Source organism: Mesorhizobium sp. BR1-1-15 (genome assembly GCF_020165475.1).
Taxonomy (GTDB): domain Bacteria; phylum Pseudomonadota; class Alphaproteobacteria; order Rhizobiales; family Rhizobiaceae; genus Mesorhizobium.
Window position 1 is genome coordinate 112,138 of sequence record NZ_JAIUIF010000014.1, and the last position, 42,474, is coordinate 154,611.

Annotated in this window: 27 protein-coding genes and 2 pseudogenes (1 of these 29 only partly in view); 11 read left to right on the plus strand and 18 right to left on the minus strand. The window is 63.5% G+C overall.

What is annotated here, in order from left to right:
• The 3 genes from hydA to LB541_RS22045 form a co-directional block, all read right to left on the minus strand.
• A protein-coding gene (hydA, locus tag LB541_RS22035) for a dihydropyrimidinase (RefSeq protein ID WP_140495127.1) crosses the window boundary here: on the minus strand, window positions 1-73 show its start. 1,379 nt of this gene lie to the left of the window's left edge; only the first 73 of its 1,452 coding nucleotides appear in the window; it begins with the start codon at window positions 71-73; its stop codon lies beyond the left edge, outside the window.
• Window positions 74-137: 64 nt separating this feature from the next.
• Window positions 138-1,388, minus strand: coding sequence for a Zn-dependent hydrolase (locus LB541_RS22040; RefSeq protein WP_140495126.1), 1,251 nt, complete (start codon window positions 1,386-1,388; stop codon window positions 138-140).
• Between the two features lie 67 nt (window positions 1,389-1,455).
• Window positions 1,456-2,784 carry an aspartate aminotransferase family protein gene (locus LB541_RS22045; RefSeq protein WP_140495122.1) on the minus strand — a complete coding sequence of 443 codons (1,329 nt, stop codon included), beginning with the start codon at window positions 2,782-2,784 and terminating at the stop codon, window positions 1,456-1,458.
• 227 nt (window positions 2,785-3,011) lie between these two features.
• On the opposite strand from LB541_RS22045, the gene LB541_RS22050 reads away from it, so the two are divergent.
• Window positions 3,012-3,647 (plus strand): TetR family transcriptional regulator C-terminal domain-containing protein, encoded by a 636-nt coding sequence (locus LB541_RS22050; protein WP_140495120.1) that lies wholly within the window; start codon window positions 3,012-3,014, stop codon window positions 3,645-3,647.
• A gap of 15 nt (window positions 3,648-3,662) precedes the next feature.
• Here LB541_RS22050 and LB541_RS22055 read toward each other — a convergent pair whose 3' ends face one another.
• Entirely contained in the window at window positions 3,663-4,535 is an 873-nt protein-coding gene (locus LB541_RS22055) for a helix-turn-helix transcriptional regulator (RefSeq protein ID WP_140495117.1), read from the minus strand.
• Window positions 4,536-4,636: 101 nt separating this feature from the next.
• Between LB541_RS22055 and LB541_RS22060 the strand changes: the two genes are divergently transcribed.
• Window positions 4,637-5,479 (plus strand): SDR family NAD(P)-dependent oxidoreductase, encoded by an 843-nt coding sequence (locus LB541_RS22060; protein WP_140559503.1) that lies wholly within the window; start codon window positions 4,637-4,639, stop codon window positions 5,477-5,479.
• Window positions 5,476-6,198: an SDR family oxidoreductase gene (locus tag LB541_RS22065; RefSeq protein WP_140559502.1), complete on the plus strand. Its 723-nt coding sequence runs from the start codon at window positions 5,476-5,478 to the stop codon at window positions 6,196-6,198. Before LB541_RS22060 ends, LB541_RS22065 begins: the two co-directional genes overlap by 4 nt.
• A 9-nt stretch (window positions 6,199-6,207) precedes the next feature.
• On the opposite strand, the gene LB541_RS22070 is transcribed toward LB541_RS22065, so the two are convergent.
• The 5 genes from LB541_RS22070 to LB541_RS22090 all read right to left on the minus strand — a co-directional run bounded on the left by LB541_RS22070 (window position 6,208) and on the right by LB541_RS22090 (window position 10,433).
• Window positions 6,208-6,585 (minus strand): DoxX family protein, encoded by a 378-nt coding sequence (locus LB541_RS22070; protein ID WP_140559665.1) that lies wholly within the window; start codon window positions 6,583-6,585, stop codon window positions 6,208-6,210.
• A 69-nt stretch (window positions 6,586-6,654) separates the two neighbouring features.
• Window positions 6,655-7,113 (minus strand): carboxymuconolactone decarboxylase family protein, encoded by a 459-nt coding sequence (locus tag LB541_RS22075; RefSeq protein ID WP_140495113.1) that lies wholly within the window; start codon window positions 7,111-7,113, stop codon window positions 6,655-6,657.
• An 11-nt stretch (window positions 7,114-7,124) separates the two neighbouring features.
• The gene (locus tag LB541_RS22080) at window positions 7,125-7,643 is read right to left on the minus strand and encodes an RrF2 family transcriptional regulator (protein ID WP_140495111.1); all 519 of its coding nucleotides are present in this window, start codon (window positions 7,641-7,643) and stop codon (window positions 7,125-7,127) included.
• Between the two features lie 109 nt (window positions 7,644-7,752).
• Window positions 7,753-9,066: an NAD-dependent dihydropyrimidine dehydrogenase subunit PreA gene (gene preA / locus LB541_RS22085; protein WP_140495109.1), complete on the minus strand. Its 1,314-nt coding sequence runs from the start codon at window positions 9,064-9,066 to the stop codon at window positions 7,753-7,755.
• Between the two features lie 2 nt (window positions 9,067-9,068).
• Window positions 9,069-10,433, minus strand: a complete 1,365-nt coding sequence (locus LB541_RS22090) for an NAD(P)-dependent oxidoreductase (protein ID WP_140495107.1) — start codon at window positions 10,431-10,433, stop codon at window positions 9,069-9,071.
• A gap of 300 nt (window positions 10,434-10,733) precedes the next feature.
• On the opposite strand from LB541_RS22090, the gene LB541_RS22095 reads away from it, so the two are divergent.
• Window positions 10,734-11,510, plus strand: coding sequence for a VOC family protein (locus LB541_RS22095; protein ID WP_140495105.1), 777 nt, complete (start codon window positions 10,734-10,736; stop codon window positions 11,508-11,510).
• Window positions 11,511-11,582: 72 nt separating this feature from the next.
• Here the strand turns inward: LB541_RS22095 and LB541_RS22100 are convergent, their stop codons facing one another.
• Window positions 11,583-12,071 (minus strand): hypothetical protein, encoded by a 489-nt coding sequence (locus LB541_RS22100; RefSeq protein WP_140656779.1) that lies wholly within the window; start codon window positions 12,069-12,071, stop codon window positions 11,583-11,585.
• 200 nt (window positions 12,072-12,271) lie between these two features.
• On the opposite strand from LB541_RS22100, the gene LB541_RS22105 reads away from it, so the two are divergent.
• Entirely contained in the window at window positions 12,272-12,664 is a 393-nt protein-coding gene (locus tag LB541_RS22105; protein ID WP_140495101.1) for a DoxX family protein, read from the plus strand.
• Window positions 12,665-12,685: 21 nt separating this feature from the next.
• On the opposite strand, the gene LB541_RS22110 is transcribed toward LB541_RS22105, so the two are convergent.
• Together LB541_RS22110 and LB541_RS22115 are read right to left on the minus strand one after the other, a co-directional pair.
• A complete protein-coding gene (locus LB541_RS22110; RefSeq protein ID WP_224619593.1) occupies window positions 12,686-15,112 on the minus strand; it encodes an FAD-dependent oxidoreductase in 2,427 nt (808 codons plus the stop codon).
• A gap of 66 nt (window positions 15,113-15,178) precedes the next feature.
• Entirely contained in the window at window positions 15,179-16,717 is a 1,539-nt protein-coding gene (locus LB541_RS22115) for a trimethylamine methyltransferase family protein (RefSeq protein ID WP_140516678.1), read from the minus strand.
• Here LB541_RS22115 and LB541_RS22120 point away from each other — a divergent pair.
• Together LB541_RS22120 and LB541_RS22125 are read left to right on the plus strand one after the other, a co-directional pair.
• Window positions 16,716-16,919, plus strand: a complete 204-nt coding sequence (locus LB541_RS22120; protein WP_140516680.1) for a hypothetical protein — start codon at window positions 16,716-16,718, stop codon at window positions 16,917-16,919. The two genes, LB541_RS22115 and LB541_RS22120, sit on opposite strands and share 2 nt — an antisense overlap.
• Window positions 16,920-16,935: 16 nt before the next feature.
• A complete protein-coding gene (locus tag LB541_RS22125; RefSeq protein WP_140521244.1) occupies window positions 16,936-17,526 on the plus strand; it encodes a transglycosylase SLT domain-containing protein in 591 nt (196 codons plus the stop codon).
• 448 nt (window positions 17,527-17,974) lie between these two features.
• On the opposite strand, the pseudogene LB541_RS22130 reads toward LB541_RS22125, so the two are convergent.
• From LB541_RS22130 to LB541_RS22155, 6 genes and pseudogenes are all read right to left on the minus strand, one after another.
• A pseudogene (locus LB541_RS22130) lies at window positions 17,975-20,272 on the minus strand (dipeptide ABC transporter ATP-binding protein); the annotation flags it as partial.
• A 53-nt stretch (window positions 20,273-20,325) separates the two neighbouring features.
• Entirely contained in the window at window positions 20,326-21,483 is a 1,158-nt protein-coding gene (locus LB541_RS22135) for an ABC transporter permease (protein ID WP_140495091.1), read from the minus strand.
• A gap of 12 nt (window positions 21,484-21,495) precedes the next feature.
• Entirely contained in the window at window positions 21,496-22,530 is a 1,035-nt protein-coding gene (locus LB541_RS22140; RefSeq protein ID WP_140521245.1) for an ABC transporter permease, read from the minus strand.
• Window positions 22,531-22,679: 149 nt separating this feature from the next.
• Window positions 22,680-24,338 (minus strand): ABC transporter substrate-binding protein, encoded by a 1,659-nt coding sequence (locus LB541_RS22145; RefSeq protein ID WP_140648692.1) that lies wholly within the window; start codon window positions 24,336-24,338, stop codon window positions 22,680-22,682.
• A 262-nt stretch (window positions 24,339-24,600) separates the two neighbouring features.
• The gene (locus LB541_RS22150) at window positions 24,601-30,654 is read right to left on the minus strand and encodes a translocation/assembly module TamB domain-containing protein (RefSeq protein WP_224619595.1); all 6,054 of its coding nucleotides are present in this window, start codon (window positions 30,652-30,654) and stop codon (window positions 24,601-24,603) included.
• Window positions 30,655-30,656: 2 nt separating this feature from the next.
• Window positions 30,657-32,582 (minus strand): autotransporter assembly complex protein TamA, encoded by a 1,926-nt coding sequence (locus LB541_RS22155; protein ID WP_140521247.1) that lies wholly within the window; start codon window positions 32,580-32,582, stop codon window positions 30,657-30,659.
• A gap of 273 nt (window positions 32,583-32,855) precedes the next feature.
• On the opposite strand from LB541_RS22155, the gene LB541_RS22160 reads away from it, so the two are divergent.
• The 4 genes and pseudogenes from LB541_RS22160 to LB541_RS22180 form a co-directional block, all read left to right on the plus strand.
• Window positions 32,856-38,354: an alpha-2-macroglobulin family protein gene (locus tag LB541_RS22160; RefSeq protein WP_224619596.1), complete on the plus strand. Its 5,499-nt coding sequence runs from the start codon at window positions 32,856-32,858 to the stop codon at window positions 38,352-38,354.
• Window positions 38,355-38,566: 212 nt separating this feature from the next.
• Window positions 38,567-40,660, plus strand: a complete 2,094-nt coding sequence (pbpC, locus tag LB541_RS22165) for a penicillin-binding protein 1C (RefSeq protein ID WP_224619598.1) — start codon at window positions 38,567-38,569, stop codon at window positions 40,658-40,660.
• A 560-nt stretch (window positions 40,661-41,220) separates the two neighbouring features.
• On the plus strand, window positions 41,221-42,246 hold the full coding sequence (locus LB541_RS22175) for a sulfate ABC transporter substrate-binding protein (protein ID WP_140521250.1): 1,026 nt from the start codon (window positions 41,221-41,223) through the stop codon (window positions 42,244-42,246).
• Between the two features lie 21 nt (window positions 42,247-42,267).
• Window positions 42,268-42,474 (plus strand): annotated as a pseudogene (locus LB541_RS22180) (molybdate ABC transporter permease subunit); the annotation flags it as partial.

Sequence of the window (42,474 nt, forward strand, 5' to 3'; positions counted from 1 at the left end):
GCTGCATCAGCACGTCGGCCTTCCATGTGCGGTCGGCGGTAACGATGGTGCCGTTTCTGATGACTTTGGTCATTTTTCTCGTTCCCTTGTTCCTTCGCGCTTCTTGCGAGCAGCGTTTGGAAATCCAGCTTTCCAGCTTACTCCACGATGACCGCTGTCTCCACCACGGCATGGAACAGCACGTCGGCTCCTGCCGCCGCCCATTCCTTGGAGATCTCCTCGGCCTCGTTGTGGCTGAGACCGTCGACGCAGGGGCACATCACCATGGCGGTCGGCGCGACGCGGTTGATCCAGCAGGCGTCGTGGCCCGCGCCCGAGACGATGTTGCGGTGCGTGTAGCCGAGCCGGTCGGCGGCATCACGGATCGCCTTGACGCAGCCCTTGTCAAAGGTGACCGGATCGAAATGGCCGACCTGCTCGATCTTGTACTGGATGTCGAGCGCCTCGCATATCGTGTCGATGCCTTCGCGGATGCGCCCATCCATGGCGTCGAGCACTTCCTTCTCCGGCGAGCGGATGTCGATGGTGAAGACCGTGCGCCCGGCGATGATGTTGCGCGAGTTCGGATAGACTTCCATGTGGCCGACCGCGCCGACGGCGTCCGGCTGGTAGTCCATGGCAATCTCGTGCACCAGTTCGATCACGCGCGCCATGCCGAGCCCGGCATTGCGGCGCTTGGGCATCGGCGTCGAGCCGGTATGCGCCTCCTTGCCGGTCAGCGTCACCTGCAGCCATTTCAGCCCCTGTCCATGGGTGACGACGCCGATGTCGATGCCTTCGTCCTCGAGGATAGGCCCTTGCTCGATATGCAGTTCGAAAAAGGCGTGGATCTTGCGATCGCCGACCTTCTCCGTGCCCTTCCAGCCGATGCGCTCCAGTTCCTCGCCGAATTTCTTGCCGTTCTTGTCCGTATGCTCGTAGACGTCGGCCTGGTCGAGCACACCGGCGAATACGCCGGACGCCATCATCGCCGGGGCAAAGCGCGAGCCTTCCTCGTTGGTCCAGTTCGTGACCACGATCGGATGTTTGGTCTTGATGCCGAGATCATTGAGCGAGCGCACGACTTCCAAGCCGCCGAGCACGCCGAGCACGCCGTCATACTTGCCGCCGGTCGGCTGCGTGTCGAGATGGCTGCCGACATAGACCGGCGGCAGGCTGGGGTCGGCGCCTTCGCGCCTGGCAAACATGGTGCCCATCTCGTCGATGCCCATTTCGAGCCCGGCGGCATCGCACCAGCGCTTGAACAGATGCCGGCCCTCGCCGTCCTCGTCGGTCACGGTCTGGCGATTGTTGCCACCGGCAATGCCGGGGCCGATCTTCGCCATCTCCATGATGGAATCCCACAAACGGTCTGAATTGATTCGCAGATTCTCGCCGGGTGCGGCCATTCAAAACCTCTCCAATTGCGTGGCGTTCCCCTCCCCCTCGAGGGGAGGGATATCCGCGCCCAGTTCTTCAATCGATCGACCTCAGTACCTCACGCACATGATCGATCAGTTCGTTGATCTGGCCCTTGGTGATGATCAGCGGCGGCGACAGCGCGATGATGTCGCCGGTAGTGCGGATCAGCGCGCCGCGCTCGAACGCCTTGACGAAGGCCGAGAAGGCACGCTTGGTCGGCTGCCCGGCGATCGGCGCCAGCTCGATCGCACCGATCAGGCCGATGTTCCTGATATCGATGACATGCGGCTCGCCCTTCAGCGAATGCAGCGCGTCTTCCCAATAGGGCGCCAGTTCCTCGCCGCGTGTGAGCAGGCCCTCTTCCTTGTAGGTGTCGAGCGTGCCGAGCGCCGCGGCGCAGGCGATCGGATTGCCGGAATAGGTGTAGCCGTGGAAGAACTCGATCATGTGCTCGGGGCCGGTCATGAAGGCGTCGTGGATTTCCTTCTTCACGAACACCGCGCCCATCGGGATGACGCCGTTGGAGACGCCCTTGGCGGTGGTCATGATATCAGGCGTGACGCCGAAATAATCGGCCGCGAACGGCGCGCCAAGACGGCCGAAACCGGTGATGACCTCGTCGAAGATCAACAGAATGCCGTGCTTGGTGCAGATTTCGCGCAGCTTCTGCAAATAGCCCTTGGGTGGCAGGATGACGCCGGTGGAGCCAGCGACCGGCTCGACGATGACGGCCGCGATGGTCGAGGCGTCATGGAGCGCAACGATGCGCTCCAGCTCGTTGGCAAGCTCCGCGCCATGTTCCGGCACGCCCTTGGAGAAGGCGTTCTTCTCCGGCAGGTGGGTGTGCGGCATATGGTCGACGCCGCCGAGCAGCGTGCCGAACATCTTGCGGTTGGTGACGATGCCGCCGACCGAGATGCCCCCGAAATTGACGCCGTGATAGCCGCGCTCGCGTCCGATCAGACGGGTGCGCGAGCCCTCGCCCTTCACGCGGTGATAGGCGATCGCCATCTTCAATGCGGTCTCGACCGATTCCGAACCGGAATTGGTGAAGAACACGTGATCCATGCCCTTCGGCGCGACGTCGACCAGGCGGTTGGCCAGTTCGAACACGATCGGGTGGCCCATCTGGAAGGCCGGAGCGTAGTCGAGCTCGGCGGCCTGCTGCTGGATCGCCTCGGTGATCTTGGGCCGGCAATGGCCGGCATTGACGCACCAGAGGCCGGCGGTGCCGTCCAGCACCTTGCGGCCATCGCTGGTCGTGTAGTGCATGTCCTTGGCGGACACGAACATGCGCGGCGCCTGCTTGAACTGCCGGTTTGCCGTGAACGGCATCCAGAATGCACTGAGATCGTTCGGCGTGACTTTCAGCCGGTTGGACATGACCAAGACTTCCCCTTGTAACCTGTTTCGGTACGTCCAACGCTTGGTCTTTGCCGCGCTTTCGTGCTACGCAAATTTTTGACCGATTGGACAAACGTTAGCACCGCCCTGTCGGCGGTCAAGGGATTACTAGCGGAAATGCGGCTCCTGAAGTGCGTTCCACAGGCCGGGGAAAAACTGGTCCAGAGAATTGGGCCAGACCGCTTTCAACACGAGGGCGCGCAACGGTGAACACCAGCACGGAAGCCCCTCGCCGTACCCGCATCCAGCAGGAGAAGCGCGAACTCATTCTCGAAGCCGCGCTCGAGGTGTTCTCCACCAATGGCTTCCGCGGCTCGACCATCGACCAGATCGCCGAAGCCGCTGGGATGTCGAAGCCCAACCTGCTCTATTACTTTCGCCGCAAGGAAGACATTCACGAGACGCTGATGCAGCGCCTGCTCGACACATGGCTGGCGCCGCTCAGGGAACTCGACGACATCGGCGATCCCCTGACCGAGCTCAGGAGCTACATCAGGCGCAAGCTTGAAATGGCGCGCGATTTTCCGCGCGAGAGCCGGCTGTTCGCCAACGAGATTCTGCAGGGCGCACCACGCATCATGCCCTTGCTGACCGGCGAACTGAAGACGCTGGTCGACGAGAAGGCAACCGTCATCAAGGGCTGGATGCGCGCTGGCAAGATCGCCAGGACGGATCCTTGGCACCTGATCTTCTCGATCTGGGCGACGACCCAGCACTATGCCGATTTCGACGTCCAGGTCCGCGCCGTGCTCGGCCCGAACCGCGGCGGCGACGGCCGCTTCGAGGACGCAGCGAGATTCCTGGAGCAATTATTTCTCGACGGGTTGAAGCCGAAGGCCTGACCCTGCGCTGAAGGCTCAGGCGCTGCGCCGCTCGGCCGGCAGTGCATCAAGCAAGCTCTGCAGCTTGGCGATCGAGTTCTGCTCGGCCAGCGGCGTGTAGACGACCAGCCGCATGTCGGATCCATCGTCAATCGACAGGCTCATATGCTCGAAGGCCATGGCGCCGGCCGTCGGATGGCGGACGTGCTTCAGACCCGTCAGCTTTCGCGCTACGTCACGTCGGGGCCACCAATCGCGGAACTCGGGGCTCGAGCGCATCATCAGCGCGATCAGCCGGTCGAAATCGGGATCACCGACATATTTGGCGCTTTCGGCGCGAAACGAAGCGAGCACCACGCGAGCAAGCTCTTCCCAGTCGACGAGCAGGCGACGGTGCTGCGGGCTTGTAAACACCATGTGGACGATGTTGCGGGCGTCGCCTTCCAGCAAGCCATAATCGCCGAACACCGCGACGGCTGCCGGGTTCCAGGCGAGCACGTCCCAGCGCCGGCCAACCACATAAGCGGGTTGCAGCACAAGACTTTGCAGCATGTGCAGCAACGGCCCGTCGACCTTTTCGGGCGTTGCCCCACGACGCTCCGGCTGTTGGCGGCCGGCGAGGATGAACAAATGCCGCTTCTCGACAGCGTCGAGGCGCAGCGCCTCGCAGAGCGCCGCCAGCACCTCCACCGAGGGCCTGACATCCCTGCCTTGTTCCAGCCAGGTGTACCAGGTGGTGCCGACACCGGCGATCATCGCCACCTCCTCGCGCCGCAGGCCCGGCGTGCGCCGCCGCGCGCCGCAGGCAATGCCGGCGGCCTGTGGCGAAAGCCTCTCGCGGCGCGAGCGCAGGAAGGCGCCGAGCTCGCGCCGGCGGCTGTCTTCAGCGGAATGAGAAGGAGCATCCATGACCCTATTATAGCAGTACCGATACCAGGATAAAGTTTGAACTGTTTGGCGCGCACCCGCTGCCCCATCTTCTGTCGAGAGCAACGAATGGAGGCTCAAACATGGACCTGAAAGACAAGACAATCCTGATCACCGGCTCGACCGACGGTGTCGGCCGGGTCGTCGCGCAACGGCTGGGCGCAGGTGGCGCCCGGGTGCTGGTGCACGGACGCGACGCGGCGCGCGGCAAGGCCACGGTCGCGGACATCGAGGCGGCCGGCGGCAAGGCCGAGTTCTTCGCAGCCGACCTCGCCTCGCTGGCCGAGGTGCGCCGGCTCGCCGAGGCCGTGCGTGAAAAAACCGCTCGGCTCGACATCCTCATCAACAATGCCGGTGTCGGCACGGCTGGCCAAAACGCCAAAAGGCAGGTCAGCGCCGACGGCTATGAACTGCGCTTCGCCGTCAACTATCTCGCCGGCTTCCTGCTTACGGAGGGATTGCTGCCCCTGCTGAAGGCCAGCGCGCCGGCGCGTATCGTCAACGTCGCCTCGGCGGGCCAGCAGGCCATCGACTTTAGCGACGTCATGCTTACCCATGGCTACAGCGGCGTGCGCGCCTACTGCCAGAGCAAGCTGGCGCAGATCCTGTTCACCATCGATCTCGCCGAGCAGCTCAAGGGCAGCGGGGTTACCGTCAACGCCCTGCACCCGGCGAGCTACATGAACACCACGATGGTCCGGCAGGCAGGCGTCACGCCATGGAGCTCGGTGGAGACCGGCGCCGAGGCCATTGTCAATCTCGCCACCTCCCCCGCGCTCGAAGCGCGCAGCGGCCTCTATTTCGACGGCCTGCGCGAATCCCGCGCCGACGCCCAGGCTTACGACGCCAGAGCAAGACAACAATTGCGCGACTTGAGCCTCGACCTTGTCGGGCAGGCTACAGTGAAGAGGGAAGAGCGTTCATGACCAGCAAGATCGAACACACAGTCGTCATCGGCGGCTCGTCTGGCATCGGCCTGGCGACGGCGCGCAAACTGCTCGGCCCCGGCATGAAGGTGACCATCACCGGGCGCAATCAGGACAAGCTCGTCAGCGCATGGAAAAGTCTCGGTGGCGCCGCTGACAAGGCGGCATTCGATGCGTCAAAGCCGAATGAAGTGCGCCACTTCTTCGAGCGTCTCGGCCCGTTCGACCATCTCGTTCTGGCCGCGAGCGGCGGCAAGGGTCTTGGCCCATTCCAGACGCTTGACCTTGCCGATATCGCTGGCGGCGTCGACGAAAAGGTGCGACCGCAATTGTCCTGCCTGCAGGCGGCCTTGCCGACGCTGGACAAATCAGGATCGGTCACCTTCATCTCGGCGGTATCCGCCCAGCTCGCCACGCCGGGCGTCGCCGGCATCGGCGCCGTCAATGGCATGCTCCTGACGGTGGCGCCGGTCCTGGCCGTCGAACTGAAGCCGCTGCGCGTCAACGTCGTGGCGCCCGGCGTCATCGACACACCCTGGTGGGACTTTCTGCCGGACGAGCAGCGACAAGCGGTCTTCGCGGAATATGCCGGCAAGACGCCGGTCGGCCGCATCGGCCGCGCCGAGGACGTCGCCTCGGCCATAGCCTTCCTCGTCTCCAACGGCTTCATGACCGGCCAGGTGCTGACCTGCGATGGTGGTTTGCGGTTCGCGGCCTAGCTGCAACCGTCAAAGCGATTGGGCGATCAGCGTCAGGAAACCGCCGCTCAGCGCGACATTGCCAACAAAACCATTGATACGCGACGCACGCTCCTGTCCCTGATGGTCCCAGAAATTGTGGACCATCGGCGTGGCGACGATCAGGAACATCACCAGCGCCATACAGGCAATCGCGGTCCAGAAGCCCGCCATCACCAGCACGCCGGCGACGATCTGCAATACGATGCCGACCGACAGCGCCAGCCGCGCCTGCGGCACGCCTCGCGCGGCCATCAGCCCCGTCAAGAAGCCCGCGTTCTGAATGTTGCGCAGGCCGGCGAAGACAAACCCGCCGCCAAGCAACAGCCGGCCGAGAACCAACAAGGCGGCGGGCAAATCGGCAAGCATCAAACGCTCTCCCTTTGAAATAATGGGAGCGCCGCCTCCCTTGGCGGCGCTCCGATCGTGATCGAACAATCAGGCGGCCTTGGCGGCAGGCATCGGATGAATGGCGTGGAACGGAATGCAAAGCCGGTTCCAGGTATTGATCATGCCCAGCGCCACGGAGAGCTTGACCAACTCCTCTTCCGAGAAATGTTCCAGCGTGCGGGCATAGAGTTCGTCCGAAACACCATTGTTGGCGATCAGCGTCACGGCCTCGGTCCAGGCCAAAGCGGCGCGCTCGCGCTCCGAAAACAGCGGCGATTCCTTCCAGGCCGAAACCAGATAAAGCCGCTGTTCGGTCTCGCCGTCGCGCCTCGCCTCACGGCTGTGCATCTCGACACAGAAGGAGCAGCCATTGATCTGTGAGGCCCTGAGCTTGATCAGGTGCAGCAGGCTTTCCTCGAGCCCGCATTCGTCGACCGCCTTATTGAGCGCCGACACCGCTTTCATGATCTCGGGCGCCTTGGCGAAGAACTGGAGCCTCTGTCTCATCATCTTTCCTTTCATGCTTGCTTGGTTGAACTGGATTTCTGCTGCCGCTGGTGGCGCTCGGTGAAAGCGCAGCTTGCCGCGACCGACCGCGGATCGGCGCCTTTCATGAAGTCCGACACGATGTCGGACAGCCTGACCTCGGCCAGCGCCGCGCGATAGGCGCGCTCCGCCTTCAGCATCGCAGCATTGATGCCGCACGGCCTGACATAGGCCGATGCATCGAGTTTCGTCGGGCCGCGCTGGCGGATTTCGCCGCATCGGAAAGCCGGCTCGCGCCCTTCGACCGCCAGCACGATGTCCAGCAGCGTGATGCGTTCGGCCGGTTTCGCCAACCGGTAGCCGCCCGCCGGCCCAGGAACGGATTCCAGGATGCGCGCAGCGGTGAGCATGTTGAGATGTTTCAGGAGATAGCTCGGCGACAGGCCAAACGCCTCCGCCAGGGCCGCACCTGGCATGGTGCTGTCGCCATCGACGCCAGCCAGCGTCGCCGCGCAGTGGATGGCCGCTTCGACGCCATCGCCGAGTTTCATGATACCAATCTCCAATACATGGATAACTTATATCCTGGATATTTTGTATCTGCAATAGCAAAATGAAAACGGCGCCCGAGGACGCCGCTTTTTCCTTGATTGTTCCGCCCTACTCCGCCGCCACCTTGGCCATTGGGTTGTTCGGGTGCGTGGTCCAGTTGGCGTAGACCGGCGACACAGGCATGCCGGTGCGCTGGTCCATCACCCCGGCGGCCAGCGGCTCCATGGTGATGCAGTTGTCAACCGGGCAGACATTGACGCAAAGATTGCAGCCGACGCATTCGGCCTCGATCACCTCGAAATGCCTGACGCCGTCGACCATGCTGGTGATCGCCTGATGCGAGGTGTCCTCGCAGGCGATGTGGCAGCGGCCGCATTTGATGCAGGCATCCTGGTCGATATGCGCCTTGGCGACATAGTTGAGGTTGAGATACTGCCAGTCCGTGACATTGGGCGTGGCACGGCCGATGATGTCGTCGAGCGAGCGATGGCCCTTCTCGTCCATCCAGTTTTCGAGACCGGCGATCATCTCCTGCACGATCTTGAAACCGTAGGTCATCGCGGCCGTGCACACCTGCACGTTTCCGGCGCCGAGCGCCATGAACTCGGCAGCGTCGCGCCAGGTGGTGATACCGCCAATGCCGGAGATCGGCAGCCCCTGCGTTTCGGGGTCGCGCGCGATCTCGGCCACCATGTTCATGGCGATCGGCTTCACCGCAGGGCCGCAATAACCGCCATGCGAGCCCTTGCCGTCGATGGTCGGCATCGGCGCGAAGCTGTCGAGATCGACGCCGGTGATCGAGTTGATGGTGTTGATCAGCGACACCGCGTCGGTGCCGCCGGCATGTGCTGCTCGCGCCGGCTTGCGGATATCGGTGACGTTGGGCGTCAGCTTGGTGATGACGGGCATGCGCGTGTACTGCTTGCACCAGCGCACAACCATTTCGATATATTCCGGCACCTGGCCGACGGCGGCGCCCATGCCGCGCTCCGACATGCCGTGCGGGCAGCCGAAATTGAGCTCGATGCCGTCGGCGCCGGTTTCCTCGACAAGCGGCAGGATCGCCTTCCAGCTTTCCTCGACGCAAGGCACCATGATCGAGGCGATCAGCGCCCGGTCGGGCCACTCCATCTTGACCTGCTTCATCTCACGCAGATTGGTCTGCAAGTCGCGGTCGGTGATCAGCTCGATGTTGTTGAGGCCGAGCAGACGGCGGTCGGCGCCCCAGATCGCGCCGTAGCGTGGGCCATTGACGTTGACCACCGGCGGGCCCTCTTCGCCCAGCGTCTTCCAGACGACACCGCCCCAACCGGCCTTGAAGGCGCGCACGACATTGTAGGCCTTGTCGGTCGGCGGCGCCGAGGCCAGCCAGAACGGATTGGGCGATTTGATGCCGACGAAATTATTCCTGATATCTGCCATGCTCATGCCCTCCCGTTCGAGGTCAGTGCCCGGTGAATGGATTCCGCCGCATCACGCCCTTGCGCCACGGCCGAAACGGTCAGGTCGTCGCCACCGAATATGCAGTCGCCGCCGGCCCAGACCTTGGCCAGCGAGGTGCGCCCTTCCGCATCGACCTTGATGCGCCCGGCCTCGAGCTCGATCGCAGCACCGCTGCCGTTGAGCGCAGCGGGGACGAAACTCTGTCCGATCGCCTTGAACACCTGGTCGGCAACGAGGGTCAGCGTCTCGCCGGTGCCGGCAAGACTGTCGCCGTTCATGGCGGTGTATTCAAGCTCGATGGCATTGACCTTGCCGCCTTCGGCAATCACCCGCTTCGGCTGTAGCCAGTGTCGGATGACGACGCCGTTGGCGGCCGCCAGGTCCTGCTCGAATTCGGAAGCATTCATATGTTCCTGGCCGCGCCGGTAGCAGATCGTCACCTCCTCGGCGCCAAGCAGCTTCGACTGCACCGCGGCATCGATCGCCGTCATGCCGCCGCCGATGACGACGACGCGGCGGCCGACCGGCAGGCCGGAGAGATCGCTGGCTTGGCGCAGCTCGGAGATGAACTCGACGGCGTTGGTGACGCCCACGGCGGCCTCGCCATCGGCGCGCAGCGCATTGACGCCGCCGAGCCCCATGCCCAGAAACACCGCGTCATAATTGCGGATCAGGTCGGAGAGCTGATAGTCGCGGCCGAGCGCCTTACCGTTCTGGATATCAATCCCGCCAATCGAGGTGACGTACTCGACCTCGGCTTGGGCGAAATTGTCGACGCTCTTATAAGCGGCGATGCCGTATTCGTTGAGCCCGCCCGCCTTCGCGCGCGCTTCCAGGATTGTGACGTCGTGGCCATGGCGGGCGAGCCGATGTGCGGCGGCAAGGCCGGCCGGCCCGGCGCCCACCACGGCGACCGCCTTGCCTGTCGGTGCGGCACGTGGATAAAATTGCCTGTTCTCGCTCATCGCGATATCGGTGGCATAGCGCTGCAGCCGACCGATCTGCACCGGCTTGCCTTCCGCCACTTCGCGCACGCAGACCTCCTCGCACAGCGTTTCGGTCGGGCACACGCGGGCGCACATGCCGCCCAGAATGTTCTGGTCGAAAATGGTCTTGGCCGAGCCGATCGGATTGCCCGTGGAGATCTGGCGGATGAACAGTGGAATGTCGATCGAGGTCGGGCATGCGTTCATGCACGGCGCGTCGTAGCAGAAATAGCAGCGGTCGGCTTCGACCAGCGCCTCGTGGTGGTCGAGCGGCGGATGCAGGTCGGAAAAATTGTCCGCATACTGATCGGCAGGCAGCCGGCCGCCTGCAATGCCTTCCCTGAACTGGCCTTCTGCCATCGTCAGTTCCCCTTGTTTTCGTTTTAGGGAAGGCTAGCACGTTTTATTTTTTTATCAATTGGTCAATTTTCTACATAAGCCTCTGAAAAGGCTCGAATAAAACATGATAATTTAGTTCACGTTTAATATCGTAATGCGCGAATGTCGAACCTTCGAGGAAGGACGGTCCGCTAAGCGGCAGGCCGTAATCATGGCATGCCTGTCGAGCCGCAATTTTTCCTCCGCTGTCGGATTTCCGTCTCGAAGATCGTCCTATGATGGATCGAAGGACGATCGACGCAAAAGGTGAGGAGACCGACGATGCCGAAATCCCCAATGCCCTTCTTCTGGTACGAATTGATGACATCAGACCTCGACGCCGCCGAGGCGTTCTATACCAAGGTGGTCGGCTGGACCGCGCAAGCCTTCGACAAGGCTCCCGGCATGCCGCGCTACATCGTCATGAATGTCGGCGAGCGTGGCGTCGGCGGGCTGATGACGATGCCTGAGGATGCCGCCAAGATGGGCATGCCTCCCGCCTGGCTTGGCTACATCCACACCAGGGATGTCGATGCTGCCGCGGCGTCGCTGCAGAAGGCCGGCGGCGCCGTTCATCGCCAGCCCGACGACATTCCGGGCGTCGGCCGCTTCGCCGTCGTCGCCGATCCGCAAGGCGCGACCTTCATGTTCCTGCAGCCGAACGGGCCCGACCAGCCGGTCGTGCCGGCCAGCACGCCGGGCCATATCGGCTGGCACGAGCTTTACACAACCGACTGGAAGGCCGCGTTCGACTTCTATTCCAGCCAGTTCGGATGGACCAATGCCGGCGATTTCGACATGGGGCCGATGGGAACCTATCAAACCTTCGCGGCCGGCCCCGAATCCGGTGGCGGCATCATGAACAAACCCGAACAGATCCCGGTGCCGGTCTGGCAGTTCTATTTCAACGTAACCGCCATCGACGCGGCGGCAAAACAGGTGACCGACAATGGCGGCAAGATCCTAATGGGCCCGATGGAGGTCCCCGGCGGCAGCTGGATCGTGCAGTGCCAGGATCCGCAAGGCGCCCATTTCGCCTTGATGGCGCCCGGACGGTAAGGGGCTCAACGTCGCACAGGAGGACGGCCTTTGATCGTAAGATTGAGGGCCGTGTCCTCGCTTGGCGCCGAGCTATTCCGGCGTCAGCACCGCGACTTTCAGGCCTGCCTTTTTTGCACCGCTGAACTGGACGGTGGCCGGGCCGGGCGCAAGCTTGAACCGAACGCTTTTGCGAATGTCCGGACAGGTCTTGACCCCGCTGTAGCCGGCCAATTTCACGGTATGGCCGTCTTGAATGACATCGATCCAGGCTTCGCCCGACAAGCTTATCTGGATGCCCCCTTCCGGCGGCACAACCATGCTGGCGACAGCGCCGAACGTGCCAGGCGCCGGGGCACGTTCCGGCGGGAGGGCGAATTCCGCTGTCTCGGCCGGCACCAGAACCAGATCGGCGGCAGCGCCGATCGCCAGCGTCGTCCCCGACGCAGCAGAAGGAGGCGCGGCGAACAGCGCCTGCTCGCGCGTTACCGGCCATTTGAAAGCCTCGCAGCCGGCATCCTCGGCCATCGCGAAGCTGGTACCGGCAAGGATTGCGAAAAAGCTGATGACGACTTTTTTCATGGCGAGAGACCCCCGAACGATTTCAACTATCTACAAATCGATACAACCATAGGGATAATAATGCAACCTTAGGGAGAAAATATCGACGCGTTGCGGAACATCTCGCATCACCGATTGTTGATGTTAGGTAGCGGGAAGTGAATGGTCCATTTCAGGGCGATAATCTAGGTCGGGCCGGGAGGGCGAAAACGGAGTTTCAGATGGCGCTTTTTGAAGGCTTGGCCCGATACCAGCCACAGGCGCTCGGCGTTCTGCGCATCATAACCGCGCTGCAGTTCATCGAGCATGGCAGCCAGAAGCTGTTCAATTTCCCGGCAAGCGCCGAACCCCACGCCCTCAGCGGGTTGACGCTGACAGCCGGCATTCTCGAGTTCGCCGGCGGCATCCTGCTCGCGCTGGGGCTGTTCACCCGCCCAGTCGCCTTCCTTCTGGCCGGCGAGATGGCGATCGCCTATTTCATGGCGCACATGCCGCGCGGCTTCTTCCCGGTCAACAATGGCGGCGATTTGGCGATCTCGTTCTGCTTCATCTTCCTCTATCTGTTCTTCGCCGGCCCTGGCGCCTTTGCGCTCGACAATCGCCGCGCTGCCTGATGCGAGCCGGATGCGGATTGTTCACGCCCGCATTCGCTCCAAATTGGCGTCGAACAACGGTACCGGCTGCATGCGTGCGGCATGGCGCTTGCCGAGGATTTCGATCTCGAAGCCTTCGCTCTCCTCGGCGATCTCCTTCGGCACGTAGCCCATGGCCACCGATTTCCTTGAATGATGCGCATAGCCGCCTGACGTCACCCAGCCACGCACCGTGCCGCCGAACCAGATCGGCTCGTCGCCGATGACATCGGCGTCGGCAGCCTCGACGATGAAGGCGCGCAGCCTGAGCTTGCCGCCCTGCCTGCGCTCTGCCAACGCCCCGGTCTTGCCTATGAAATCGGCTTCCTTGCCATAGGCGACAAAGCGATCGAGCCCTGCCTCCAGCGGTCCGTAGATCGGCCGGTATTCGCGCGCCCACGAGCCATAGTTCTTTTCCAGCCGCAGTGCGTTCAGCGCACGGGAGCCGAACAGGCCAATGCCGAACTCCTCGCCCGCCGCCATCAGCGCCTGGAACGCCGCGCGCTGATATTCCGGCGCCACCCAGATTTCATAGCCGAGATCACCGGTGTAGCTGACGCGGCCTACCAGGCACGGCGCCATGCCAATATCCATCTTGCCGATGGCCATGAAGGGAAAGGCGGCGTTCGAGACGTCCGTCCGCGTGACCTTGGCCAGCACGTCCCGCGCCTTCGGCCCGGCGACGGCAAGGCCGGTGAGTTTCGCGCCCGAAGCCTCGATGCGGACAGAACCATCCGCGGGCAGATGCTTTTCGAACCAGCGCATATGGTACTGCTCGGCAATGCCGGAACCGGCGATGAACCACTCCTCGCCGCCGAGATTGGCCAGCGTGAAATCGCCGATGAGCTTGCCGTCCTCCTTCAGCATAGGCGCCAGCGTCATGCGGCCTGGCCTCGGCAGCTTGCAGGCGAGCAGCCGGTCGAGCCATGCGGCAGCACCCTCGCCTGTCACGCCGTATTTGGCGAAATTCGAAATCTCGGCGAGGCCGACGCCCCCGCGAACGTTTGCAACCTCCCTGCCGACATGCGCGAAATCGCTCGAGCGACGCCACGAGAACTCGTCCTTGACGCCTTCGGGCGCGTACCAGAGCGGGACTTCCAGCCCATAGGACACGCCCCATTGCGCGCCCTTGGCCGACAGCAGGTCATAGACCGGCGTGGTCTTCAGCGGCCGTCCGGCGGGCAATTCCTCATTGGGGAAGCGTATCGAAAAGCGCCTGGAATAGTTCTCGCGCACCTTAGCGTTGGTGTAGGCCATCGTCGCCCAGTCGCCATAGCGCGACACGTCCATGGCCCAGATGTCGGCGCCGGGATCGCCCTCGATCATCCAGTTGGACAGCGCGAGCCCAACGCCGCCGCCCTGGCTGAAACCGGCCATGACGCCGCAGGCCACCCAGAAGCCCGGCAAACCGCGCACCGGCCCGACCAGCGGGTTGCCGTCAGGCGCGAAGGTGAAGGGTCCGTTGATGATCTGCTTGATGCCGGTGTTCTGAAAGGCCGGGAAATGCCGGAAGCCGACTTCCAGCGACGGCGCGATGCGGTCGATGTCCGGCTCCAGCAATTCATGGCCGAAATTCCACGGCGTCTGGTGCTCGGACCATGCCTTGTTGGCCTTCTCATAGGTGCCCATCAGCATGCCGCCGCGCTCCTGGCGCAGATAGAGCTCGCCGTCGAAATCGACGGCGTGGATGATCTCGGTGCCGGTCTTGGCGTTCCAGGCGGCGACCTCCGGCATGTCCTCGGTGATCAGGTACATGTGCTCCATGGCCAGCACCGGCAGTTCGAGCCCGACCATGCGGCCGACCTCGCGCGCCCAAAGGCCACCGGCGTTGACGACATGCTCGGCCACGACCTCGCCCTTGTTGGTGATGACGCGCCACAGCCCGTCGGGACGCCGCACGATGTCCTCGACCTTGGTGAAGCGCTCGACCTCGGCGCCCAGCTTACGCGCAGCCTTGGCATAGGCATGGGTGACGCCGGAGGGATCGAGATGGCCGTCCTCCTTGTTGCGGACAGCGCCGACGAACTGCTTGGGGTCGAGCAGAGGCATCAGTTCGGCCGCTTCTTTCGGCGAGATTTCTTCGAGATCGATGCCGAGATAGCGACCCTTGGCGACGACGCCACGCAGCCAGTCGAGCCGTGCCTCGGTCGCCGCCAGCAGCACGCCGCCGGTCAGATGCACGCCGGTCGCCTGGCCGGAAAGCTCCTCGATCTCCTTGTAGAGGTTGATCGTGTATTTCTGCAGCTTGGCGACGTTGGGATCGCCATTGATCGTGTGCATGCCGCCGGCCGCGTGCCACGTCGAGCCTGAAGTCAGCTCGTCTCGCTCCAGAAGCACGACGTCGGTCCAGCCATGGCGGGCGAGATGGAACAGCACGGAACACCCGACAACCCCGCCGCCAATGACCACGACCTTTGCATGCGATTTCATGGGTTCTTCTCTGATATCAGTGAGTTGGATGGGCTAGATGATTCAAAACGGGACGTTCGTGGCGCATCACGGCTCGCCCGCCCCAATCGCTTCCTTGCGCTTGGTCACGTAGGCCTCCAGCGCTTCGCGCACGGTGACGTCCATCGGCGGCTCGACATAGTCTTCGAGCGCCTTCTTCCACAACCGCGTGGCGCGCGCGGTTGCGTCGAGGCCGCCGGCTTCCTGCCAGGCTTCAAAATTCTGCCAGTTCGAAAGCATCGGCTGATAGAAGGCCGTCGCATAACGTTCCAGCGTGTGCGGCTCGCCGAAGAAATGGCCGCCGGTCGGCACCGTGCCCAGCGCCTCGACGGCAAGCTCGGCCTCGTCGACCACGATCGGGCGCAAAAACTCCATCATGTGCTGGATCATTTCGACGTCGATGATGAATTTCTCGAACGACGCCGTCAGCCCGCCCTCCTGCCAGCCGGCGGCGTGATAGACGAGGTTGCCGTGGCCGAGCACAGCGCCCCACAGCGCCATCAACGTCTCGTAAGCGCCTTGCGCATCGGCGGCGTTGGAGGCCGAGCCCGGCGTTGTTCGGTAGGGCAGCCCGTAACGCCGTGCCAATTGCCCCGACGCGATGTTGGCCTTGGTGTTTTCAGGCGTGCCGAAGGCCGGCGCGCCCGACTTCATGTCGACATTGGAGGTAAAGGCGCCATACATGACCGGCGCGCCCGGACGCACAAGTTGCGTCAGGACTACGCCGAACAGTGCTTCCGCATTCTGCTGCGCGAGCGCACCCGCCAGCGTCACCGGGCTCATCGCGCCCATCAGCGTGAACGGCGTCACTGCCACAGACTGGCCGAATTCGGCCATCGTCATCAGCCCCTCGGCCATCATCTCGTCGAAACGGCGCGGCGAGTTGACCGAGATGATGGTGGCGATGCCGGGATCGTCGCGCAACTGGTCCAGCGTCAGCCCGCGCGCGATCGCCATCATCTCGATCCCGTCCAGCGCCCTGCCCCGGCCGATCGCCGAGACATGGAAGCTTTTGTCGGTCAGCGTCAGATTGGTGAAATAGGTGTCGAGATGGCGCGAATTGGCCGGCAATTCGACCGGCGCGCAGACCTGGTTGCCGAGCATGTGCACGCAGTTGAAATGCTGTGCCAGCCGGGTCAGGTCCGCATAGTCGCGCAAATTGCCGGGGCGGCGGCCCCGCGCCATGTCGTGCACGTTGGGCGGCCCCGCAACGAGCGTGAAATTGATTGTGTTGCCGCCGAGATGAACGGCGTTGGCCGGATTGCGCGGTGTAAGGGAATAATTGGACCGCGTCGTCTTCAGCGCCTCGTCGACCATGCCGCGGTCAATGCGCACGTTCGCCGACGCGTGGTCCACACTGGCACCGGCCTGCTCGAACAGCGAGAGCGCCCGCGGGCTCATCACCTCGATGCCGAAATTCTCCAATATGTGCATCGACGCCTGGTGGATCGCCTCGATCTGGTCGGGCGACAGCAAGGCCATCGGCGGATAAGGATTGGTCACCCGCCTCGCCGGCAGCTGCGGGATAGGCCCTGGTCCCCGGTTGCTGGTGCGCTCGGCGCCGCGCTTGCGTCTTGGTTCGTTCATGCCAGGCATCAAAGCCTCGGCAAACCGCGCCAGCTGTCAGAAATACGCCGTTTGCGGGCGCGATTTTAACCGAGGCGGCATTTTCGAAACATCGATTTATGAAAAGCGACAAGATATGTCGGGTGATCAATATGGCATTTTTCTGAAGCGCCCGCATCGGCGGCCCGTTAACGAGGGCAGCAAGATTCCCTTTATGATTTGAGCCTATTGCTCTGCCGATGCGTAGGTCGAGTTTTAGTAAAATTGTAGCGGTTGGTATGCTGCTGGCACTTTCGGCCTGTGCGACGGCCCCCAGCCACATCAACAATGTCTGCGCCGTCTTTGACCAGAATGACGGCTGGTTCGACAATTGGCAGTCGGCCGCCGAACGCGCCGAGCAGAAATACGGCGTGCCCGTCCCCGTGCTGATGGCGACCGTGCGCAAGGAATCGGGATTCAAGAGCAACGCCCGGCCGCCACGCACCAAACTGCTCGGTTTCATCCCATGGAAGCACGTCTCGTCGGCCACCGGCTTCTCGCAGGCGCTGGACGGCACCTGGTCGCAATATCAGAGCGAAACCGGCAACTGGGCGGCGCGCCGGACCAAATTCGCCGACGCCGTCGATTTCGTCGGCTGGTACCATTCCAAGACAGCGGATACCTACGGCGTCGCCCGCAACGACACCTACAATCTCTACCTTGCCTACTATCTCGGCTGGACCGCCTATGGCCGCGGCAATCGTGGCGATTCCGGCGTCCAGAGCTATGCCCGGGCCACCGACAAGATGGCCCGCGACTATGCCGAACAGCTAAGGCAGTGCGGCAGCTAAAGGGCTCCCGCTACAACGACAGCATCTGTCAGCGCGGCTTCCTGCCGAACACCTTGATGTATTCCGCCTCGCCGCCCTTGGCGAGCGCCTTCGCCTGCTTGACCCAGTCCTCGCGCTCGATGCGGCCCTGGAATCTCAAATGGTCGTCGACCCACTCCCGTTCGGCCTTCTTCCACGAGGCAATTTGAGCGTAGGTGAAGATACCGAGGCCATTGAGGATGGCTTCCGTCTTCGGACCCACGCCGGATATCAATTTCAAGTCGTCCGGCTTGGCAGGCTTGGAGATGCCGGCGGGTCGGTTCCTGTCGGCCGCGCCATCACGCGCCGCGCCTGGTCTGGCCGCACGGCCGCTAATTGGTGCGACACGCGCATTCTCTGCCTGGCGGCCCTCGCCAAGCGTTCTCGGCGTGAAAGGCGCGGAGGTCGCGTTGGCATCGGTCGCCGGTGCACCTGTTTCGGAGACCTCGTCGCGCACCTCGTGGCGGCGGGCTCGCCACACGGCTTCTGTCTCCTCGGCGTCCTCTCCCACCGCGCTGGCTTCCGCACTGGCGGTCTTGCCATGTGGTCGGTTGGGTGGCTGACCGGCAAAGCCCGGGCCGGCCCCATGCGGCGCGTCGTCCGGCACGCCCTCATGGTCGGCATGCTGCTTGTCGAACTTGATCACTGGCTCCATCGTCGCCAGAACGTCGTCCGAGAGCCAGCACAGGCTCATGTGCCCGCCGCCCAGGTTCTTTACCGGCGGCACCTTGGTTTCGCAGAGATTATCCGGCACCAGTCTCTTGTAGCCGCAGCGCGTCTGGAATGGACAGCCTGTCGGCGGGTTCATTGCCGAGGGTATGTCGCCCTCCAGCACGATGTGCTTCTTGACCACGCTGGTGTCGGCGATCGGGATCGCCGAAAGCAGTGCCTCGGTGTAGGGATGATAGGGCGGCGCGAAGATCTGGTCGGTCGTACCTTGCTCGACGATATAGCCGAGATACATGACGACGACCCGGTCGGCGATATAGCGCACGACCGACAAATCGTGGCTGATGAACAGCATCGTCGTCTTGTTCTTGCGCTGGATGTCCATCAGCAGCTCGGTCACCGCCGCCTGCACCGACACGTCGAGCGCCGAGACCGGCTCGTCGGCCACCACCACCTTGGCATCGCCGGCAAAGGCGCGCGCCACGCCGATGCGCTGCTTCTGGCCACCCGAAAGCTGGCGCGGCTTGCGGCTCTCGAAGGCGCGCGGCAGCTTCACCAGGTCAAGCAATTCCAGCATGCGCTTGCGCCGGTCGGCGACGGTCTTGCCGACGTTGAATTTTTCCAGTGTGCGGATGATCTGCGAGCCGACCGAATGGCTGGGGTTGAGCGTATCGAACGGGTTCTGGAACACCATCTGGATCGACGACACCGTGTCGACGCTGCGGCTCTCGATGCCGGTCGACTGGATTTCCTTGTTGGCGAGCGTGACCTTGCCGGAGCTCGCCGTCTCGAGCCCGAGCAGTACTTTGGCCAGCGTCGATTTTCCGCACCCGGATTCGCCGACAATGGCGACGGTTTCGGATTCGCGCGCCGTAAACGAAATCGTCTCATTGGCCTTGACGACGCGGCCCTCGCTTGAGCCGAACACCTCGCTGCCGCCAACCTTGTAGTATTTTCTCAAGTCCTCGATCTTGAGTACCGGTGCGCCAGGCACGACCTTCTCATTGACCTTTTTGGCGCCGGGCGGCAGGGCGTCCCAATCGATTTCGTTGAAGCGCACGCAGCGCGAGAAATGACCTTCATGTCCCGCGACTTCGATCATCGGGATTTCGGCGGCGTTGCAGACGCCCTCGACGAAATGGTGGCAGCGCGGACCGAAATTACAGCCCTTCGGCCTTTCATGCGGCAGGGGCAGCTGGCCGGGGATCGAGATCAGCGGCCGCGAGTTCTTGTCGGCGCCCGGCAGTGGAATCGAGCGGAAAAGGCCCTGCGTATAGGGATGGCGCATCCGGTCGAACACGTCCTTGATCTTGCCGGTCTCGACGGCCTCGCCCGAATACATCACCGTGATGCGGTCGCAGGTCTCCAGGATCAGGCCAAGATTGTGCGACACGAAGATCATCGAGGTGCCGAACTTCTCGCCCAGCCCCTTGACCAGTTCGACGATGCCCGCCTCCACCGTTACGTCGAGCGCCGTCGTCGGCTCGTCGAGGAGAAGCAGCGCCGGCTTCGACAGCAGCGCCATGGCGATGACGATGCGCTGCTGCTGGCCGCCCGAAAGCTGGTGCGGATAGGAGCGCATCATGCGTTCCGGATCGGGAAGCTTCACCGAGCGCACCATTTCGAGCGCACGTTTATAGGCCTCTTCCTTCGACACCTTGTCGTGGATCAGCGGCACTTCCATTAGCTGCTGGCCGATCTTCATCGCCGGGTTCAGACTCGCCATCGGCTCCTGGTAAATCATGGCGATCTTGTTGCCGCGGATGCTGCGCAGCTCCTCCTCGGAGAGCTCGCCCATGTCCTTTCCCTGGAACTTGATCTTGCCGCCGACGATCTTTCCGATGTTGGAGAGATCACGCATGATGCCGAGCGACACGGTCGACTTGCCGCAGCCGGATTCGCCAACAATGCCCATCGCCTCGCCGGGCATGACCGTGCAGGAAAAATCCATCACGGCCGGTATCTCGCCCTTGCGGGTGAAGAAGGAGATCGACAGGTTCTCGATCTCGATGATCGGCCCATTGTTCGGCCTGGCCGGATTTCGAACTGCCTCGTTCATGGGTCGCTCCAATCCTTGGTTTTTCCGGGCAAGTAGGGTCGAGGACCCCGCCATCAATCCTTCATCGATTGCTCGCGCAGGGAATCGGCGAGCAGGTTTAGCCCCAGTACGAACGACATCAGCGCGATCGTCGGCGGCAGTGCCGGGTGGATAAAGGAACGCAGCAGCCGGCTGGCATCCTTGATCGCCGTGCCCCAGTCGGGACTTTCCGGCGCCAACCCGAGGCCGAAATAGCCCAGCGTGCCGAGCAGGATGGTGGTGTAGCCGATGCGCAGGCAGGCATCGACGATCAGCGGTCCGCGCGCATTGGGCAGGATCTCCCACAGCATGATGTACCATGGCGATTCACCGCGCGTCTGGGCCGCCGCCACATAGTCCCGCGTCTTGATATCCATGGTCAGGCCACGCACGATGCGGAACACGCCCGGGCTAGAGGCGAACACCACCGCCACGAAGATGTTGAGCTGGTTGGGATCGATATGCACGATCTTCAGCGGGTCGGCATCGAACACCAGGCCGGCATAGATCCAGCCGCCGACCACCAGCGTCAGTCCGAGCAGGATGTAGATCCGGTCGGAACGGTTCTTGTAGCGCGTCCAGAACAGCACGCAGAAGAAAATAATCGGGAACAGGAAGAAAACGCCGGCCAGCGCGTAGGGGATCGGCGTGTCCATGATGCCCGGCGTCACCAGGAGGTAGAACAGCAGGATAACCGGGAAGGCCAGCACGAGATTGGCCAGGAACGACAAAACGGTATCGATCTTGCCGCCGTAATAGCCGGCCGGCAGGCCGAGCGTGATGCCGACCATAAGCGCGAAGCCGGTCGCCGCCGGCGCGATGATCAGGACGATCTGGCTGCCATAGACCATGCGTGAAAAGACATCGCGGGCGAGCTTGTCGCCACCGAACAGATAGGCGAGGCCCGATTGCGGTTCGATGGCTCCGGGCAGTGTATCCTTCATGATGGGAATCTGGCCGAGCGGATCGAAAGGCGAGATGGTCGAGGCGAAGATCGCCGTGAACAGCCAGAACAGGCAGATGGCCACCCCCGCTATGCCGACGCCGCTGTCGAACAGTTGGCCGTAGAGAGCCAGCTTCTTCTTGTAGAGGAAGCTCGCGCCCATGACGATGAGAAGCGCGAGCCAGACCGGCCAGAAGCGCCAGAGCACTTCGAGGACGACGGTGGAGGCACCGATATATTGGGCTTGCATGCGCCGTCTCCCCTACTGGACCCGAATGCGCGGATTGAGGAACGCGTAGCCGACATCGGAAATGAGCTGCGTGATCAGGACGATGAACACCGAGACCAGCGAGCAGCCGAGCAAAAGGTCGATGTCGTTGTTGCCGGCGGCCTCGACCAGTGTGTAGCCGAAGCCCTGATATCGGAACATCACCTCGACGATGACGACGCCGGTGAGCAGCCACGGAAACTGCAGCATGATCACGGTGAAGGGCGCGATCAGAGCGTTGCGCAGCGCGTGTTTGACCACCACGCTTTTGAAGGAAAGACCCTTCAGCCGGGCGGTGCGGATATATTGCTGCGTCATCACCTCGACCATCGAGGCACGCGTCATGCGCGCGATGTAGCCGATGCCGTAGATGGCCAGCGTGATCACCGGCAGCGTGAAGTTATAGAAGGTGATGCCCTGGCTTGCCGATGCGGCGGATCCGTTCAGCCAGCCAAGCCAGGAGGCGAAGATGACGGTAAAGATGACGCCCGATACGTATTCGGGCGTCGCCGTCGAGGCGATCGAGGCGACCGACAGCACCCGGTCGGTGCGCGACCCCTCGCGCATGCCGGCCAGGATGCCGATCAGCAGCGAGACCGGCACCATCACCGCCAGCACACAGAACATCAGGATGCCCGTGGCGCCGAGCGCAGGGAACAGCTTGGCGCCCACCGTGGTCTTGAATTTGGTCGAGCAGCCGAAATCACCCTGGAGCACGCCGGAGAACTTCGGCTCGGCCGGATCATTGCAGAAGGAGAAGCGCTGCGCCGGCTTACCGGTCGCCGGATCGGTTACCGGCTGCTTGGGCACGACGCCCAGCCATTGGCCGTAGCGCACGAAAAAGTTCTGCCGGTAGCCATGATTGACCAGCCAGCTCTCCAGCTGTTCGGCCGAGGTGTGCATCTCGGTCTGGCTGATCGCCAGCTTCTTCAGGTTGGGTTCCAGATTGACGAGGAAGAAGACGACCAGCGTCAGGCACAGCATCGTGAGCAGTATCGTGCCGATGCGTCTGGCGATGAATGAGAACATTGTACCCCCCTGCCGGCCGGGTTGGGGTCAGATAGGTTCAACCCTGTATCAAAAACCTTGTGACGTCGCGCCGCCGCTGCATCCAATGCAACGGCGGCGATGCCGCGGGAGCGAAAAGCGCTGGCGCCCCGCTCCCGACAGGCTGTGGGTCACGCCTGATCGAGCCAGACCTTGCCGAAATCGTGCTCGTAGGTGGGGTGCATCGAGTGGTTCTTCACCTCGGGCTTGATGTTGATGTAGAGCTTGCGCCAGTAAGGCTGGATGATAATGCCGGAATCCTGCAGCATCTGCTCGATGTCCTTCATCACCACCTTGCGCTTCTCCGCGTCGGCGATCCCGAGCGCCTCGTTGACCTTCTTGTCGAAGTCCGGATTGGCGTAGGCCGTCTCGTTCCAGGCTTCACCCGAGCGGTAGGCGATGGCGATGACCTGGATGCCAAGCGGACGCATGTTCCAGTTGGTTTCCGAGAACGGATATTTCGTCCAGTCGTTCCAGAAGGTCGAGCTCGGCAGCACGGTGCGCTTCACCTTGATGCCAGCCTCGCGCAGTTGGGCCGCGATCGCGTCCGTGGTGTTCTTGTGATAGTCCTCGTCGTTGCTGATCAGCTCGTGTTCGAAATCGATCACGCCGGCTTCCGTCAGCATCTGCTTGGCCTTGGCGATGTCGCGCTTGATCTTGGGCAGCTCGACATATTCGGGATGGATCGGCGCGACATGGTGGTTCTCGGCCGGCGTGCCGGCATTGCCGTAGCCGAGCTGCAGCACCACCGAGTTGTCGACGGCCAGGCACATCGCCTGACGCACTTTCTGGTCGCCGTAAGGCTTGGCGTTGACGTTGAAGCGCGACACCACGGTGGCGGCGGTCACGACCTCGGAAGGCGGCGCGCCGACGTCTGCGATGATCTTGACGTAGTCGGCGGTCGTCTCATGGTTGGTCTGAACTTCGCCCGATTCGAAGGCCGAAACCGTTGCGGCCGGATCGGTGCCGTAATCGATGAACTCGACGCCATCGAGGAAGGCTTCGCCCTGCCACCACTTGCCGGTCTCGCGGCGCTTGTAGACGACCTTCTGGCCGACGTCGTAGGAGACGAGCTCGAACGGACCCGTACCGATCGGGCAGTTCTTGAAGTTGGCGCCCTTCTCGTCGAAGCTCTTGTGCACCACCAGTGCCGGATAGTCGGTCAGGTTGGGGATGATGGCGATATCGGGCTTGGTGAGCTTCAGCTTGACGGTCATGTCGTCGACCTTGATGACCGACCCTTCGCGCAATTTCTTGGTCTTGTCATCGACGAGGCTGCCGAGGCGGCCCGGCATGGAGTTGCCTTCCGCGGCCTTGTCGGCCCAGCGGGTGAAATTGTAGATCACGTCGTCGGCGGTGAACTTGTCACCATTGTTCCATTCGACGCCCGGCCGCACATGCAGCGTGTACTCGGTGGCGTCGTCATTGATGTCCCAGCTTTCCAGGAGATAGGGCGCGAATGTGTACTGGTGGGTGTATTTCACCAGCGGCTCGAGCGCCTGCCTCTCGGCATTGGAGATTTCCGACCAGTCGGCCGTGCGCGGATCCTTGGGATCCTTCACCGACATTGCCACCTTGAGCACGCCGCCTTTCTTACCCTGCACGTCCTCGGCCCTGGCCGGCGTCGGGGCGGCGAGCCCCAGAAGGCCATAGGCCATGGCCGTCGAAGCGCCGAAGACGCTGGCAAGCGCGAGGAATTCGCGGCGATCGACCTTACCCGACTTAGCTTCTTCGGCCATGGCCAGGATGTGATCCGGAACGCTATCGCCATTACTCTTGTAGATTGTCATGACTAACTCCCATTGTTGGCTTTCCGCCGATTAACATTCCGCATCCAGGCCATGATGTCAAAGACGGCATGGTTGGGAACATATTGACGAATGTGCAACTTTGGAGGGGGAGCGGTTCGCGTGATAGCGACAGTCTTGGCGCAAAATTGCTAGTGCGCGACGGATTTCCACTAAATCTCTTCAGGCGATTAAACTGAGACATTGGCGCGGTTTGCGACAGGACCAGCCCTCGCCAGGATGAGGGCCAGCCCAAGTCTCCGCTTCAATATTCCTTCTCGTAGAAGATGCCGCCCTTGGCTTCGCCGGCGTCCGTCGCCTCGCCGCGCAGTTTGACGCCGCGTCCCACGTTGAGGTCGATCGTGGCCTTGCCCGAGCCCGGCTTGTCGCCTTTCTGGATCGTCACATAGGTGCGGTCGTTGAGGTACTTGCCGGCAGAAACCGCCGTGCCGCCTTTTTCGTCGGTGGTGACATCAAGATCGTCGACGCCGATCGCGTTGCGAAGGTTTTCCAGCAGCGACGTCGAGCCGCCGACACCGGCGAGTTGCCCGGCGGCTTCGGCCAGTTGCGCGATCTGCAGCGGCGACAGGTTCGACATGGACCGCCCGAAGATCAGTTGCGCCAGCACCTCGTCCTCGGGCAGCGCCGGCACCGAGGTGAAGGTGAATTTCGGATTGGTCGCCTCGCCCGACACCACGATGGTGACGGTTGCGCTGCTCGTGGTCGTTGTCGCGGTCAGGTTGAGATAGGGCACCAGCGAGCCAGAAAAGCCGACCGTGCCCTCGGTGAAGGTCAGCCGCTTGCCGAGAATCGACAGCCGCCCGCGTTGCAGCGTGAAAGTGCCGACCGCTTGCGGCGATGAGGCCGGACCGGTCAGCCTGAGCGAGCCGCCGAGTTCGGCGTCCACGCCCCTGCCCTGGATGAAGATCTGGTTCGGCGCGTTGACGGTGACATCCAGCACAAGGCCGCTGCCACCCGTCTTGCCGCTGGTCGTGGCCGGGCGCAATGCCTTGTCCTGCGCCCTCACCGCGCCGGGCGCGTTCTTGTGTTTGACATCGAGCGCCGAAAGCGAACCTGGCAATTTGTCCGGAACGGTGATCACGGTCTTGGCAAGGTTGACGGTGCCGGCAATCACCGGCGCCGACGTCAGCGGTCCTTTGATCGTCAGGTCGCCGCCAAGATTGGCGGTGACCACCCGCCCATCGGTGTAGCGGCCGTCGGTGAGCTTGATCGACAGATCGGCCGGGAACCCCTGCGCCGGATTGATACCGACCGTGCCGCTGGCCGACAGGCTGCCGCGCGTCGACAGCGTCCCGGTCAGCCGGTTGATCCTGGCGACGCCATTGCCGATGGAAATTTCGGCTGCGATGTCGTTGACCGCAAGCCCGGAACGCGCGTCGAGCAGGCGGGCGCCCGACGTGCTGATGCTGCCGCCGATGACCGGCGATGTCGCGGGACCGCGTACCTGCACATTGACACTCGCGGTCCCCGTCAGCGACAGGCCTTGCGCGGCGAGCCTCTGACTGAGGATGCCGAACGGCACGGCGCCATTGAAGTCAAGCGCGAGCGCCGGCGTGCCTGATGTCGTCACCGTGCCGCCCCCCTTGAGACCAAGGCCGGCCCCATCGCTGACATTGGCGTTGAAGGTCAGCTTGTTGCCGGCAAAGGTGCCGGAGGAAGAGACACTCACCGCACCGACCCCCGCGCCGCGGGTCTGCGAAGTCTGCACGCCGGCAGCGTCGAGGTTGAACGCCACACTGGGGCTGGCTGGTGCCCCGGTGACCTTCACCGTGCCCGAAATCGAACCGGCGGCATCGAGACCCCGCGAAAAACTGTTGGCAAGCGAGATCGGCACCCGCGCCAGCGCCGCGTTGATGTCGAGCGCCTGCCCGATCTTGCCGGTCACCGTCGCCGTGCCGCCGCCCAGGTTGAGCACCAGCCTGTCCAGCGTCGTCGTGCCATTGGCGATGGTGACGGTCGAAGCCTGCGCGATGGCAGCCTTTATGCCTTGGACGGTCGCCTCGCCGGAAGCAAGCTCTATGGTCGTCGTGCCGTTTGCCGCCTTCACGCGGCCCGCGGCCCTCGCCGGAATTCCTTTCACCGTCGCGCCGCCGGAAAAGCCGGTCCAGTCGCCGTCACGCTTCAGGTCGACATCGATGCCGCTGATCACCGTGCCGCCCGACGTGACGGTGTCGGCATGGATTTTTCCGGAGATGACCGGAGCGGCGAGGTAATTGGCGATCAATGCGTCGATCGACACGGCCTTCGCCTGAAGATCGCCGCGCGTGACCGAGGCGGTCGTAGCCTTGATGGCGACCTGCGGTGCGGCACCGTTCTTCGAGAACGCAATCGTGCCGCGCACATCACCTTCCGCTTTTTCCAGCGCCAGTGCGGCAAGCGGTCCTATATCGGGCAGGTCGAGAGAGATCGTGCCTTCGGGTATGAACTTGTCGTCCAGCGCCAGGTCGCCGGAAATCCTGTTTTGGCCCAGCGACAAAAGCAGGCCATTGATGGCGCTCTTGCCGTCCGCGGTCGCCAGCACCGCACTGCCTTGCAAGGATTGGCCCGCGACATTGCCTGTCAGCTGCACATTGGCCGCCGGCTTGGCCGCGTCGGCTTTGCCGGTGGCGGTTAGTCTGAGCCCGGTGATCTCGCGCGACGCCACCGAAAGCTTGTCGCTGTCGACGGTCAGCGACAGATCCGGCGCGGTCGCCGGGCCCTGCGCATTCAGCGCAAAGGCGATAGCGCCTTTGGCATCCTTCGACAGCAGCGAAACATCGCCCAGCACGCCCTTGATGTCGGCGGCCAGCGTATTGTCGGCAAGGCTCGCCTGCCCCTGTGCGGTCAGCGCGCCGGAGGCCAGCGTCAATCCGCCTATGGCGATATTACCGTTGGGCTCGCGCTTCAGCGTGGCGCTCAACTGCGCCCGTTCGCCAAGCATGCCGCGTGCTGCGGCCGGCAGGGCCGACGATGGAGCATCCGCCTTCAGCTTGAGGTCGATGGCGCCGTCACGCAGCGACACCAGGCCGGCGACCTGGCTGTTGAGCGCGTCGCTTTTGAGCGAGCCGCTGTCGATGGCGACAGCGTCGGCTGACAGGCGCCCGCTGAGCGCGGCCGTGACCTTGCCGGCGATCAGCGGCGCGATGGTGGGATTGTCGAGCCCAACCCTATCCACCGAAACTGTGCCCGAAACCGGCCCGGCGCGGTTCTTCAGATCGAACGCATCCGAGTGCAATGCCAGGCTCAGTCCGTCCACCTTCGCCGGTCTCGTGGCGATCGAGGGCAGGATCGCGGACATATCCAATCGGGCCCGCGTGCTCTCGCCCGCCACCTTTGCCGACAGCGACCGGACCTCGATCTTGATGGGACTCTCGGCGCTTCCGACCGTGAGCGGCAGACTTGGACCGGATGAGACGAGGTCAAGGGCGAAATCGCTGGCGCCGTTCGGATTGATCGTGCCGGCGGCTTGACCGGAAACCTTGTCACCGGAGAGCGTCGCGTGGTCGAGGACGACGCCGCCGGCCATGGTGTAGCTGCCGGCCGCGTCGACTGCGAGCTGCCCAAGCCCGGTCTGACGGGTTTGGCTTGTTTCGACATCGGCCAGTTGCACATTGAACCGGACGTCCGGAGCCGACGGCGAGCCCGTTACCTCAGCGCTGCCATCAAGCGTTCCAGCGGCATCGAGGCCGGGCGAAAAGCCGTTGGCAAGGGCAGCCGGCAAGGCGGAGACCTTTGCCGCGAGATCGAGCGTCTGGCCGGCGGTACCGGACAGCGCCACCGAGCCGCCGCCGACATCGAGCGCTAATTTTTCGATGCTGGTGGTGCCATCAGCGATACTGAGCATAGATGGCTCGGCAATTGCCGCCTTGATGCCGCGAATCGTAGCCTCGCCCGAGGCGATCTCGACGCTGGTGACGCCATCGGCGATCTTCACGCGCCCCGCCGCCTTCGCTGGAATGCCGGATACGGTGGCGCCGCCGGAAAAATTCGTCCAGTCTCCGTCGCGCTTCAGATCGACGATGATGCCGCCGACTTGGGTGGTCCCCGACGTCACAGCATCGGCCTTGATCGAGCCTGAAATCGCCGGCGCCTTGAGATAGTTGGCAATCAAGGCATTGACGGCGATTGTGCTGGCCGTCACCTCGCCGCGCGCGATCGACGTGCTCTTCGCGTCAATGGCAACGGAGGGCACGTCGCCACTCTTGGCAAAGCGAATGGTGCCGTTGATGTCGCCGGTCACCGCCTGGCCGGCCAGCGCCGCAAGCTGATCGATTGCAGGCGCAGAAAGAATGAGCGTGCCCAGCGGCATGAACTTGTCATCCAGTGCCAGATCGCCCGACACCTTGTTGTCACCCAGCGACACCGCAAAGCCATTGATCGAGCGCTTGCCTTCGCTCGTCACCAGCGCCGCCTTGATGTCGAGCGGCTGGTCGTTGACGGCGCCGGTCAGCGAAACATTGGCGGAAGGGCTAGCAATGTCGGCCTTGCCGCTCGCGGTCAGCTTGATCGACTTCACCGTGCGGCCCGAGGCCGTCAGGCTATCGCTGTTGGCGGAAACCGTGAAATCCGGCGCGGTCATGGCGCCGCTTGCCGACAGGGCGAAATCGACACCGCCCTCGACCGGGACGCCGACCGTCGGCGACAGCACCGAAACATCCCCCAGCCTGCCTTTGATATCGGCCAGGATGTCGGTACCTTGCATGCTGGCGGTACCGCTGGCGCTGAGCGAACCGGACGTGAGTTCGATCGAGTTGGCGGCGAACGAGCCCTGCGGATCGCGCGACGCTGTGGCCGAGAACTTCACCCGCCCGCCGAGCACCGAGGCGATCTGCTGCGGGAAGGCGGTCGCCACGGCATCGGCATTCATCTTGAGCTGCATCGACAGGTCGGCGAGCGCCACGGTCGCCGTCAGCGAGGCATTGAGCGCATCGGACCGGAGCGTGCCCTGATCGATGACAATGGCGTCCTTGCTGAGGGAACCAGCCAGGCCGACATCGACCTTGCCAGTGACCAGCGGCGCCAGCGTCGCGACGTCGGTTTTCAGGCCACCGGACCCAAGCTTGACGGTAACCGGCCCGGTGCGGTTCTGGATGTCGAAACCGTCGGAGTGTATCTGCGCCGCCAGGTCGTCTAGCCGCGTGCCGCCGACGACGATCGAAACGAAGGAGGCGCCGATATCGACGACCGGCGCCTTGCCGTCGCCGAACGCCCGGGCGGTGGCATTCTTGATCGCCAGCGTGATCGGCTGCGCCTTGCTGCCGACGCTAACCACCACGGGTGGCCCCTTGGCGGCGAGTTCGACCGAAAGATCGCTGGCTCCGGCGGGATCGACGATACCGGTCGCGGTGCCGTGCACGGCATCACTGTCGATGTTGGCCCGGTCGACACTGATCCCGCCCGCCGTCGTGGCAGTGCCCGCCATATCGAAGCTGGTCTTACCGGCAAACAATGGTTTCAGGTTCTCCGGCAGGAAGCGGGCGAAATCGCCGTCGCCCTTGGCTTCGAGATAGTTACCCTTGTCGGTGAGCTGATGGCGGCCGGTGAGCTGGGTTACGATCCGATGATCGACAAGGAAGGTACCGACGCCACTCCAGTTGGCCAGCGGCCCGGTGCCCGAGACGACGATGTCGACCGGCGGCGTGTCCGGCAGATTGAGCAGATTGGCGATGATGCCGCCGGCCGGTTCCGACGCCTTGAGGTTGAGGTCGAGCTTGTTGTCCGCTGGCGCGAAATGGATCTGCGCGTCGACATTGCCCTGTTTGCCGTCATGGCGGGTAATGTTGAGCACCGTCTCGACCGACAGCGGTGCGGCGTCGGCCTTCACCGAGGCCTTGGCGGCGAGTTCGGCGATGCCGCTGCCGGCCAGTTGTTGGCCGAGCGCGACTTCCGGCAAGTCGATCTGCTTGATATCAATGGAAACCGGCAGCGTCGTCGCGCCGCCTTGCGCCGGCTGCTGCGTGCCGGCCACCGGCAGACGCGCAAGTTCGATGCGCTCCGCCGCGATGCGGTCGGCGCTGAAGTTTTTGGACAACAGTGCCAGCGGCGACCAGTCGATGGCCACCTTGCGCGCCACCAGCCAGGCGCCCTCGCGGTCCTCCAGCACGACATGGTCGACACTGAGCGCGCCCGACCAGATACCGTCGATGCCGCTGACGGTGACCTTACGCTCGTCGCTCGAGGCCAGGCGCGAAATGATGCCGGCGAGATTGTCGCGTCCACGCTCGGTCTTGGTCAGCACGAAAAGCGCGCCGATGGCGCCTGCTACCACGATCAGCAGCGTGTAGAGAAAAATGCGAAGGATGCGCCAGACCGTCTTCATGTTCAAAACGCTTGGCCAATGCCGGCATAGATGCCGAAATGAGGGTCGCCTGGGTCGCGGTTGAGCGGCACGGCGGCGTCGATACGCAGCGGCCCGAATGGCGTCACATAGCGCAAGCCGACACCGGCGCCCACCTTGACGTCGGAAAAATCGGGGAACGACTTCGTCGATACCGTGCCGGCATCGACGAACGGTACGATGCCGATCGTGTCGGTGATGGCGATACGCATCTCAACCGAGGTCTCGAAGAAGGACAGGCCGCCGATCGGCTGGCCGGTGAAATCCTTGGGGCCGATGCCTTGATAGGCATAGCCGCGCACCGAGCCGCCGCCGCCGGAATAGAAACGCCGGTCAGCAGGCACGTTCTGCAGGCTGGTGCCGACGATCGAGCCAAGTGCGACACGTTCCGCCAGCACGAATTTCGAAGCGGTATCCAGCGACTGATAGGCCGATCCCTCGCCCTTCAGCTTGAGGAAGGCGGCACCGCTCAATATGTCGTAGCTCGGCTCGGCATAGGCCAGCAACCTGAAGCCCTTGGTCGGGTTCAGCCTGACGTCCCTGTTGTCATAGACATATTGCAGCGGGATGCTGGCGATCAGGTATTTATGTTTGCCAAAGGAATCGTGGATGCGTGAATAGTCGAGCGCGACCTCGGCCGACACGGTTTGGTTCTTGGTCAGTTCATAGGACAGGCCGGTGTTGCCCTTGACCGAGAAATGGTCGTAGGCGTCGGGATGTTCGAGCACGGTCTTGATGCCGGCGAAGAATTTAGATGCCGGCCCGATCACGCCGGGTTTCTCGAACATGATGCCGGCATTGTAGTTCAATTCGGACAGGTCATTGCTGCCGATGCCGCTGATGGCTCCGTCGATGCGCAGCTTCTCGGCCCGGCCGAACAGGTTGCGATGGCCCCAATACCCCTCCAGCCCCAGCCCTTCCGTATTCGAGAAGGTGCCGCCCAGTCCGAAATAACGCGGCTTGCGCTCGCTGACTTGGACGCCGATCGGAATGTTGCCCTCGGCATCGAGCTTGTCGGCCTCCTTGAAAGTCACGCTGTTGAAGACCTCGAGCGCCAGCAGCCTGTCGCGCGCATCGTCGATCTCCTGAGGCGAGTATTGCCGGCCACGTTTCAGCCCGGTCATGTATTCGGTGAAGTCGCGGTCGACCTTCTCGGTGCCTTCCACCGTGGTCGCGCCATAGCCGGCGACTGGCCCGGCAGCAACCGTCAGCGTCACGTCGAGGGTCGACGTGTCATGGTCGGCGACGATGTGCCTGCTGGTCACCTCGGCCAGCGGCCTGCCCTGCTCCTTCAGCGTGCGCACGATCAGCGCCTCGGCCTTGAGCACCGCGCCAGACCCAGCGTCGCCGCCTGATATCAGGCCGTAATCGGCGCTCATCAGTCCAGCGGCGTCACCCTCCAGCCGGATATCGCCGAGGGTGAATTTGGGACCCGCGGCGATGTTGACGGCCACGGGAATGGGCTGCGGACCCTTGAATTCGGCGTCCGGCGGCAATTCGTCCAGCGGCTTGCCCTCGATGGTGATGGTGACGACGCCTTCGTAGCGGGCATCGGCGTAGAGCGCCGCCACAAGCTGTTCTCGATCGCTGCGCGCCTTGGCCATCAGACCGAGCGAGCCGGAGACGGGATGGTCTTCGTCGCTCTTCAGCGCCGAGGCGTTTTCGAGCTTTTTTACCAGGTCCTTGTCGGCGTCGGGCGCGGAGATGGTCACGGCGTAGCGCATCGGATCGACGATGTCGGCATCCTCATCGCTCGATGAGCCCCACAGCTTGATGCCGAAGATTTCGAAGGCGGCCGCCGGTCCCAGCCCGGCGATCAGCGAGCAGCAGATCACGGCCAGAAGCAGCGCGCGCGAAAGCACGCGCTTTGGCTCGGTACCCCCTGACATCTGCCTTTCATACGCCGGCATTAAGACAACCTACTTTACAAACCTAAAATTGGAATGAAGTTCTGAAGCGCTCGTAAAGGGGCCACAATCCAATTGTCTGAAATAGGACGGGCTTGGAATTCACACCTTTTGCATTGCCGCAAGAATGCGTGATCCCCTGTCCTATGGAGGTACTACCGGCTGTTGGCCGGAAAGGAAACCGTTGGCAGGCGGAACCCTGCCGCGTCCTCATGTTGACAAGCCTGAGTGAAGCTTGAACATGCCCGGACGTCTGCAAATTGTCTGGAGGGTGTTATGGCAATGCGCGCGGCTCGTCGTCTGTCTTTCCTGATCCTTCTCTTCTTCGCCTGGGCCAATGTCTTGGCCTGGGGTAACGTCGCGCAAGCGGCCGAAGCACGGCGAGTCGCAACGACCGACAATTCCGACTATTTCGGTTTCGACCTCCGGTCCGACCAGAACGTCACGCTCGATCAATGCAAGACCACCTGCCTGGGCGATCCCGCCTGCCGCGCCTTCACCTATAACACCAAGGCCAAATGGTGCTTCCTCAAATCCGATTATAACCAGTTGAAGCCCTTCAACGGCGCGGTCGCGGGCAAGGTCGTCAATATCGACGGCGACCCCGACATCGGCGCGCCGCCGGAACTCGCCTTCTTCCCCAACTGGATGGCTGACCAGGCCCAGCAATACCGTAACCGGCTGCTCGGCCCGGCCTATGACAGGCCGACCGAGGGCATGGCCGCGCTGACCACGGCGGCCGAGCAGGCGGTGCTCACCGGCGATCATCGCACTGCCGTGCAGAAATACGAGGCCGCGGTCTCTGTCATGCCCGACGATGGCCAGCTCTGGCTCAACCTGGCGCGCGAAACGCTTGCCGTGCAGCCGGCGGCCAACACATCCGAGGCCTCCACCTTGCCGGCAAACGGTACGTCGGCCGCCTTCAATGCCTACAAGCTCCTGCGTACAGCCAGGACGCGGGCGGAGACGCTGGCGCTCATCGGCTCCGGCCTCGACAAGCGCGACCTCTATCGCCCCGCCCTGCAGGCCTATGAAGCCAGCCTTGCCCTGGTACCTTCGCCTGCGGTCCAGGCCGACTATTCTGATCTCAAGGCTCGCAAGGGTTTCCGCGTCATCGACCACACCGTCGATGCCGACACCAGCGCCCCGCGCATCTGCGCCCAATTCTCCGAGGAATTGGTCAAGACCGGCGTCGATTACGCACAATTCGTCACCGTCGACAACCAGCCGCCCAAAGGCGTTGAAGCCAAGGACAAGCAGATTTGCGTCGAAGGACTGGAACACGGCCAGCATTATGACGTGACCTTCCGCGCCGGCCTGCCGGCCGCCATCGGCGAAGTGACCGCCGCGCCCGTCGTGCTGTCGATCTACGTGCAGGACCGTGCGCCTTCGGCCCGCTTCACCGGCGACAGCTTCGTGCTGCCGGCCGGCGCGCGCCGCGGCATCCCCGTCGTCACTGTCAACATGAACGCCGCCGAGATGAAGCTCTATCGCATCGGCGACCGCTCGCTGGCCCAGCTTCTGTCCGGCTACCAGTTCCTGCATCAGCTCGACAGCTACGACATCTCAAACATTTCCGAGCAGATGGGCGAGCCGGTCTGGGAAGGCCAGCTCGACATCGCCAACGACCTGAACAAGGAGGTCACCACCTCCTTCCCGGTCGACGAGGCGCTGCCGCGGCGCAAGCCCGGCGTCTATGTGCTGACTGCCCAGGCTGTCAGCGAGAAGAGCGACGACTACAACTCGATGGCCACGCAATGGTTCGTCGTTTCCGACATCGGCCTCTCGACCTATACCGGTCAGGACGGGCTCAATGTCTATGCCCGTTCGCTGGGCAGCGCCAAGCCGATAGCGGGCGCCGAACTGACGCTGGTTGCCCGCAACAACGAGATCCTCGGCACCGCGACTTCGGATGCCGATGGTCATGCCGTGTTCAATCCCGGCCTAACACGCGGCGACGGCGGCATGGTGCCGGCCGTGCTGATGGCCAGGCAGGGCGATAACGACTTTGTCTTCCTCGACATGGCCCGCGCCGGTTTCGACCTGTCCGACCGCGGCGTCACTGGACGCGCAGCGCCGGGCGCGCTCGATATCTACGCCTGGACCGAGCGCGGCATCTACCGCGCCGGCGAGGAGGTGCATGTTGCGGCTCTTGCCCGTGACGGCGCCGCCAAGGCGGTCGAGAACCTGCCGCTGACCTTTATCTTCTCGCGCCCGGACGGCGTCGAGGATCGCCGCGTCGTCAGCGATGGCGCGTCAGCCGGCGGGCACGCCGTCGATCTGCCGCTCCAGCCAAACGCCATGCGCGGCACCTGGTCGGTATCGATCTATACCGATCCCAAGCAACCGGCCGTCGCCAGCCAGATGTTCCTGGTCGAGGATTTCGTGCCGGACCGCATCGAATTCGACATGAAGGCCGACAAGCAGGAGATCGCGCAGGGCGAAACCGCCAACATCACCGTCGACGGCCGCTTTCTCTATGGCGCACCGGCTGCTGGCCTCGCGCTCGAAGGCGAACTGACCCTGTCGACCGCGCGTGACTGGGACCGCTTCAACGGCTATTCCTTTGGCCTTGCCGACGAGCAGTCGTCGGAACCGACCGTCACCCCGTTCACCGATCTTCCGGTGGTCGGCGAGGATGGCAAGGCGACCTTCCCGGTCTCCGTCGAGCAACTGCCGTCGACCACGAAGCTCATCGACGCCAAGGTGACGGTCCGTATGCGTGAGACCGGCGGCCGCGCAATCGAGCGCTCGCTTAATATCGGCATCCGCCCGCAAGGCCACATGATCGGCATCCGGCCGGACTTTGCCGATGATGAAGTGCCGCAGGGCGGCACGGCGAAATTCAGCCTGATCGCCGTCGACCCCGACGGCCAGCGCGAGGCGCTGAAAGGTGCGCAATGGTCGCTGGTCAAGGTCGAGCGCAATTACCAGTGGTACCGCTCCAACAACTCATGGAATTACGAACCCGTCACCTTCACCAAATCGATCGCCAATGGCCAAGTCGACCTTGGCGCCGACGGCGAGGCGACAGTGTCGATCCCGGTCGACTGGGGCCGCTACCGGCTCGAGGTCGAGACAGCGGATCCGGAAGGACCCGCGACCAGTTATGAGTTCGATGGCGGCTGGTATGTCTCCTCCACCACCACCGAAACGCCTGATGGTCTCGAGATCGCCCTCGACAAGGGCAATTATGCCGCCGGCGAAGTGGCCAGGCTCAAGGTCTCGCCGCATTTTGCCGGCGAACTTCTGGTCAACATCGGTTCCGACAAGCTGTTGAAGACCGTCACGGCATCGGTGCCGGCCGGCGGCGGCACGGTCGACATCCCGGTCGGCGACGACTGGGGCGCCGGCGCCTATGTCACGGCAACCCTGTTCCGGCCTGGCGACGCGCAGGAAAGCCGCATGCCGGCCCGCGCCATCGGCGTGAAATGGCTGAAGGTCGATCCGGGCTCGAAGAAGCTCGCCGTCACCCTTACCCCGCCGGACAAGACCATGCCGCGCCAGCAGCTGTCGATCCCGGTCGCGGTCGCCGGCGTAGAGCCCGGCAGCAACGCCTATGTCACTGTCGCCGCCGTCGATGTCGGCATCCTCAACCTGACCAACTACAAGGCGCCGGATCCTGAGAACTGGTTTTTCGGCCAGCGCATGCTGGGCATGGAAATCCGTGATCTCTACGGCCGCCTGATCGACGGCTCTCTCGGCACCATGGGCAAGCTCAGGACCGGCGGCGACGGCGCCAACATGCAGGCGCAGGGCAGTCCGCCGACCGAAAAGCTGGTCGCCTTCTTCTCCGGCCCGGTGCAGCTCGATGCCGACGGCAAAGCACGCGTCGACTTCGACATTCCGCAGTTCAACGGCACGGTTCGCGTCATGGCCGTCGCCTGGACCAAGGAAGCGGTCGGCCACGCCCAGTCGGACGTGATCGTGCGCGATCCGGTGGTGATCACCGCCGGCCTGCCGCGCTTCCTGGCGCCCGGCGACGCCGCCGTCATGCGGCTCGACATTGCGGACACCGACGGTCCGGCCGGCGACTATGCGCTGTCGATCGACACGACGGGGGACCTCTCGACGGGCGACAAGCCCCTGCCCCAGAAACTGACGCTGGCGCAGGGCAAGCGCCAGACCCTGATCGTGCCGCTGATCGCACAGACGGCAGGCAATGCCTCGCTCACCATCAAGCTAGCGCACGCCGATGGCACCAAGGTCGAGCAGACGCTCTACGTGCCGGTCCGTCCGGCACAACTGCCGGTCACCACCCGCATGGTGGTCGACCTCAAGGGCGATGGCGGCGCGCTGCGCGTCGACAAGGAGCTTTTGGCGGCAAGCCTGCTCCACGGCGCTTCGGTCAGTGTCGGCGTTTCGCAGGCGGCGGCCTTCGATGTGCCTTCGCTCCTGATGACGCTCGACCGCTACCCCTATGGTTGCGCCGAGCAAACCACCAGCCGGGCGATGCCCCTGCTCTATGTCAACGAAATGGCCTCGGGCGTCGGCATGCAGAGCGATCCCGACCTGCATGGCCGCATCCAGGACGCGATCTACAAGGTGCTGAGCTACCAGGCTTCGGGCGGCAGCTTCGGCCTGTGGGGCCCGGGCTCCGGCGATCTGTGGCTCGACGCCTATGTCACCGACTTCCTGACCAGGGCGCGCGAGCAGAAATACGATGTACCGGCGCTCGCCATGAACCAGGCGCTGGGCAATCTGCAGAACTCGCTCGGCTACGACCAGAGCGTACAGGACCGCGGCAGCGAGATCGCTTACGCGCTCTACGTGCTTGCCCGCAACAAGAAGGCCTCGATCGGCGATCTGCGCTATTACGCGGACACCCAGCTCGAGGCCTTCACCAGCCCGATGGCCGTTGCCCAGCTGGCGGCGAGCTTGGCGCTGTACGGCGACACGCAGCGTTCGGAAGCGACGTTCAAGACCGCGCTGCAGCTCGCCAAGTCGAGCACCGCCTATGACTATTATCGCTCCGACTACGGCTCGGCGCTGCGCGACGGGGCGGCAATGCTGGCGCTTGCGGCGGAATCGAAGCCGGTGCCGTCGGTCGTACCGGAGCTGATCAAGCTGGTGACCAGGGAACGCGCCGAGGTCCGCTGGACCAGCACCCAGGATGAATCCTGGATGCTGCTGGCGGCCCGCGCCCTCAGACAAGGCAATGATTCGATCACGCTTTCCGTCAACGGTGCACCGCATTCCGGCGGCTATTCCAGCCAGATCAACGGCAGCGATGTGGCCGACAGCCCGCTCACCATCGCCAACACCGGCAAGACCCCGCTGCAGGCCGTCGTCACCACCGTGGCATCGCCGGTGCAGCCCTTGCCGGCCGGGGGTGACGGGTTCACCATTGAGCGCACCTATTACAAGCTCGACGGAACCGAAGCCAATGTGACGGAGGCAACCCAGAACGAACGCTATGTCGTCGTGCTCAAGGTCAATGAACAGAACAACTGGCCTTCGCGCCTTTTGATCACCGACCTTTTGCCGGCCGGCTTCGAGATCGACAATCCCGGCCTGGTCTCCAGCGCGCAATTGTCGAACTTCTCCTGGCTGGCACAGACCGACGCCGCGCATCTGGAATTCCGCGACGACCGTTTCGTCGCCGCCTTCAACCCCAGTGACGGCGACCACGACCACAATCTGACACTCGCCTATGTCGTGCGCGCCGTGACGCCGGGCACCTACACCCATCCGGCCGCAACGGTGGAGGACATGTACCGGCCGCAATATTCGGCCCGCACCGCCACCGGCATGATGGAGGTCAAGGCGCCGTAAGGTGTCGAGGCGGACATGAACGTGAAGTTTGCGCTGCCCCTCATTGCCCTGCCGGCACCTTCTCCCCGTTTAGTGACGGGGAGAAAGGGGCCTGCACCAAGGCTTTCGCCAATTTTCAACGTTACAGAAAAGGCGCCGACGATTGCGACAGCTCCCTTCTCCCCGCCACTATGCGGGGAGAAGGTGCCGGCAGGCGGATGAGGGGCAGCGCCATGCCCTCAAGAAAATTCCTGCGCCGCGCGGCTATCGCTAGCACCTCCTTGGTGGCTGTTATTGCTGTTTCCGCCGCTACCCTGTGGCAGCTCGACCGCGCCTTCCCGCCTCCGCTTCCTGAAAAGCTTACCGTCTCGACGGAAGTCCAGGACCGCGACGGCCAGCTTTTGCGCGCCTTCGCCACGCCTGACGGCTATTGGCGGCTCGAAACCCGCCTCGACCAGGTCGACAAGCAGTTCGTCGACATGTTGGTCACCTATGAGGACAAGCGCTTCTGGAACCATGAAGGCGTCGATGTGCTGGCGCTTGCCCGCGCCGCCGGCCAGTTCGCCACCAGTGGCCACATCGTGTCCGGCGGCTCGACGCTGTCGATGCAACTCGCCCGCCTGATCGAGCCGCGCGACAGCCGCAGCCTCGGCTCCAAGCTCAAGCAGATGCTGCGCGCCATCCAGATCGAGCGGCGGCTGTCCAAGCACGAGATCCTCGAACGCTATCTGACGCTGGCGCCCTATGGCGGCAATCTCGAAGGCGTGCGCGCCGCTTCGCTCGCCTATTTCGGTAAGGAGCCGAAGCGGCTCACCGTCTCGGAAGCCGCGCTTCTCGTCGCCCTGCCGCAGCTGCCGGAGAAGCGCCGGCCCGACCGCAACCTCGCGATCGCGCACGCCGCCCGCGACCGCGTGCTGTCCCGCATGGCCTCGGCTGGCCTGCTTGGCGAACGCGAGGCCGCGCGCGCCGCGCTCGACGATGTGTCTGGCCTGCGCCGTAGCTTGCCGGCGCTCGCCGCGCACGCCGCCTATGCGATGCTGCCCAAGGCGGTTCCCGGCCAGCCGCTCAAGCTGACGATCCGCAAGAGCGTCCAGGAAGGGCTGGAACAGGTAGCGCGCGACGCCGCCGCCAAGCTTGGGGCGCGTCTCTCCGTCGCCATGGTGCTGGCCGATTCCCGCACCGGCGATATTCTGGGCGAAGTCGGCTCGGCCAATTTCTTCGACGCCAGCCGCTCCGGCTGGATCGACATGACCAAGGTCGTGCGTTCGCCGGGCTCGACGCTGAAGCCATTCATCTACGGTCTTGCCTTCGAACAGGGACTGGTGGCGCAGGAAATGCTGATCGAGGACAGCCCGGCCGATTTCGGCGGCTACCGGCCGAAGAATTTCGATATGGGCTATCAGGGCGACGTCAGCATCCGCGAGGCGCTGCAACTGTCGCTCAACGTGCCGGCGATCCGCGTGCTCGACGCGGTCGGTCCCGCGCGGCTGACGGCCCGATTCCGCCAGGCTGGGGTAAACCCGATCCTGCCGGTCAACGAGGCGCCGGGCCTGGCCATCGGCCTTGGCGGCGTTGGGATTACGCTGCGCGATCTCGTCCAGCTCTATACAGGGCTCGCCAATGGCGGCAAGACGCACACGCTGCATGATGGCACCGAGCCGGCCGATGCCGAGCGCACCACCGCGACCATCCTCGATGACCAGGCGAGCTGGCAAATCATGGACATTCTGTCGGGCGTCAAGCCGCCCGAGGGTGCATTGCAGCGCGGCGTCGCCTACAAGACCGGCACCTCCTATGGCTACCGCGATGCCTGGTCGGTCGGCTTCGACGGCCGTTACGTGCTGGGCGTCTGGGTCGGCCGGGCCGATGCAGGCGCGGTGCCTGGCCTGTCCGGCTATGTGTCGGCAGCCCCAATTCTGTTCGAGGGCTTTGTCCGCTCGGGTCTCGCCACCGTGCCGCTGCCGGGCAAGCCCCCCGGCGCCTTCACTCCTCGACGTAACGACCTGCCTGTGACGCTTGCCCGCTTCGGCGCCGGGTCCGACGGCCTGGTTCAGGCCTCGACCCCCACAGAGCCCGCGCCGACCATTATCTTTCCGCCCGACGGCGCCCGCGTCGATCTCGCCACCAACTCGGCCGACGCCTCGCCGCTGGTACTGAAGCTGCAAGGCGGGCGCGCGCCGTTCCGCTGGCTGGCCAACGGCAAGCCGCTGACCGGCATCGACCGCCGGCGCACCGCGACATGGCAACCGGACGGCACCGGCTACTCGACCTTGACCGTAATCGATGCGGCGGGACGCGCGGCAAGTGTGAAGGTGTTTGTTGAATAAGATTGCGCAAGCGATTCAGGGGATTGCGCTTCTTCGCCTGAGGTACGGCGCCTCGCGACAATACTCGCGACGCCAGTTCCTTTACCCGCAATCTCCTCCCAGCCCGCGCCGACGCCCTGCCCGCCGACTTCGTCCGCGTTGCCGGCCCCTCGATCCGCCAGGATATCCGTTACGCCGGAACGGACAATTTTCCTGTACCGCAAGCGAAGCGACGGCAAACCGCAAGCTGCTGCTCGGCGCGATGCACTCGGCCGGATTCAAGAACTATGCACGCGAATGGCGGCACCTTCACGCTGAACCACGATCCCTCCGCCAAGCAGCGCTTCGATTTCCCAGTCCAGCCGGATAGCGTGCCGACCAAATGCCACAGCCTTGCTTCGGCACCGCTTGTTCCTAGATAGGTCGATGGGGATTCGCCAAGGGGACGTTTGAGGGAAAATGTTTCTCCGCACCGCGAAATCAGGTCCAAGATTTTCTCCAAAACGACAAAAAAGGCAACATTTAATGCATCTAAATTCTACCAATTCGGTAGATTTGACGTGGGTTCAACGGAGGCAGAAATGACCAAACCTCGTTTCAGGAGACTGCTCGGCGCACTGGTCGCCACGTCTGTCCAGTTCGGCACGCTCGGTTTCGCGTTCGCCGATACCACCATTCTCAACGTGTCGTACGATCCGACACGCGAGCTCTACAAGGCTTATGACGAGGCCTTCGCCGCTCACTGGAAAGCCGAGACAGGGGAAACGGTCACCATACAGCAGTCGCACGGTGGATCGGGCGCACAGGCCCGGGCCGTGATCGACGGCCTCGACGCCGACGTGGTGACGCTGGCGCTCGAAGGCGATATCAACGCCATCGTCTCCAAGTCGAAAAAGATCAATCCGGACTGGCGCACGAAATTCGAGAACAATTCGGCACCCTACACCTCGACCATCATCTTCCTCGTCCGCAAAGGAAACCCCAAGGGCATCCACGACTGGAACGACCTGGTCAAGGACGGCGTCCAGGTGATTACGCCCAACCCGAAGACATCGGGCGGCGCACGCTGGAACTATCTCGCCGCCTGGGCTTATGCCAACGCCAATGACGGTGGCGACGAGGCCAAGACGAAGGAGTTCGTCGGCAAGCTCTATGCCAACGCTCCGGTGCTCGATACCGGTGCGCGCGGCTCGACGGTGACCTTCGCGCAAAAGGGCCTGGGCGACGTGCTGATTGCCTGGGAAAACGAGGCCTATCTAGCGCTCGACGAGTTCGGTGCCGAAAATTTCGATATCGTCTATCCCCCGACCTCGATCCTAGCCGAGCCGCCGGTCGCTTTGGTCGACGCCAATGTCGATGCCAAGGGCACGCGCAAGGTCGCCGAAGCCTATCTGGGCTGGCTCTATTCCAAGGAAGCGCAGACGATCATCGCCAAGAACCACTATCGTCCGGCCAAGCCCGATCTGGTGTCGGCAGAGGACCTGGCCAAGCTACCGCCGATCAAGCTGGTCACCATCGACGACCCACAATTCGGCGGCTGGAAGAAAGCACAGCCTTACCATTTCGGCGATGGTGGTATATTCGACCAGATCTACAAGCCCCAGTAAGCAGTCGATATTCAGGACGATATGATCACAGCACCCGCTCGGGCGGGTTGGCGGTTTCGACAGCCGAGCGTCATTCCGGGTTTCGGATTGACGCTCGGCTTCTCGCTTGCCTACCTGACCCTCATCATCCTCATTCCGCTGTCGGGGCTGGTCTGGCGCTCCGCGGCGCTGGGCTGGACCGATTTCTGGGCGATCGCCACCGACCGCCGCACCATCAACGCGCTGGAG

Bases quoted from the DNA above. Each gene is read 5' to 3' on its own strand.
- LB541_RS22120 (WP_140516680.1), top strand. From the start codon at position 16,716: ATGCCAGGCATCAAAGCCTCGGCAAACCGCGCCAGCTGTCAGAAATAC.
- LB541_RS22135 (WP_140495091.1), bottom strand. From the start codon at position 21,483: ATGCAAGCCCAATATATCGGTGCCTCCACCGTCGTCCTCGAAGTGCTC.
- LB541_RS22040 (WP_140495126.1), bottom strand. From the start codon at position 1,388: ATGGCCGCACCCGGCGAGAATCTGCGAATCAATTCAGACCGTTTGTGG.
- LB541_RS22150 (WP_224619595.1), bottom strand. From the start codon at position 30,654: ATGAAGACGGTCTGGCGCATCCTTCGCATTTTTCTCTACACGCTGCTG.
- LB541_RS22090 (WP_140495107.1), bottom strand. From the start codon at position 10,433: ATGGCAGAAGGCCAGTTCAGGGAAGGCATTGCAGGCGGCCGGCTGCCT.
- LB541_RS22045 (WP_140495122.1), bottom strand. From the start codon at position 2,784: ATGTCCAACCGGCTGAAAGTCACGCCGAACGATCTCAGTGCATTCTGG.
- LB541_RS22060 (WP_140559503.1), top strand. From the start codon at position 4,637: ATGGACCTGAAAGACAAGACAATCCTGATCACCGGCTCGACCGACGGT.
- LB541_RS22125 (WP_140521244.1), top strand. From the start codon at position 16,936: ATGCGTAGGTCGAGTTTTAGTAAAATTGTAGCGGTTGGTATGCTGCTG.
- LB541_RS22175 (WP_140521250.1), top strand. From the start codon at position 41,221: ATGACCAAACCTCGTTTCAGGAGACTGCTCGGCGCACTGGTCGCCACG.
- LB541_RS22075 (WP_140495113.1), bottom strand. From the start codon at position 7,113: ATGAGACAGAGGCTCCAGTTCTTCGCCAAGGCGCCCGAGATCATGAAA.
- pbpC (WP_224619598.1), top strand. From the start codon at position 38,567: ATGCCCTCAAGAAAATTCCTGCGCCGCGCGGCTATCGCTAGCACCTCC.
- LB541_RS22115 (WP_140516678.1), bottom strand. From the start codon at position 16,717: ATGAACGAACCAAGACGCAAGCGCGGCGCCGAGCGCACCAGCAACCGG.
- LB541_RS22055 (WP_140495117.1), bottom strand. From the start codon at position 4,535: ATGGATGCTCCTTCTCATTCCGCTGAAGACAGCCGCCGGCGCGAGCTC.
- LB541_RS22105 (WP_140495101.1), top strand. From the start codon at position 12,272: ATGGCGCTTTTTGAAGGCTTGGCCCGATACCAGCCACAGGCGCTCGGC.
- LB541_RS22065 (WP_140559502.1), top strand. From the start codon at position 5,476: ATGACCAGCAAGATCGAACACACAGTCGTCATCGGCGGCTCGTCTGGC.
- LB541_RS22140 (WP_140521245.1), bottom strand. From the start codon at position 22,530: ATGTTCTCATTCATCGCCAGACGCATCGGCACGATACTGCTCACGATG.
- LB541_RS22155 (WP_140521247.1), bottom strand. From the start codon at position 32,582: ATGCCGGCGTATGAAAGGCAGATGTCAGGGGGTACCGAGCCAAAGCGC.
- LB541_RS22160 (WP_224619596.1), top strand. From the start codon at position 32,856: ATGGCAATGCGCGCGGCTCGTCGTCTGTCTTTCCTGATCCTTCTCTTC.
- LB541_RS22145 (WP_140648692.1), bottom strand. From the start codon at position 24,338: ATGACAATCTACAAGAGTAATGGCGATAGCGTTCCGGATCACATCCTG.
- LB541_RS22095 (WP_140495105.1), top strand. From the start codon at position 10,734: ATGCCGAAATCCCCAATGCCCTTCTTCTGGTACGAATTGATGACATCA.
- LB541_RS22110 (WP_224619593.1), bottom strand. From the start codon at position 15,112: ATGAAATCGCATGCAAAGGTCGTGGTCATTGGCGGCGGGGTTGTCGGG.
- LB541_RS22070 (WP_140559665.1), bottom strand. From the start codon at position 6,585: ATGCTTGCCGATTTGCCCGCCGCCTTGTTGGTTCTCGGCCGGCTGTTG.
- LB541_RS22080 (WP_140495111.1), bottom strand. From the start codon at position 7,643: ATGAAACTCGGCGATGGCGTCGAAGCGGCCATCCACTGCGCGGCGACG.
- LB541_RS22100 (WP_140656779.1), bottom strand. From the start codon at position 12,071: ATGAAAAAAGTCGTCATCAGCTTTTTCGCAATCCTTGCCGGTACCAGC.
- preA (WP_140495109.1), bottom strand. From the start codon at position 9,066: ATGGCAGATATCAGGAATAATTTCGTCGGCATCAAATCGCCCAATCCG.